Below are 57,671 nucleotides of genomic sequence, written 5' to 3'. Positions count from 1 at the left end.
CGCCTGATAGCGCAGGAAAAACGCGTCGAGAATGCCCGTGCGCGAACGGCTGAAATGTCCGAACCGCCAGGACAGTTCCTTCAGCGCCTGCCGGGCGGTGCCCCCTTCGAACAGGACCACCAGCCCCGAGGCCAGACCAGCCCTGTCAGCCCCCGACTTGCAGTGCATGAGCATGGGAAACGTCATGCCCTGATACAGCCTGGCAAAACGCAGGATCCGGTCGCGATGGGGCGCGCCCCTGCTCTCGAACGCCATGTCCAGGTGGGTCAGCCCCACATCCCGCGCCGCCTGCCGGGACAGGGCGTCTGACCCGCACTGCCTGTGCCCGCGCAGATTGACCAATGTGCGCAGGCCAAGCATACGCGCTGCCTGGCGCAGGCGGGCCGGTGTCGGGTGGTTGCAGCGGTAGACCTTGCCCGGAATCACGGCATGGAAATTGGTCCAGAACAGGCGAAACACCGCGTGGTCGACAAAGAGACTGTCCGTCCATGCCTTCGTGCGGCCCGAAAAGGAAGAAAGATGGCCGTTAAACACGCAAAGCCCTCATGTCTCTCATGGCATATGTCCCGACATGTTTCATTTCCCGCATGGCGCGTCAATGCCCGGCCTGCGGCCTGCCGCCCCGCGCGGCCAGCGGGCGACCCGACGGCGGACGGCACCAGCCACTGCGGCCGCCACGCAAAACACCCGTGGCAGTCTCCTGTCCGGGGTTTTTTCCAGCACCCGTTCCGGGTTCGGGGCGGGCTGGACCTCGGCGGGAGCCGGCATGGCCCACCCTGCCCGAAGGGTACACACCGGACCGGCCAGCCTCCGGCAGAAACATAAAAAAGCCCGGCATGACCTGCGCCATGCCGGGCTTTGAATGCGATGCCGAAAAGGCCGTCGCGGAACCTAGAGCTTGCGCTCGATCTGGAGTTCCTTGATCCGGCCGATCGCCTTGGCCGGATTCAGACCCTTGGGGCAGGTCTGCGTGCAGTTCATGATGGTGCGGCACGCATAGAGCTTGAACGTATCTTCCAGCTCGTCCAGGCGTTCGCCCGTATGCTCGTCACGGCTGTCGGCAATCCACCGATAGGCGGCCAGCAGCACGGCCGGACCAAGGTAGCGGTCCCCGTTCCACCAGTAGGACGGGCATGACGTGGTGCAGCAGAAGCACAGAATGCACTCCCACATGCCGTCCAGCTTGGCGCGTTCCTCAACGCTCTGGCGGCGTTCGCCATCGGGCGGCGGTGCGCTGTCGGACTGCATCCAGGGCTGGATGGAGCGGAGCTGCGCATAGGCGCCATCGAGGTTGGACACCAGGTCCTTGACGATAGGCATGTGCGGCAGCGGATAGATGCGCACATCCCCTTCGATGCTCTTGATCGGCTTGAGGCACGCAAGCGTGTTCTCGCCATCAATGTTCATGGCGCAGGACCCGCAGATCCCCTCGCGGCAGGACCGCCGGAAGGTCAGGGTGGGGTCCACCTCGTTCTTGATGTAGATAATGGCGTCAAGAACCATGGGCCCGAATGCATCGAGATCCAGTTCATAGACATCAATGACCGGGTTCTTTCCGTCATCCGGGGACCAGCGGTAGATCCGGAATGTCTTGACGTTTTTTGCACCGGCCGGCGCGGGAAAGATCTTGCCTGTCCCGATAGTGCTGTTACGTGGCAGTCTGAGTTCGACCATGTTCGCCTCCCTTTGCCCGGCTGATCAGTAAACGCGCTTTTTGGGCGGGAAGACCTCGACTTCATCGGTCAGGGTCTTCAGATGCACCGGACGGTAGGTCAGCTTCACGCCGCCTTTTTCGTCCAGCCAGGATACGGAATGCTTGAGCCATTCCTTGTCGTCGCGATCGGGGAAGTCGTCGCGCGCATGCGCGCCACGGCTTTCGTGCCGGGCCAGACCGCTTTCCAGCGTGACCGTGGCGTTGGCCAGGAGGTTTTCAAACTCCAGCGCTTCCATCAGATCGCTGTTCCAGATCAGGGATGTGTCGGAAACGGAAATGTCATCCACCCCGCCCCAGATCTCGTGAATCTTGTTCACACCTTCCTGCAGGCTTTCTTCCGTGCGGAACACGGCCGCATGGGTCTGCATGTCGCGCTGGAGGCGTTCACGCATGGCCGAAACCTTGGTGTCGCCCTTGGCGTAACGCAGCTTGTCCAGACGATCGAGCGCGAATTCACCCGCGCCGGCCGGCAGCGGACGGACAAAATCCGCCTTCTTGACGACTTCAGACGCACGGCGCGCGGCCGCGCGGCCAAACACGATCAGATCGAGCAGGGAGTTGGTGCCCAGCCGGTTGGCACCATGCACGGACACGCAGGCCGCTTCACCCACGGCCATCAGGCCGGGCACGACAGCATCGGGGTTATCCGCCGTGGGGCGGACCACTTCGCCGTGAATGTTGGTGGGAATACCGCCCATGTTGTAATGCACGGTCGGCAGCACCGGCACGGGTTCCTTCGTGACATCCACACCCGCGAAAATACGCGACGTTTCAAGAATGCCCGGCAGACGCTCGTGCAGAAGGTCGGACCCCAGATGCTCAAGATGCATCATGATGTGGTCTTTCTTGGGACCGCAGCCCCGCCCTTCCTTGATCTCGATGGTCATGGCGCGCGACACCACGTCGCGCGAGGCGAGGTCCTTGGCCGTGGGGGCATAACGCTCCATGAAGCGCTCGCCCTCGGAATTGGTCAGGTACCCGCCTTCACCACGGCAACCTTCGGTCAGCAGGCAGCCCGCCGGGTAGATGCCGGTGGGGTGGAACTGCACGAATTCCATATCCTGCGTGGGCAGGCCCGCACGCATGACCATGCCGTTGCCGTCGCCCGTGCAGGTATGCGCGGATGTGCAGGACTGGTAGGCGCGGCCGTAACCGCCCGTGGCCAGCACGACCATCTTGGCGTTGAAGCGGTGAATGGTGCCGTCGTCCTGGCACCAGGCCATGACACCGCGACACGCACCTTCGTCATCCATGATGAGATCGATGGCGAAGTATTCGACAAAGAACTCGACATTATGCTTCAGGCACTGCTGGTACAGCGTATGCAGGATGGCGTGGCCGGTACGGTCGGCAGCGGCGCAGGCGCGCGGCACCGGGGCCTTGCCGAAATCGCTCATATGGCCGCCGAAGGGGCGCTGGTAGATCTTGCCTTCTTCCGTGCGGGAGAAGGGCACACCGAAATGTTCAAGTTCCTGCACCGCGGGCACCGCCTCGCGGACCATGAATTCGATGGCGTCCTGGTCACCCAGCCAGTCAGACCCCTTGACGGTGTCGTACATGTGCCAGCGCCAGTTATCCTCGGCCATGTTGCCGAGGGAGGCACCAATACCCCCCTGTGCCGCAACGGTATGGCTCCGGGTCGGGAAAACCTTGGTCACGCACGCGGTGCTCAGACCCGCGGCCCCCATACCCAGTGTGGCGCGCAGGCCTGACCCGCCCGCACCTACAACCACCACGTCATATGCGTGGTCAACAATCCTGTATGCTCCCCTTGAAGGAGAGGAATTGGCATTCATCGTGACGGCGCTCCCATGTGCGTTCGGCCTGTCAGTCGTTCAGGTTCATGCCGCCGCGTATCCGGCCTGCCCGACAGCGGCACATCATTCTCGGTTCTGTGGTGAAAGCCCGGTTATTTCGCCGAGCTGCTGCTTGCCACCAGCTTGATCACTGCGAACACCCCCAGAAGCCCCAGGAGCGACGTGCCGATCTTGACCAGCAGGCGGGCAGGCACATGGGCCTTGCCATGCACGTAATCGTCCACGATCACCTGCAACCCGACCTGGGCGTGGTAGAAAGTGGTAATGATCAGGGCCGCCAGCATGGTGGCGTTCACGGGCTTGCCGCCCCATTTCACCACCTCGGCATGGTCGGCGCCGCCAAGGCGGAACATCTGCACGACGAACCAGGTGGACAGCGGCAGGAGCGACGCCGCCGACGTGCGTTCGGCCCACCAGTGGCCCACGCCGGAATGACCGGCACCCAGTCCACGCGCGCGCCCAAGCTGGGAACGCATTGTCTCGATATGAGGAACAGACGCATTCATCTCAGACTGCCTTCCCTGCTTTGGCCCGACGGGACCGCCGGCATGCGGCGACACACAGCAGCGCGGACGCCAGCACCGTGCTTGCGCCCACCGCCACGCCCACGGCCACCGGGCCGTCCTTGTTCAGTTCTTCCTTGTCGTAGCGGTGCCCGCAATCCCAGATGAGATGGCGAATGCCGCCCACGGTGTGGTAGATGACCGATGCCAGCCAGCCGACCAGCACAAGCTGGCCCAGCGGGTTGCCCGTTACCTTGCGCGCCGTGGCGAAGGCCTTGGGCCCCTTGGCGGCGGCCCCCAGCCAGAACACGCCAAGCGCGGCCCCGGCTGTGGCGATCACACCCGTAATACGGTTCGAAATGGAAAGAACCATGGAAAGTCGGTAACGGTAGACCTGCAGATGCGGCGACATGGGCCGCTCGATCAACGTGCCGTCACTTCGGCTCCCTACATAGAGGGCCTTGCGGATATCCTGCATTTGAGCCTCGTACCCCGTCTTCTTTCACCCCGCCGGAACCACGCCCGGCGGGTTTGCATCGTTTTGTCCTACGCCCCGCCCCTTCCGGCGGTCAATTCAGCGGGTCAACACGACACCGAGAGGGGGAGGATTCTCACTCAGGCGTGTGCGGGAAGCAGGTCCAGCGCGATCATGGTCTCGGCGATCTGCACGGCGTTCAAAGCGGCCCCTTTCCGCAGGTTATCGGACACGCACCAGAACGCGAGGCCGTGCGGCACGCTGGGGTCGACACGAAGGCGTGAGACATAGCTTGCATCCTCACCCACGCATTCGATCGGGGTGACGTATCCGCCATCCTCGCGCTGGTCGAGCAGGATCACCCCTTCGGCCTCGCGCAGGGCGGTGCGGGCGCGTTCAAGGTCCACGGGTTCGGCAAATTCCGCGACAATCGCCTCGGAATGGCCGACAAACACCGGCACGCGCACGCAGGTGGCCTGCACCTCCACCTCGGGGTCGAGGATCTTCCTGGTCTCGACTCGCATCTTCCATTCTTCCTTGGTCGCGCCGTCATCCATGAAACGGTCGATCTGGGGAATGCAGTTGAAGGCGATCTGCTTCTGGAACTGTTCGATCTTGGGCGGATCGTTCACGAAGCTGCCCCGTGTCTGCGAAAACAGTTCGTCCATGCCGTCATTGCCCGCGCCGGACACCGCCTGGTAGGTGGCCACCACCACGCGCTTGAGGGTGAACAGGTCGTGCAGGGGCTTGAGGGCGACCACCATCTGGATGGTGGAACAGTTCGGGTTGGCAATAATGCCGCGCTTCGCACCCTTGAGGGCGAGCGGGTTCACCTCCGGCACCACCAGCGGCACATCGGGCTCCATACGGAAGTGGGAGGTGTTGTCGATGACGATACAGCCCGCCTTGGCGGCGATGGGCGCGTATTTGGCAGACACGGACCCGCCGGGGGAAAACAGGCCGATATCCCACCCCTTGAAATCGAAGGTTTCCAGGTTCTGCACCTTGAGAACCCGGTCGCCGAACGACACCTCGCGCCCCGCGGAACGGGGGGATGCCAGCGCCACGATATCGTCCACGGGAAATTCCCGCTCGGCCAGGGTCTTGAGGATTTCCCTCCCCACTGCACCCGTGGCCCCTACGACAGCAACCCGATAACCCATGATCCACCTTTTCCGATCTCGTGATGATACCGCCCCACAGACGGGGCCGGACGATTGGCCGCAGACCCTAGACGATTCGCCCCGCAAAGGGAATTGCCCGCCCCATGCGCCAACCATGCCCCGGCCGCGCTGGCACCCTGCCCCGACTCGCCCCCCGCGCTTGCGGGACTCGGGCAACGCCTGTCCGCCGCGTGGGCGCAAACCGCAGGCGCAAGACACCCCACCCCGCAGGCGCGACCGACTTGCCCGCTGCCTTCATTCATATGGAAACCGACTAACATCTATACGAAAACAAAAAAAATATTGAGCAGGTTCCGCCTCTTGTTGTAACAAACATGGTTTCGACACATTCAACACGGCGAAAAAACAGCACAGCGGCGTGACCATGAAACGCACGCCGTAAGGCGACGTTCTGACTCGCGCCTTCCTGTGCACCAGTCTTGTTTCCTGTGTTGTCTTCACCGTCAGATGCGGACCAGAATACTGTGAGTCTTACAATCGCCATCCTCAAGGAAACCCAGCCCGACGAAAAACGGGTTTCCATGATCCCCGCCGTAGCCCAGCGCCTCGCCAGGCTGGGAGCCAGCCTGATCGCCCAGCAGGGTGCGGGGGCAGCCGCCACCTACACCGACGACAGCTATACCCAGGCCGGGGTAAGCCAGGTTACGGACCGCCCGAGCCTTGTCGCCGGGGCCGATATCGTCCTGGCCGTGCAGCCCCCCGACATCGAGACCGTCAGGGCCATGAAGCCGGGCAGCCTGCTGGTGTCCTTCATTTACGCCCAGAGCCAGCCAGAACTGATCAAGGCGCTGCGCGACGGGCGGATTACCACCTTCGCCATGGAAATGATCCCGCGCATCAGCCGTGCCCAGGCCATGGACGCCCTGTCCAGCCAGGCGGCCCTTGCGGGCTATTACGCCCCCCTGCTGGGCAGCGTGCACATGCAGAAAATCCTGCCCATGATGACCACCGCCGTCGGCTCGCTCCGGGCCGCGCGGGTGCTGGTCATGGGGCTGGGGGTCGCGGGGTTGCAGGCGCTGGCGACGGCGCACCGCCTTGGCGCGATCTGCGAAGGGTACGACGTCCGCCCCGAAACGCGTGAACAGGCGGCCTCGGTCGGGGCCAAGTTCGTCGATACCGGCGTGGACGCCACGGGTACGGGCGGCTACGCCCGCGAACTGACGGATGACGAAAAAGCCAGGGTGCGCACGGTGCTGAGCCAGCATATCGCCCAGGCGGACATGATCATCACCACCGCCGCCATACCTGGCCGCCGCGCCCCGCGCCTGATCGACGCGGCCCAGCTTGCCGCCATGAAGGAAGGCTCGGTCGTGGTGGACATGGGTGCTCCCAGCGGCGGCAACTGCGAAGGCACCCGTGTGGGCGAGGTGATGAAAGTAGGCCCCGTGACACTGGTTGGCCCCACCAACCTGCCCTCCTGCCTGGCGGCCCAGGCGAGTGAGCTTTACGCCAAGAACATTTACGCCCTGCTCGAACAGGTCGTGCATGAGGGCGCCCTTGCCCCCGATTTTTCCGATGCCGTCATAAGCGGCACCACGCTGACCCATGACGGCGCCATTACCAACGACGCCGTAAGGCAACTGGTCGAAAACAGCCCGGCGGAGAGCGCATGATGGCGAGTGCTACATCCATGACCTTTGTCATTGCCCTGTATATTTTCATGCTGGCCGCGTTCACGGGCTATGTCGTGATCAGCCGCGTGCCCTCCATCCTGCATACGCCGCTTATGTCGGGGTCGAACTTCATTCACGGCATTGTCGTGGTGGGCGCGCTCAATGCGCTGTTCAACGCCACCACGCTGCCCGAACAGATCATTGGCTTTGTGGGGGTGTTCCTGGGGGCTGGCAACGTCATGGGCGGCTATGTGGTGACAGACCGCATGCTGGCCATGTTCCGCCCCAGCCAGAAAACCGAGCCACAGAAACCCGAACCTACAAAACAGGGTCAGCCGTAAGATGTTTGTCGAATATTGCGTTGGGCTGAGCGGGCTGGTCGCCTCGGGCCTGTTCATTTACGGTCTCAAGGCCATGGCTTCGCCCGTGACGGCGGTGGCGGGGATCGTTGCCGCCGGATACGGCATGCTGTTCGTTGTGGCGGCGACCTTCCTGAACCTGTTCAACATTACCCCCGAAGCCCGGCCGCACCTGCTGGTCAATGTGGGGCTTGGGGTGGCCGCCCTGCTGCTGGGCAGCCTGTGGGCGGGCTGGCGCGGCCGCACCGTGCAGATGACCAGCATGCCCCAGATGGTGGCCATTTTTAACGGCATGGGGGGCGGTTCGGCCGCCGCCCTGGCCGCCGTGGAACTGCTGGGCAACCACGAAATCGCGCTGCTGCCGCTGAGTGTAGCCGTAATCGGCGCGCTGATCGGCTGTGTCTCGCTCAGTGGCTCGCTCATTGCCTGGGCCAAGCTGGACGGGCGGATCAGAAAACCGTTCCGCTTTGCGGGGCAGCGCGCCTTCAACGCTGTGCTGTTCGCGGTCACGGTGGTTCTGGCCGTGCTGGCCGTGGTGCAGTACGGCACGCCATCGGCCGAACTCCCGCGTGACCTGTTCTTCGGTGCGGCGCTGCTGTTTGGCGTCTGCATGACCCTGCCCATCGGCGGGGCGGACATGCCGGTGCTGATCTCGCTCTACAACGCCTTTACCGGGCTGGCCGTGGGGCTTGAAGGCTATATCATGAACGACCCCGCGCTCATGATCGCGGGCATGGTGGTCGGGTCGTCCGGTACGCTGCTGACCGCCCTTATGGCCAAAGCCATGAACCGGTCCCTGACCAATGTGCTGTTCAGCAATTTTGGCGAAACAGCCGCGGGCGGCAAAGGCCCCGAAGGGGAAATGACCGCCGCCGACCCGGCCGATGCTGCAACCACCATGCGGTATGGCGCCAGCGTGATCATTGTGCCGGGTTATGGCCTGGCCGTAGCCCAGGCGCAGCAGAAGCTGTACGAGTTCGTCAAGATTCTGGTGGCCGCCGGGGTGGACGTGAAATTCGCCATCCACCCGGTTGCCGGGCGCATGCCCGGACACATGAACGTGCTGCTGGCCGAAGCAGGCGTGCCGTACGACATGATCTACGACATGGAAGACATCAACGACAGCTTCGCCACCACCGATGCCGCCCTGATCATCGGCGCCAATGACGTGGTGAACCCCGAAGCGTTGACCGACAAGGCATCGCCCATTTACGGCATGCCCATTCTCAACGCCTACAAGGCGCATCAGGTCTTTGTCATCAAACGCGGGTCGGGCACCGGTTATTCCGGGGTGGAAAACCCGCTGTTTTTCCAGAAAAACTGCACCATGGTCTTTGGCGACGCCCAGGCCGTGCTGTCCAAAATGGTCGAGGCCGTCAAGGCGCTGGGCAGCACCTGACCCGCCGGGCGGGGCTACCCCCGCCGGGTCACAAACACGCGAGCACAGGGAACCCGCACGCCCGTTCAGGCGCTTTGGCCGGATGGAAGCGTGCGGGTTCACCAGACATCACAACTCGGCGGACAGGGCCTTTCAGGGGTTTCCAGGTCCGGGGTGGTGGATTTATACAATACGGGCAGGGGTGGGGACCATCGGTCCCCGTCATGACGCCCCGGCTACAATCCGGGCCACACGATACCGGGCCATGGTGCGCCCGACACCCCCACGCTCCTGCCTGCTGCAAGCGCATTCGCGGCAAGGTTCAGCCAGCAGGAGTCAACCGACAGGGTTCAGCCACCATGGCCTCTGTCTGGCGGTGGACCAATACCAGTCACGCCAGCCCGTCAGGGACCGCACCATTCAAGGCCCCGGTGCATTTTTGCCCCGCATGCCGGCCAATCCGTCTACCGACTGCCACCGGCCAGCCGCGCGAAAACGACCATGCTCCGCGCCACAGATGCGGACCATGAAAGCCTGACAGACCGGGCTACAAACCAGAAGGAGCGAGAAACATGGCATACGCGACCATCAATCCGTTTACCGAGGAACAGCTCAAGGTTTTCCCCAACACCACACCGGCCGAAATCGAAGCCGCCCTTGCAAAAGGCCACGCCGCCTTCCTGACATGGAAGAACACGCCCATTGCCCAGCGGGCGCGCATTCTGCAGAACGCCGCCGACATCCTGCGCGCCAATCTGGACGACTATGCCAGGCTGCTGACCGTGGAAATGGGCAAGCTTTTTGCCGAAGCGCAGGCCGAGACCGAACTGTCCGCCGCCATTTTCGAATATTACGCCCTGAACGCCGAACGCCTGCTGGCCGCTGAAATCCTGCCCGTGGCCTCGCTCAAGGAAGGGCGTGCGAAAATCGTGTTCGAGCCCCAGGGCATTATTCTGGCGATCGAGCCATGGAACTTCCCCTATTATCAGGTAGCCCGTATTATCGCGCCGCAGCTTTCGGCGGGGAATACGGTCATTCTCAAGCATGCGTCCAACGTGCCGCAATCCGCAGCACTCATGGACAAGCTGATGCGCGACGCAGGCCTGCCCGAAGGCGGGTTCCAGAACCTGTATCCCACGCATGAACAGCTCAACACCATTATTGCCGACCCGCGCGTACGCGGCGTAGCCCTGACCGGATCGGAAGGAGCAGGGGCCAAGGTCGCATCGGAAGCGGGGCTTGCGCTGAAAAAATGCACCATGGAACTGGGCGGGTCCGACGCCATGGTGGTGCTGGCCGACGCCGATCTGGAAAAAACCGTGAAATGGGCCGTGTTCGGCCGCCACTGGAACAGCGGTCAGGTCTGTGTCAGCGCCAAGCGCATGATCGTGGAAGACGGCATTTACGACAGTTTTGTCGAACGCTACCGCAAGGGCGTTGCGGCCCTGCGCATGGGCGACCCCATGGACCCCAACACCACGCTGGCCCCCCTGTCGTCCCGCGCGGCGGTGGAAGGGCTGAAACAGCAGGTGGCCGACGCCGTGGCGCATGGTGCGAAGGCCGAGGAAATTCCGCTGGAAATGCCCAACAAGGGCTGTTTCTTCCGCCCGGTGCTACTGAGTGACGTAGAAGAAGACAACCCCGCCCGCCTGTGGGAATTCTTCGGCCCCGTCACCATGCTGTTCCGCGCGCGCGACGCCGAACACGCCATTGCCATCGCCAACGACTCGCCTTACGGCCTGGGTGGCTCGATCTTTACCGGAGATGAGGAACGGGGCGCCGAACTGGCCCGCCAGATCGATACGGGCATGGTGTATATCAACCACCCCACCATGGTCAAAGCCGACCTGCCCTTTGGCGGGGTCAAGCGTTCGGGCTTCGGGCGGGAACTGCTGGGCCTGGGGCTGAAGGAATTCGTCAACGCCAAGCTGATCGATATCGTAGGGCTGGACGACCCGTTCTAAGCACAAAACCCGCGCTGGCGGCTTCGGGCTGCTTTTACCGGCAGCCTTCAGCCGCCACCCGGGCAGCGGCCGTCAAGGCAGCAGCGATCGCAGGAGCCGGACTGCCGCCGGGGCCGGGACTACCGGGGCAACCGCCCCAGGTGGCAGGCGCCCCTGCCACCCGGCAACGCGACGTTTCGCGGTGTTTCAGGTCACGATGGCGCGCAGGAAACGCTCGCACCGGGCAAGCTGGTCCAGCGTCACGTATTCGTCCGGCTTGTGGGCCTGCACGATCGAGCCGGGACCGCAGACCAGCGTATCAATTCCCACACCCTGGAACATGCCCGCTTCCGTACCGTAGGACACGCATTCGCAGGTCTGGGTATCCAGACGGGCCTTGACCACATCCAGCGCTTCACAGGTGCGGCTGGCAAGGGCTGGCACGTTGGCGCGCCGGCGCAGCGTAACCCCGGCCTGCGGGTCCTGCGCGCGCATGAGGGGCAGAATCTCGTTATCGATATGCGCGCGGATCGCGCCTTCTATGGCGTCGGCACTGTGGTTGGGCAGAGAGCGGAACTCAAACGTGAAAAAGCACGACGGGGCCACGGTGTTCGACGATATCCCGCCCTCGATCGTGCCGACGGAAACCGTGCTGTACGGCGGGTCGAACGCCATGTCCTGCCCTTCCTCCGCACGGAAGGACTCAGCCAGAAGGCGCAGGAATTCGATAATCCGCGCGGCGTAGTTGATGGCGTTCACCCCATCCTGCGGACGGGAGGAATGGCTGGATTTGCCCACCACGCTGCATTCGAACACGCGGGACGCCTTGTGCGCCGTGACCGGGGCCATGTCCGTGGGTTCGCCCACGACACATGCGCGTGGATGATACCCGCGCGCCACAAGGTCCCGGATCATGAGCGGAGCCCCAAGGCAACCCGGTTCCTCATCGAACGAGAACGCGTAATGCACCGGGTGTTCGGGCTGCCTGCGGGCAAAGTCCTCGGCCAGGGCTGTGGCCACACCCAAAAACCCCTTCATGTCGCATGCGCCGCGCCCGTACAGCCTGCCATCGCGCAAAGTGGCCTGGAACGGATCGGACGACCAGTCCTGCCCCACCACCGGCACCACGTCGGAATGCCCCGACAGCACCAGCCCGTTCAGATACGCGCCAGACCGACCTGGCAGGGTGGCGAACAGGTTCGCCTTCGTACCTTCATCGTTCCGGGTCAGCGCCACGTCCATGCCCAGGCCACGGAAATGCCCGGCCACATCCTCGATCAGATCAAGGTTGGAGACAGAAGACACGGTAGGATAGGCGATCAGCCGGCTGATCCAATCAAGGGCATTCTGGCTGGGCTGTAACGACATGGGGTAAGACGCGCTCCTGTGGCGGCACATGAATAAAAAAAGGCCGGGGTCGCAACGATAGCGCGCCCCGGCCCTGCTTGCCTATATCCGTGCGCTTAGAAATTCGCGCTGACGGAGCCGAAGAACATGCGCGGCGCACCGACCAGGAAGGACTGGTAAGCCATAGCCCCCTGGGAAATGCTGACCGGGTTGCCGTTTTCGCCCATGGTCGAGATGTAACGCGTGTTCTGCAGGTTCGTGACGCTGAAGGACAGGGTCAGATCCTTGACGCGGTTCAGGTTGCGCTCCACCGCGGGAATGCGGCTGAAGTTGTACTGCAGACCCAGATCGGACATCCAGTAGGCAGGCACCTTGACGTCGCCCACATAGCTGAAATTCCGGTGGCTGGTGAAGCTGGCATCCGCATAGGCGGTCAGCCCCTGATACGCATAGGACAGACGGGTCTTATACATGAAGCGCGGGTAGTTGATGATCTGCACGCCCTTGGTGTGATAGGACACGCCCGCTTCTGTCAGGTTGTTGTCATACGTCGCGTGGTTGTAGCTGAAGCTGTTGGTAAAGGTCAGGCGCGGCAGCAGCAGCACGGTCAGACCGGCATCCACACCGTTCATGGTCACGCCACCCACGTTGGCCACCGTGGACACGGGATTGACGGCCGACCCGGACGTGATCTGCTGCAGGCGGTTGTTGAAGTTCGTGCGATACCCGTAAAGCGACAGGCCCACCCGCGGCGAGGAATACCGATACCCGACAGCATAGGTCCAGTCCGTTTCAGGACGGAAGGAGGCGCGACCGGCATCGAACGCCGACTGCGTGACCGCGAAGGGCGATGCACAGGTCTTGTAGCCGCACTGCGCGTAGGTGTGAACGTTTTCTGAAATATCGAAGAACAGTTCGTGGTGTTTGAGGAAGTTCCAGTCCGCGCTGATATGCGGCAGGAACGGCTTGGACGTGGTCAGGCCCACACCGCTGGCAAGCTGCGTGCCCGCGCCGTAATAGTCGGGATTGGCATAGCCGTTGCCCACACGCGTGGTGCTGAGCACCGACTTGAAACCGAAATGCAGGGCAAGGTTTTTGACGGGGTGGTACGTGTCCTGCACGAACGCCGTAAAGGTGTTGGTGCTGTAATCCTGGTTGAAAATCTTGGCGAAGGGGTTCTTCCAGTAGTTCAGCGGGTTCGGCAGGGCGGATGTAAGCTGCCCGTTCACGATATTGGGCATCTCGAAATCATATTGGGGAGACTGGTAGCTGTTGTTTTCGTACCAGACACCGCCGCCCAGATCGTTGTTATGCGTGGTGTAATGCGCCTGTGACAGAACCCCGAAGCGACGGATACCCGGCGCCTTGCGCAGTTCGGACAGCGGAGACCCGTTGGGGGACGGGAAATACGGCGTGGTCCAGGTGGACTGGTTGGTTTCGCCGTGCCCATAAGCCGTGGTGTCCCAGGTCACATGGTCATTGAGCTTGAGATGCGCTTTTACGCCGCCGAAATAATCCTCGCTGTTGAGCGTGGCGTCGTAATAGGCGGAGTCCTGCGGGTCTTCCAGACCGGCGAAGGAGGCGGGGAAGATATTGTTGGCAGCATTGATCGCCGCCTGAAGGCCGCTCTGCTTGCCGTTATAATAGTTCGTGACGTTGTAACCGACTTTCTTGATCACTTCGGGCGATGCATCGGCCGTGGAGAACTCATGCTGGTCAGCCCAGTCGAAAAAGGCCGAAATCGAGCTTTCTTCACCCAGGGGCTGGACGAGCTTGGCGTTGACCTGCTGGATGAACTGGTCGCCCGTGCCCTTCCAGATCTGGCCGTCCTGACGCATGTACGAGGTGTAAAAACGCGTGCCGGTCTTGTTCAGGTCACCGCTCTCGAAACGCAGAAAGGTGTGATAATTGCCGTAGCTGCCAAAGCCCTGGCTGACCGTACCGCCCAGCTTGTGCGACGGATCGCGCGAGATATAGGCCAGCGAACCACCCAGGTTGTTGGTTGCCGCGACCGATTCCGCACCGGCGGACTGCGAAACGTCGATCCGCGCCACGTTCTCGGACGAAATCGCAAGAATGGAGTTCAGGCCGTTATAGTTACGCAGGGACTGCTCGCCCATGGGCATGCCGTCAAGCGTAAAGCCGATTTCCGACTGCTGGAACCCATGCATGAAAAGCTGCTGGGACCAGATGTCGATCCCCTGCCCGTCCCCGGACTGGAACATGACGCCGGGCAACTGGCCCAGTGTTTTCAGCGGGTTTGTGCCCGCAGGGGCCTGCGACAGCAGCTTCTGGCTGACGGTTACCAGCGTGCCGCGCGTGATATGATGGGCCTTGACGTCGTACGTTTCGGAGGTGGAGCTGAGATAATAGGCCGGCTCCTTGGCGGCGGCCGTCGTGGGCGCTGCCGCAACCTTGCCCGAGCGTGCAGAAGCCGCTGGCGCAGCAGCATGGGACGCGGGCTGCGCCGCATGATGCGCCTTGACAGCGGCTTTTTTAACTGCGGGCGATGCCTCCTGCGCGAATGCGGCACCCGCGCCCAGAGAGACGAGCGTGGTCGAAAACAGACAGAGTTTCGATAACGAGACGCTTCGCATTTTATTCACCTGTACACACCACGTTTCAATATCAAGGACGCGCCGGGACATGCTGTACCCTGCCTGCCTGTCTGACATACCTGCTGGCGAATGCCGCGACGGTCCTTGTTGCTTCTGGAAAAACCTATGTTGTCTATACGAGTATAGTCAACAACAATTCATGTCGGATATGCAATTAAATTGCTGTGTTGCTCCGACGCATCGCCAGCCAGTACACAAGTGCCGTCAGCGCAAGGCCGAACACCCACGACAGATCGGCCCCGCCAAAGGCCCTGGCGACCGGGCCTTCATAAAGCTCGTTCGCGAGAAAGGGAATCTGCGCGACCAGGCCAAAGGCATAGGACAGGAGTGCCCGCATGTTGAACCGCCCGTAAACCCCGCCATCGCGCGCGAAAAAGGACGGCAGGTCATACGCGCCATGGCGCAGCACGTAATAGTCGACCAGGTTGATCGCCGACCACGGCACCATGATGGCCATAAGCAGTTCCAGAAAACCCGTATAGGCGGCATCGAACCGGCCCGCCATGGCAATGGCCTCGAGCAGGGCCACGACCAGCAGCGCGACGGTCAGGCCAATACGCCAAGACGGGCCGAAATGGCGGCGCGGCGACACGGTCTGGAACACGGTAATGGAGGACAGCGCGCCGCAATACAGGTTCATGGCATTGGCGATGATGATACCAAGGGCCAGCACCGCCAGAACGGGGGCTGCAAAACCACCCAGTTCGTTATGCAGGACGGCCGTGACATTGGCGCCGGTAACGATACCCACCAGCATGGCCACGAACGACCCCAGCGCGCAGCCCCAGTACGTGGCATGAAAAGCCAGGCGTTCCCCCGCGCGGCTGCTGGGCAGATAGCGCGAATAATCCGAGACGTAGGGGGCGTATGCGATCTGCCACAGGGCGGCAAGCGACATGGCGCCCAGAAAACCCGGCACGGTGTCATGCCCGCCGCCCAGCCACCACCCGGCGTCAAGCGGGACGTGGCGCAGGGTCACGACAAGGCAGATTGCCACCGCCGACCCGCAGAACAGCGAGGCAAAACGTGTCGCGACATGAATGGCGCGGTAGCCGAGTACTGCGGGAACGAGCGAAAGCAGCGCCACCACCACCATGCCGGGCACCCCGCCCACATGGCTGTCCATGGTGGCGAGCCCCTGCGCGCCCAGCACGAGGTTGGAAGCCGAAAACCCCAGGAACATGATCACGATCAGCGCTGTCATGGGGGCCGCACCCAGCATGCCGAACTGCGCGCGGGACTGCACCATCTGCGGAATGCCAAGATGGGGGCCCTGGGCCGCGTGCAGGGCCATGAAAAGCCCGCCAACCAGGTTGCCCACCACCGCCGCCAGCAGCGCTGTCAGGGGGGAGAGATGGAACGTCCCACGCATGACGCCACCGGTGGTGACGGTCAGCATGGTCATGTTCGCGCCGAACCACAGGGCGAACAGGTCACGCGCCCGGCCATGCCGTTCGGATTCCGCAACGGGATAGATGGTCTGGAATTCAACCGCCGAATCGGGAAGGAAATCGGGGTCGTGTTCGCTAACCCCTGTCTGGACCGTCATGACCGGACTGTTCCGGAATGGAAAAGACGGGGTTCAACCATGAGTAACCTCCATGAACGCGCGAATGCGCGCATGCGCGTCCGAACCAAAAATTTCACTAACAGGCGCGCTTTCCGCAATCCGCCCGCCTTCGCAGAAATGGATCGTTTGCGCAATGGAACGCACGAAGCGCATTTCGTGGGTGACGATCAGCATGGTCATGCCTTCGGCCGACAGGTCGCGGATCACGCCCTGTACGCCCTGCACCAGTTCGGGGTCCAGCGCGCTGGTCGGCTCGTCGAACAGGATCAGGCTGGGGGACATGGCAAGGGCGCGGGCAATGGCCACACGCTGCTGCTGCCCGCCCGAAAGCTGGCGGGGGTAAAAATCCGCACGGTCCAGCAGGCCCACACGGGCAAGGCAGTCCCGCGCCCGGTCGCGCGCTTCCGCCTTGCTGCGGCGCAGGACCACGACCTGCCCCTCCATGACGTTTTCCATCACGGTGCGGTGCGAGAACAGGTTGAAATGCTGGAACACCATGGGCATGCGGGCCCGGGCGGCCTGCACCGTGCGCTCGGGGGCGATCTGCACACATTCCCCGGCCTGCCAGCACAGCGGCGTGCCGAACACCGTGATTTCACCCGCATCGGGGCGTTCGAGAAAATTGATACAGCGCAGAATGGTCGACTTGCCGGCACCACTTGAACCGATCAGGCAGGCGATCTCACCTTCGTGCAGGGACAGGTCCACCCCCCTGAGAATGGCGTTACCCCGAAAAACCTTGTGCAGGCCGCGTATTGTCAGAATGGGTGCGGAAGCATCCGTCCGTTCGCCAGGCTGTACGGTCATCGCGCGCCCTCCTTGTCCATGGTCAATGGCACGCTCACGGTCTGGCGGCGGTCCTGGGGGGTCAGCCGCAGTTCGATATAGCGGATGACCCGTGCGCTGGCGAAACTCATGACGAAATAGATGATCGCCACCATGATATAGGTGTTCATGCTGTCGAACGTGTCGGAAATGACGATTGTCGCATGGCGCAGCAGTTCGTTGACCGAAATGAAGGACACAAGCGAGCAGTCCTTGAGCAGGGCGATGAAATACCCCCCCAGCGTCGGCAGCGACGCCAGGGCCGCCTGCGGCACGATCACACGGCGGTACACCGCGACACGCGACATGCCCAGCGACACCGCCGCCTGCCGCTGCCCGCTATCCACCGCCAGAATGGCAGCGCGGAACACCTCGGACAGATAGGCCGCGAGGTTGAGCGTAAGCCCGGCTATGCCCGCCCAGAACGCATTGAGCACGATCCCGATTTCGGGCAGGGCGAAATAGATCAGCAGTAGTTGCACGATCAGCGGCGTGTCGCGCACCACCTCGACCAGCGCGTCGAGCGGCCAGCGCACCAGCCGGCTGGTGGCCATGCGCCCCACGGCCAGCACAAACCCCAGCAGCGTGCCCAGCAGCATGGAAATAAGGGACAGCTCGATCGTGACGAGCGCGCCCTGCAACAGAAAGGGCAGGTGCTCGGGCACTTCATGGAAAAAGAAATTATACATGCGCTGTGCTCAATCCTGTCCCGGCACCCTGATCAGGTGGTCCTGCTGGGGTTCCCACACATCGTAGCGCTTGAGAATCGCGCGTAGCGTTCCATCCGCGCGCATGCCCTCAAGTGCGGTATCGATCGCCGCCAGAAGGTCCGGACAGGCCTCGCGCACCACAACTCCTTCGCTCCCCAGCCTGTAGGACGCGGCGGCCTCCGCCCTGGCCCATCGCGGCTTGGGCGTGTAGAACACCGGATCGCCAATGGTGCGCAAGCCCTGAAAATGCGCCCGCTGCGCCTGAAGCGTGCCCTGGTCCACCACAATGGCGTCGATCTGCCCGTTGCGCAGGGCAATGAACGGATCACCGAACGTATCGTAATCGGCCACGGACGCGCCAATACCCTGTTCCACGAGCCGGTGGGCGGTGGCGGAATCGTTCGTGCCTGAAACCGAACCGATGACCTTGCCCTTCATGTCGGCCAAGCTATGGATGGGGGAATCCTGCGGGACGATAATATAGTCGTACAGCATGAAATACGGTGTCGAGAACAGCACATGGCCCAGCACCCGGCGTTCCTGCGTGATGTTGGTGTCGGACAGGATGATGTCCCATCGCCCGGCCTTGAGCCCCGGCACCATGGTCGCCCATTCGGTAATGATGAACTCCGAACGGGGCAGGCCCATGCGCCGTGTCAGCTCGCTCAGCACATCCGCGTCAATACCGTGATAGACACCGTTCCTGTCCTGCCAGAGGGAGGGATGCGCCCCCAGCAGCCCGTTGCCCACCCGCATGACGCCGGCCGCGCGGATGTCGTCCAGGCAGCCCGCGCGCGCGGCTGGCGCCCAGAACAGCGCCGCAGCCGCAAGCCCGCACAGAAGGTGGCGCGCCCTCACGTCGGACAGGAATACAGAACGGGAAAGTCGTCAGCCACCAGCGGGTCGCCGTCGCGCAGGGTCAGGTGCGCGAGCGGCGGAGACCCCTTGCCGTTACGGTCGGCAAAGGTCGCGCCCTCTCCCACCAGCCGGGCAGAGAACACGCGCCGGCGGTTAACCGCGCCCAGCGTTGCCGCAGCGCCGTGAACGGTGCCGAAATCGAAGGCGACGGCATCGCCCGGGGCCATGTCCCAGCCCAGGATCCGGTACGCATCGCGGTTGGCGTCGATATCGGGCATGGGGGTGCTGTCGTCGCCGGCGTAAAGGGGGGTGCCGTCAAAGCGCATGGGCTTGTGGTCCATGCCCCATTGATGCGACCCCGCAACACATTCCAGCGCGTTGGACGCGGGCACGGGGTCGAGCGGAATCCAGAGGCTGACGGTTTTGGGCCCGCGCGCGCAATAATAGGGCCGGTCCTGGTGCCAGGGCGTGACAATGGAGGAGCCGGGTTCCTTGACCAGCACATGGTCGTGGAAAAACCGGACCTCACGCGCGCGCAGCAGGGCCGCGGCGACTGCGCCCACACCCGACTGCTCCACAAACGCACGGAATTCGGGAATGCGCTGCCAGTTGCACAGATCCTGAAAAAACGGGGCCGAGCCTTCGGGCTGGTAGGACCGTTCCAGCGGGCTGGGGTCGGCCATCAGGCGATCCACCCCGGCGCGCAGGGTTTCGACCCAGCCGGCAAAGACGCCGCGCAGGACAACGGCGCCATCGCGCTGGAAGGACTCGACGTCTTCAGGTCCGGGAATGGCTGATACGATCTGTGTCATGATTCAGGAAATCCCACGCGGCTGAAACTGATGTGACTCTATGTTGTCTGTACAAGATAGGTCAATCTCATTTCGAAATGATATGGGATATTTTTCTCCGCAACTCCGAGATTCAGTAGAGATATTACGCCCTTTCCCGCATACGGCGGCGGCGAACTAATTCCGCTCGACCAACGAATTCTAATGTGCTTGTATGTACAAGATTGAACAGGAGAAACCCGGTCATGTCCTCCAAACCCGCCGCAACAGCCAGTTCCCGCGCCCCCGCCTGCCGGCCGGAAGTGGCGCATCTTCCGCCTTACAATGCCGGGCTCAGCACCCAGGCCGTTCAGGCGCGGTACGGTGTGTCCACCATCAGCAAGCTGGGCAGCAACGAAAACCCCTATGGTGCACCGTCACCTGTTCATGACGCTCTCGCGGGGCTTGGCCACAAGGTGGCACTCTACCCCGAAGCCGACCAGGCGCTCAAGGACGCACTGGCCCGGCATATGGGCGAATCCCCCTCCCGCATCGTGCTGGGCAACGGGTCCGAGCAGATCATTCACATGATCCCCGAAGCCTATGTCAGCGCGGGCGACAGGGTCGTGACCGTGCTGCCCTCCTTCGGGCTGCATATCCTCACCTCCGAGATGATGGGCGGCGTCGTGGAGGCGGTGCCGGTCACCGCCGAGTGCGAATTCGACCTGCCCGCCCTGCATGCGGCTCTGGCGCAGCCCGTCAAAATGCTGATTTTTTCCAACCCGTCCAATCCGGTCGGCTGCATGATGGGGGCCGCCGACCTGCGCGCCCTTATTGCCGCCTGCCCGGCGGACTGCCTTGTCGTGGTGGATGAAGCCTACCGCGAATACGCCGAAACGGACCCCGCCTACCCCGATGCCCGCGCCATCCTGCGTGAGCAGGAACGCCCCTGGATCGTGCTGCGCACGTTCTCCAAGGCCTATGGCCTGGCCGGGCTCCGAATCGGCTACGCCATTACGTCCGACGACTCCATCGCCCATACGCTGGGGCTGGTGCGCGATCCGTTCAACACCAACATTGCAGCCCAGCTTGCAGCCCTGGGGGCGCTGGACGGCATGGCCGAAATGCGCCAGAGCATTGAAAAAACCAACCACGCGCGGGAAAGCCTGCGGACCGAACTGCACCGGCTGGGGCTGAAGGTCGCGCCGTCCTACGGCAACTTCCTGTTCTTCGAAACCGCAATGTCCTCCGCGGATCTGGCCGAGGCCCTTCTGCACCAGGGCATTATTGTCAAACCCTGGAAGGAACGGGGCTACACGCACTGGACGCGTGTGAGCATCGGCCTGCCCGAAGACACCGCACGCTTCCTGGCGGCCCTGACCGCGATCCTGGCCGCGCAGCCTGCCGGGCAGTCCGCCGGGCAGGCGACTGGCGCCCGCGCGACGGTCGAGGCATAAACCAGCACAGGCCCCGCCCCCGCACATGACAACACCAGATACGCGAACACCCGACATGACAGCCCAGACCATGACCGTTGAAAACCGCATAGACGCCGCCATTGCCGAACTGGCCCCGCATTTTGCAGAGCGCCTGTCGCGCAACCCGTCCGTGTGCGAACTGCACGCGCATGGCGAAGGCTACCATGAGCGGCATTTTCCCCATGCCGTGGTTTTTGTGGAAAGCACGCAGGATGTCTCGCACGTTCTGCGGGTGTGCAACACATGGCGGGTGCCCGTGGTCCCCTTCGGGGCCGGCACCTCGCTCGAAGGGCAGGTCAACGCTGTTGAAGGCGGTATTTCGCTCGACCTGTCCCGCATGGCCGAGGTGCTGGAAGTCAACGCGGGAGATATGGACTGCCGCGTGCAGGCCGGTGTCACGCGCCATGCCCTGAACGCCTACCTGCGCGACCAGGGGCTGTTCTTTTCCGTCGATCCGGGCGGTGAAGCCACGATCGGCGGCATGTGCGCGACCCGCGCATCGGGCACGGGGGCGGTCCGCTACGGCACGATTCGTGAAAACGTGCTGGGCCTGACTGTTGTTCTGGCCGATGGCCGGATCATGCAGGTGGGCCGACGGGTGCGCAAGTCGGCCATGGGGTATGACCTTACGCATCTGATGATCGGTTCCGAAGGCACGCTGGGCATTATTACCGAAGTGCAGCTCCGCCTGCATGGCGTGCCCGAAACCCTGGCCGCCGCAGTCTGCCAGTTCGACACGCTGGCCGACTGCGTGCAGACCGCCGTACAGGTCATGCAGATGAGCGTGCCCATCGGCCGCATGGAACTGCTCGATGACGTGCAGATGGACGCCTGCATCCGCTTTTCAAAACTTGAGGGTTTTCGCCCCGTCCCCACCATGTTTTTCGAATTCGCGGGCGGGCCGGAAGCCGTGCGCGAACAGGTGGCCATTGTCGAGGAAATCGTGGCCGAAAACAGCGGTTCGGCCTTTACCTGGAGCACCCGCGAGCAGGAACGCGCCGAACTGTGGAAAGCCCGCCACGCGGTTTTCTGGGCGTGTCTTGCCTACCGGCCCGGTTTTACCGGTATTTCGACCGATGCCATCGTGCCGATCTCGGCCCTGACGGACATGATCCTGGGTGCAAAGAAAGATATCGAGGAATCGGGCATTACCGCCCCCATCGTAGGTCATATCGGCGATGGCAACTTCCATACGGTCATGCTGGTCCCGCCGGGAGAAGACGGTCTGGCCCGAGCGCATGAACTGGACCGCAAGATTATTGCCCGCGCGCTTTCGCTCGGCGGGTCCGCCAGCGGTGAACACGGCGTGGGGCTGGCCAAGATGGAGTTCATGCCCGACGAGCACGACGGCGTGGCGCTGGATGTCATGCGCGCCATCAAACATACGCTGGACCCCAACGGGATTCTCAACCCCGGCAAGCTGCTCCCGCCCGTGAGCAGCCGGGCCGACCTGCCGGCATGAGCATGATTTTTGCGGAACTGGACGGCTTTCCCCTCGTGCCATGGCGCAACGGAGCGGGAAAAACGCGGGAAATCGCCGCAAGTCCGGCTGGCAAGGACGGTGCGGCGGGTTCGCTGTGGCGTATAAGCCTGGCCTCCATCACACGGGACTGCGCGTTTTCGTTCTTTCCCGGTTTTGAGCGCAGCCTTGCGCTGGCATGCGACGGCACACTCACCCTGAACGGGCTGAGCACGGGCCCGCGCATTCTGCAGGATGCTGGCGATATCGTGCATTTTTCGGGGGATGAGGCGGTTTTTGCCACATGCCATGCCGCACCCGTGCAGGCCTTCAACCTGATGGCGGTCCCGACACTCGGGGCCACAATGCACTGCCATACACGGCCCACCGACCTGGCCCGCGACCATATGGCGTTTCTGCTGCCCCTGGGCGGCGCATGGCGGCTTGAAGGCCACGAGACCCTTCTGGCCCCCGGCATGATCGCCATTGGGGCAACAGGCGCGCAGCCCCTGCACGCAACACCGCAGATAGACCGCCCGGGCTGTCTCGTGAGCGTGCTTCTTCCCACCCTATCCTGATCCCCTTTTTCAGGGTCCCCTTTTCAGAGACAAGGTACATCATGAGCGAGACGGCGTATCTCCCCATCATTGATCTGAGCCTTGCATTGCAGGGCGACTATGCCACGGCGGGCGCGCAGATCGGCCACGCGTTCACCACCTCGGGCTTCTGCTACGTGCGCAATCACGGCATTCCCGAGGAACTGATCGAGCGTGTCCGCCATGAAGCGTTCGACTTCTTCCATGCCCCCATGGAAGAAAAACTGGCCTGCAAACCCAAGGAAGCCGTACGCGGCTTCAACGCGCTCAACCGTACCATCATGTATGGCGCCGATAACCCCGATTATAAGGAATTTTTCCAGATCGGGCTGGAACTCCCCCCGGATGATCCGGCCGTGCTGGCGGGACAGCCGCTGCGCGGCCCCAACCAGTGGCCCGCAGGCCGCCCTGCCTTCCGCACCGCGATGGAGGATTATTTCGAAGCCGTAGGAGCATGCGGGCAGGCCCTGCTGCGCGCGGTTGCGTGCTCACTTGGTATTGCACCCGATTTTTTCATGGGAAAATACGACCGTCCGCTCCAGCGGACGCAGGCCATCTGGTATCCGCCCCACCCCGCTGAACGCGAACATGACCAGTTCGGCGTTGCCCCCCATACCGATTACGGGTGCATTACACTGCTCTGGCAGGACGGTGTTGGCGGGCTGGACGTGCAGGGGGCCGATGGCAACTGGATTCCCGCCCCGCCCATTCCCGGCACGCTGGTCATCAATATCGGCGATCTTCTGTGCCGGTGGTCGAACAACCGCTATCATTCCAACATGCATCGGGTCACAAACCGTTCCGGCAAGGAACGCCTGTCGATCGCGACTTTCTACGACCCGGACTACGATGCGATCGTTGACCCCCGCGACCTGAACCTGCCTGCTGGTACAGAGGCGTTTTTTGAACCCGTATCCGCCGGGGACTATATCATCGGCCGTATCAGCGAGTCACAAAAACCCAAAGCGCAAGCCAGCTGACATCCGGCCCGTTGCCAGCCACCGTCTCCAACACGACGTGACTGGCAACGGCGGGCGCCAGCAGGCAATGGCCCACCCGTTCCGCGCGGGCGCGCGACGCAACACGCCACGTTATGCCAGACATTGGTTATGAAAAATTATTGAAAAACGCGTGATTTTTGTCGGTTACGCGCGTTTCAGAACTGCCACAGCGCATTACGCCCGACGTTGCGCACCGCCGCAATGTCGGGCAGGCCCGCCAGCGCCATGACATCCGCCACTTCACGGGCCAGCGTGTCGAGCGCAAGCCCCACGCCCCGCGCACCCTGCGCGGCAAGGCCCCAGGCCCATGGCCGCCCGATGGAAACCGCACTGGCCCCCAGTGCAAGGGCCGCGACCACATCGCCCCCACGGCGGATACCGCTGTCGAGCATGATATCGATCTGCCCGCCAACGGCCTGGGCGATCAGGGGCAGCACATCCAGCGTTGCCGGTGCCGGGTCCATCTGCCGTCCGCCATGGTTGGAGACGATCAGCCCGTCAGCCCCGATCTGGACGGCACGGAGCGCGTCATCGGGGTGCATGATACCTTTGACGACAAGCGTGCCGTCCCATGTCGCGCGCAGCCAGGCCAGGTCGTCCCAGTCCAGGCCCGCGTCGATCTGGGCCACCACGTCACGCGCCTGGGCCATGACCCCGCGTGATGACGTATAGGCGGCAATGTTGCCCACATTCGGCATGGCGCCACCCCGCACCTGGCCGTACAGCCAGGACGGATGGCGCAGAAGCCCCGCCATCTGCATTGCCGTGGGCCTTGCAAGATGCCGGAACCCGTTGCGCACGTCGCGTTCGCGCACGGGGGTAATAGCGGTGTCGATCGTCAGGATAATACCGTCCATGCCGCAGGCCCGCGCACGGTCCAGCATGTCGCGCGTCAGTGCGCGGTCACGGAAAACGTAGATCTGCGCCATGAGATCCGCACCCGTGGCGGCTACTTTTTCCATGGGTGCGATGGAGAAGGTCGAAACCCCCATACCCACGCCGCGCTTGTGGGCGGCATAGGCGGCACCCTGTTCGCCGTGGGCATGGAACATGCCCGCGAACCCCACAGGGGCCACGAACACAGGCAGGGACCATGACCGGCCAAAGCACTGTGTCGTCAGGTTTATGGCAGAAACGTCGCGCAGGCCACGGGGCGTGACACCCCATTGCGCGAAGGCCGCACGGTTGCGCGCCATGGTACGTTCACCATGGGCGCCCCCGTCAATATAATCCGCAAAAAGTCGCGGCAGCCGATGGCGCGCCTGTTCGGACAGTCCGGCAAACGCGCCATCGTCCATCAGACAGCCTCAAGCGTTGGCAGAGCCCGTGTGCCGGACACGGCTTTTGTCAGCACACCCGATGCGATCAGGGCATTGGCTGCTTCCATATCCGTGGTGAACAGCCGGTCCTGGGCAAAGAACGGCACCTGTTCGCGCAGCGCCGCCGCCGCCCGCACAAGTGCGTCGGACGATGTGAGCGGAGCCAGGAAGTCCAGGCCCTGCACGCTTGCCAGATACTCGATGCCCAGAATGGTGCGCACGTTGTCGTTGATATCTCCAACGCGCCGGGCTGCAAACGTGGCCATGGACACGTGGTCTTCCTGGTTGGCGGAGGTGGGCAGGCTGTCCACGCTGGCAGGATGGGCCAGTGTCTTGTTCTCGGACGCGAGAGCCGCCGCCGTCACCTGCGCGATCATGAAGCCGGAGTTTACACCGCTGTCATTGACCAGGAAGGGCGGCAGGCCGCTCATGCTCGGGTCGACCAGCAGGGCAAGGCGACGTTCGGCAATCGCACCGATTTCGGACACCGCGATCGCCATGAGGTCGGCGGCGATGGCGACAGGTTCGGCATGGAAGTTACCGCCCGAGATCATTTCGTCCGTATCGGGGAAATGAATGGGGTTGTCGGACACTGCGTTGGCTTCGACCAGCAGCACGCGCGCCACATGACGCAGGCTGTCCAGCGCTGCGCCCATGACCTGGGGCTGGCAGCGCAGGCAGTACGGGTCCTGCACGCGTTCATCCCCTTCCAGATGAGAGGCGCGGATACCCGAACCCTGCATGAGGTCGCGATAGACGGCGGCGCATTCGATCTGCCCGATCTGGCCACGCAGCGTATGCAGGCGCGGGTCGAACGGCGCATCCGTGCCGCGTGCCGCGTCCAGCGTGAGCGAACCCGTGACCAGTGCTGCCTGGAAAAGCTGTTCGGCATCGAACAGGGCCACCAGCGCCAGCGCGGTGGAGGTCTGCGTGCCGTTCAGCAGGGCGAGCCCTTCCTTGGGGCCAAGCACCACCGGTTCGAGACCGGCGGCACGCAGGGCGTCCGCACCCGGCAGGCGCTCGCCCTTGAAAAAGGCTTCACCCTCACCGATCAGCACGGCGGACATATGGGCCAGCGGCGCCAGATCGCCCGACGCCCCGACAGAGCCTTTTTCGGGAATGACGGGAATGACGCCACGGTCGAGCATGTCCAGCAGCAACTGCACGATCTGCGGACGCACGCCCGAGAACCCACGCCCCAGACCATTGGCCTTGAGCAGCAGGATCAGACGCACGACCCGTTCGGACAGCGGCTTGCCGATACCCGCCGCATGGCTGAGCACGAGATTGCGCTGGAGGTCGCGCAGCCTGTCATCGGGGATACGGGTTTTGGCCAGTTTGCCAAAACCTGTGTTCACACCGTAAACGGCGGCCCCACCTGCCACGATCCGGTCAACCGAACGCGCGGCTTCGGCCAGAATATCCAGGGCCGCGGGGTCCAGTGTCACGGACGGTGTTTCGAACACGAAGCGCCGCAGGGTGGCCAGGTCGAGCTGGCCGGGAGTAAGAACGAAACTATTGGCCATTGGTCTCAGCCTTTTGTAATCATGGGCAGATCGAGCCCTTTTTCCTTGGCGCAGGATACGGCAATGTCGTACCCCGCATCGGCATGGCGCATGACGCCGGTCGCGGGGTCGTTCCACAGCACGCGTTCAAGGCGCTGGGCCGCTTCCTCCGTGCCGTCAGCCACGATCACCATGCCCGAATGCTGCGAGAAGCCCATGCCTACGCCGCCGCCATGGTGCAGGGAAACCCACGTCGCACCCGAAGCGGTGTTGAGCAGCGCATTGAGCAGCGGCCAGTCGGACACGGCGTCCGAACCGTCGCGCATGGCTTCGGTCTCGCGGTTGGGGCTGGCGACGGAGCCGCTGTCCAGATGGTCGCGACCGATGACGATCGGGGCCTTGAGTTCGCCCTTGGCCACCATTTCGTTGAACGCCATGCCAAGGCGATGACGGTCGCCCAGACCCACCCAGCAGATACGCGACGGCAGACCCTGGAAGTGAATCTTCTCGCGCGCCATGTCCAGCCAGTTGTGCAGGTGCTTGTCGTCGGGCAGCAGTTCCTTGACCTTGGCGTCGGTCTTGAAAATATCTTCCGGGTCGCCCGAAAGTGCGGCCCAGCGGAACGGACCCACGCCACGGCAGAACAGCGGGCGGATATAGGCCGGAACAAAACCGGGGAATGCGAACGCATCCTCGCAGCCGACTTCAAACGCCATCTGGCGGATGTTGTTGCCGTAGTCGAAGGTCGGAACACCCATGCGGTGGAACGCCACCATGGCTTCGACATGCAGCCTCATGGACTCCTTGGCTGCTTTCTCAACCGCGGCCGGGTCCGTAATCCGCATTTTCTCGGCGTGTTCGAGGGTCCAGCCCGCTGGCAGGTAGCCATTGAGCGGATCATGGGCCGATGTCTGGTCGGTCACGCCGTCGGGGCGGATACCGCGCCGCACCAGTTCGGGGAACACTTCGGCCGCGTTGCCCAGCAACCCGACAGAGACGGGCTTGCCACTCTTGCAGGCGGCATCGATAATTTCCAGCGCCTCGTCCAGCGTGTCCACCTTGCGGTCGAGGTAGCCGGTCTGCAGGCGCTTTTCGATGCGGCCCGGTTCACATTCCACGGCCAGCATGGATGCCCCGGCCATGACAGCGGCCAGAGGCTGCGCGCCGCTCATGCCGCCCAAGCCACCGGTCAGAATCCAGCGACCGGTCAGATCGCCGCCGTAATACTGGCGACCCATTTCGACAAAGGTTTCGTACGTGCCCTGAACAATGCCCTGGCTGCCGATATAGATCCACGAACCCGCAGTCATCTGGCCGTACATCATCAGGCCGGCGCGGTCGAGTTCGTTGAACTTGTCCCAGTTCGCCCAGTGCGGCACCAGGTTGGAGTTGGCGATCAGCACACGCGGCGCATTTTCATGCGTGCGGAACACGCCCACTGGCTTGCCGGACTGGACAAGAAGGGTCTGGTCCGCTTCCAGCGTGGTCAGGCTTTCGACAATGCGGTCGTAACATTCCCAGTTACGGGCTGCACGGCCGATTCCACCATAAACAACCAGTTCGGAGGGCTTTTCAGCCACTTCGGGGTCCAGGTTGTTCATCAGCATGCGCAGGGCTGCCTCGGTCTGCCAGGTTTTCGCGGTAAGTTGCGAACCGTGGGCCGCGCGGATGACACGATCGTTGGAAAGGCGGGATGACGTTGGGCTACTCATGGCGCACACCTTGACTGTACTTGTATATACATTCATGTGCCGCAGGTCAGGCGCCCCTGTCAACTTGAAAACGTAACGATCTGCCTTATGTCGGAAAAACCTTTGTGCCGGGCACTATTTTTATGCCCGTATCGGCCACGCACAAAGGGTGGGGCGGGGCTTGCGCCCCCGCCCGGTCAGGGCCGGTAACGCCCTACAAAACTGTAGCGGCTGCCTGAATAGGTGAAGATCCCCTTCATCACCACGCGCCCGTCCACCCAGGTGCGGCGCATGAGCTGCAGGCAGGCCTCGGGCTCGTCCAGTTCCAGCAACTGGCAGATATCCAGGCTGGGGGTGACGGCGAACACCACGTGTTCGATTTCCTCCGGCCGGGCAATGGCGGACAGGTGGCGGTGCGGGTGGGTCTGGGAAAAATCCTGATCCAGATAGTCCGGCGCGAAGTGGGAGGACACGAAACGCTCCTCCACCTGCAGGGGGGTGTCGTCCTCGTAATGAACGATAATGGAATGGTACAGCCGGGCACCCGGCCTCTGCCCGAAGGCGGTGGCAAGGTCGCTATCGGCCCGGATGCTATCGAGTGCGATGATGCGGGTGCTGTGCACATGGCCGTTGGACAGGATATCGTCCGCAATATCGCGCAGTTCCAGCAGTTCGACCCGTTGCGCGGGTTCCGCAACGAACGTGCCCACGCCCTGCGCACGGGTCACGACACCTTCTGCCGTCAGTTCCCGCAGGGCGCGGTGGACGGTCATGCGCGAGACGCCAAGCTGTTCCACCAGCTCGCTTTCGGACGGCAGGCGGTGGCCAATGCCCCATTTGCCGGTTTCGATCTGCTCGGTAATATACAGCTTGACCTGTTCATACCGGGCTGCGGGCTTATCTCTCCCTAGAACCTGCGACACGATTTCACCCCACCCCAGAAAAGAAACCCTATAGTGCCATAGGCCAGCACGCCTTAACCACTGCCGAAATGAATAATCAGCCCACCTGGCCCGCGAACACGCGCGCCGTAGGCCGCACGCCACCGATCCAGTAGGACAGTTCATGCGGGCCTGCGACGTCCCACACCGCCATGTCGGCGGCCATGCCCACCCGCAGGCGACCCACCGTATCACCCAGCCCGAGGGCCCGCGCCGCAATATGGGTGTGCCCGGCCAGAGCCTCACCCGGGGTCAGGCGGAACAGGGTGCAGGCCATGTTCATGACCCCTGTGGGGGTCAGGATGGGCGACGTGCCGGGATTGCAGTCCGTGGCCAGCCCCATGGCAACCCCGTGTTCGCGGAACAGGGCCACCGGGGGCAGCTTTTCCTCCCGCACGAAATAGAACGCGCCGGGCAGCAGCATGGCCACCGTGCCCGACGCCGCCATGGCGCGGGCCCCGGCTTCGGTCGCGTATTCCACATGGTCGGCCGACAGCGCGCCCCAATGGGCGGCCAGCGCGCTGCCGCCCAGATCGGACATCTGGTCCGCATGCAGGCGCAGGGGCAGGTTCAGGCCGCGTGCGACCGTAAAAATCCGTTCGACCTCGGCAGGGGTGAAGGCAATGGTTTCGCAAAACGCATCGACACTGTCGGCAAGACCGGCCTGCGCCACGGCGGGCAGCATGTCCTCGCACAGATGGGTGACGTAATCCGCCTGCCGCCCGGCAAATTCCGGCGGCAGGGCATGCGCGCCCAGAAACGTCGTATGCACACGCAGCGGCAGGTGCTGCCCCACCGCACGGGCAACGCGCAACTGCTTGAGTTCATCCTCCAGCCGCAGGCCGTAACCGGATTTGATCTCTACCGTGGTCACGCCGTTTTCAACCAGCGTGCGGGCACGCCTGAGCGTGCTGTCGAGCAGGTCTTCCTCGCTCGCATCGCGCGTGGCGCGCACGGTGGACAGAATACCGCCCCCCCGGCGCGCAATCTCCTGGTAGGAGACGCCCTGCAGGCGTTCGGCGAATTCGCCGCTGCGATCGCCACCGAACACAAGATGGGTATGCGGGTCCACGAGTCCGGCCGTCATCCACTGGCCATGGCAGGAGATGACCTCCCCCGCCAGGCTTTCGGGCGTGCCGGGCAGATCCGCGCGCGGGCCCACCCAGGCAATGACACCGTCTTTGGCGGCAATGGCACCGTCGCGGATGATGCTGAAATCATCGCCCCCCGGCTGCCCGGTTCCTGTAGCGTCCGTCGCCAGATTGACGTCGATCCACAACCGATCCCACATGCGCGTCTCCCGATACCGCCCTTGACCTCATACGTCTATACATGTCTAGTTCTAAGCGCATCGTAACGCAACGGTCTTCCAGAAAACCGATCTCCAAACAGGCGGGTCCATGTCTCAGTCGGCGGGTTTTTCTTCCTTTTTTGCCAAACAGGCCCTGCTGCCCGACGGGTGGCACGACAATGTGCGCCTGACCTTCAACGCGCGGGGGTTTTTCACCCAGGTGGAAGCCCAGGTCTCGCCACAGCCGCAGGACATGCGGGCCGATATCGCCCTGCCGCCGCTGCCCAGCCTGCATTCGCACGCGTTCCAGCGCGCCATGGCCGGGCTGACGGAGGCACGGCACCACCCGTCGGATTCCTTCTGGACCTGGCGGGACCAGATGTACACGCTGGCGGCACGCATAACGCCCGATACGCTACGCGCCATTGCCGCAAGACTGTACATGGACATGCTCAAGGCCGGGTATACGCAGGTGGCGGAATTCCATTACCTGCACAACACCCCCGACGGCACGCCCTACGCCCAACCCGCGCAGATGGCGCTGAGCGTGATCGAGGGCGCACGGCAGGCGGGCATTGGCATGACCATGCTGCCCACCCTGTATCGCCATGCAGGGTTTGGCCGCCCGCTGGCCCCTGAACAAAAACGCTTTGCCAGCACACCGGATTTCATTGCGCGCGTCATATCCGACATTGTCGCGACCTACCCCGATCACCCTGCTGTCACGGCGGGGGTCGCCCTGCATTCGCTCCGCGCCGCCAGCGGGGACGACATGCGTGAAATGCTGCGTCTGGCCCCGCCCACCTGCCCCGTTCACATCCACATTGCCGAGCAGGTCAAGGAAGTCGAGGACTGCATGGCGGCACTGGGTCGCAGACCGGTGGCGTGGCTGCTTGATGAAATGCCGGTGGATGACCGCTGGTGCCTGGTACACGCCACCCATCTGGACGCACAGGAAACCACGCGGCTTGCGCATTCAGGCGCCGTTGCGGGGCTGTGCCCGATAACCGAGGCCAATCTGGGCGACGGGCTGTTCCCGCTTGCGGACTATATCGATGCGGGCGGGCGTTTTGGCATTGGCAGCGACAGCAACGTGCTGCTGAACGCAGCCGAAGAACTGCGCCTGCTGGAATACGGGCAGAGACTGGCCACCCAGAAACGGTGCCAGGCCCTGCCCACGGGCATGACGGGTTCGGTCGGGCGCTTTCTGTACACCCAGGCACTGGCCGGTGGCGCGCAGGCCTGCGGGCTGGTGTCCGAACAGGCTCCCGGAGTGGCCTCCGGGGTGCCCTCCGGGCTGGCAGGCGCGCCAGAAGCGGGCACGCCCCCCCACACCTTGGGCAAGAACGCGGGCCAGCTTGCCGTTGGCCAGCGGGCCGACGCCTGTATCCTGCGCGAGGACGGGCTGTCCCTGCCCGGCCTGCAGGGCGACGCCGTTCTGGACAGCGCGCTGTTCGCCTGCCCGACCCTGCCGGTCAGCGATGTGCTGTGCCATGGCGCCTGGGTGGTGCAGGATGGCCGCCATGTGGATGAAAGCCGCATTACAGCCGCGTTCCACCATGCTATCACGACCCTTCGTTCCTGACAGGAGACACAGCGCCCATGACCGCACCTGTTTTCACGTTCACGCAGGGCGCCGCACCTGTTCTTGTCACCCTGCCCCATGCGGGTACGGAACTGGCCCCCGGCATGGCCGAACGCATGACGGAATACGGCCGCCAACTGCCCGATACGGACTGGTATATGGAGCAGCTTTACAGTTGCGCGCCCGATCTGGGCATTGGCGTGCTGCGGGCCAATTATTCGCGCTATGTCATCGACCTCAACCGTGGGCCGGACGATGCGGGGCTTTATCCCGGCCGGCCCAAGACCGGGCTTGTACCGGAACTGAGCTTTGACGGCAGCGCCATCTACCTGCCCGGCCAGGCCCCGGACGCCGCGGAAATAGAGGAACGCCGCATCCGCTACTGGCAGCCCTACCACGATGCGGTGGCCGCGGAACTGGCACGACTGAAAGCGCAGTGGGGCTGGGCGGTTTTATGGGATGGCCATTCCATCAAGACCGAAGTGCCGCGCCTGTTCGAAGGCACCCTGCCGGACCTGAACTTCGGCACCAATGACGGCGCGGCCTGCGCGGCGGGGCTTATGACCGATGTTCTGCAAACAGCAGAACAGGAAAAGGATTTTTCCCATGTTCTGAATGGCCGCTTCAAAGGCGGGTATACCACGCGGCATTACGGCCAGCCCGGGCAGAACATTCATGCCATTCAGCTTGAAAAAGCCCAGCACATCTATCTCGCGCATGAAAAAGCACCCTGGCCGATCGATGAGGCCAAAACCGGCAAAACCCGTGCCGTACTTGCAAAACTTCTGGAACAGGCCACCCGCTGGCGGCCCTGACCAGACCGGACGGGCCCTTCACCCGGGCCCGCAAAACCGATCCTGCAAGGCACCCCTGCAAGTCGGGCCCACAAACCGGGCGGGCCAGACACGGATAAAACAGCCCGGATACCAGACATGGGGGGTGGCCGACAGCCCCACCCCGACCCCGGCCTGAACAAACCCCGCGCCCCCCTGCGGGTCGGGCCACTGTTTCAGAGCATTGCCAGACAGAAAGCGGCGAGCCCTGTCTGGCACCCCAGGCGGGCACAAAACCGCCCCCATGCAGTTATGCTACGGGGCAATGTACGAAAAAAGGGGGTGGCCAGAACGGAAAACTCCGCCTGACCACCCCCCTTGGTTCTGGGGCAGCCCGCGCCTTTATGCGGCGGGCACGATCTGGGCGAAGGCCCAGTCCAGCCAGGGCAGCAGGGCCGCGACATCGGCCGGTTCGACCGTGGCCCCGCCCCAGATACGCAGGCCAGCAGGCGCGTCGCGATAACTGCCGATATCGAAAGCCACTTTTTCGTTTTCCAGCACCGCCAGCATTTTTTTCAGCGCCGCCATGCGGGCCGGGCGTTCCAGTGCCAGGAACCAGGGGGCGACAATGCGCAGGCAGATGGAGGTGGATGAGCGCTCGGCCTCGTTGCGGGCCAGAAACTCCACCCAGTCCGTACGGGCCACCCATTCGCTGACCGCTGCAAGACTGGCCTGACTGCGGGCTTTCAGCCCCTCCAGACCGCCAGCGGAGCGTGCCCATTCCAGACTGTCCAGCGCGTCCTCGACACACAGCATGGACGGGGTGTTGATGGTGTCCCCCTTGAAAATCCCTTCGATCAGCGCACCTTTGGATGTCAGGCGGAAGATTTTGGGCAGGGCGCGCGGGGGCTGGAAAGTCGCAAGCCGGGCCTGCGCACGCGGGGACAGGGCAATCATGCCATGTGCGGCTTCACCCCCCAGCGCCTTCTGCCACGACCACGTGACCACATCCAGCCGGTCCCATGGCAGGTCCATGGCGAACGCGGCCGATGTGGCGTCACAGATCACCAGCCCGTCATGGGTGGGGGGGATCACATCCGCATGGGGCAGGCACACGCCCGATGTGGTGCCGTTCCAGGCCAGCACGACATCATGCGCCCAGTTCACCTGCGCCAGATCGGGCAGGCTGCCATATTCCGCTTCAAGCACGCGGGCATTGTCCAGCCTGAGCTGCGAGACGATATCCTGCGCCCACAGGGCCGAAAAACTCTCGAACGCCAGCACGTCCACCGGGCGCGCGCCCAGCAGGGACCACAGCGCCATTTCCATCGCCCCGGTATCCGACGCGGGCACGATCCCGACCCGCCAGTCCTCGGGCACGCCCAGAATGGCCGCCGACCGGACAATAACCTCGTTCAGGCGCGCGCGCCCTTCCGCCGAGCGATGCGAACGGCCCACCAGCGCACCGGCCAGAGCCGACACATCCCAGCCGGGGCGCTTGGCGCACGGGCCGGAGGAAAAACACGGATTGAGCGGGCGGGTGGCCGGGCGGGACAGCACGGAAGGGAAAGGGGCGTTCATGACCTCTGGCCGGAGATGGGGAAAAATGGTGCGAGAGGGGGGATTCGAACCCCCATGCCTTGCGGCGGTCGATTTTGAGTCGACTACGTCTACCGTTCCGTCACTCTCGCGAACTGTCTTCCCCTACCAGCAAAACGCCGGGCGGGAAAGAGCTTCGCACACAAGCCGGGCCGGGCATGGCCCCAGGCATGACCCCGGATATGACCTTTGTACACCCGCCACCGAACGCCCCGCCCCGAACGCCCGGCACAGCAGGCAGAAGCCAGCCTGCGCCGCACCCGGCGGTTAGCTTAACGGCAGACCCGGCGCGTGCCGTCGGCTGCGATATAGGTGCCGGTCTGGGTGTTGAAACACGCATTCTGCGTGCAGGCGCTGCCCACTGCCAGCGGCTGCGGATAGTTCTGCACCGCCATGGCCATGGCCTCCCGCGCGGCGGTGCCGCATAGCGGCGTGTCCGTGGGGGCGGAGGGGTCGTTCTTCAGAGCACTTTCATTGGGGTTCGCGGTTTCGGCGTTCAGCCCGGGGGCGAAGCTCTGCGGCGGTATGCGCGCGGGCTGCGCGGTGTTGGCGCACCCCGCGACAAGCCCGAGGCTGGCCAGCAGGCCGGGGACAACCACAATGCGATGAAACAACCGGACCATGCGCTCAGCCTTTCAACACGGCATGACACCCCGCCGCGTTTTTCTGGCAGGCAGCATAGCCCCGATACAAAAGGGGCTCAACAGGAGGCTCAACAGGGGGGGGCAACAGCGGGGCCGCACCGCAGGTCATGCGGTCCGGCCTGCGGGACATCCGCACCAGCGCTGACCGGACCCGTGGCCCGCCCCCCGGTCAGCCGGAGTTTGGTCCACAGAAATTTGGCCAGTGGGAGTTTGGCTGTGGGAATCCGGCTAGCGGGACTCCAATCAGCAGACGTTCAGAAATCCAGCGCACCCTGCACCGGCAGGCCGCCGCCACGGCCTATGGTGGCATCCCGCGTGCCGTCGCCAAAGGTCAGTTCCACCCGCTGCCCGTCCTTCAGCCCCGTCGCCTGCGTAACCGGGTGCCCGCCCGACGTGACTAGAGCGTAGCCCCGCGCCAGCACCGCCCGGGGGGACACGGCCTCAAGCTGCCGCCCGGCCCCGTTCATGGCCAGATGCTTCTCGCGCAGGATGGCCATGAGCGGGGCTGGTGTGACCCGCGCCTGGCCCAGGCGCCCACTCTGGCGCTGGAGCGTGTTGCGCAGCCCTGCCTGCAACCCGTTGCCCAGAACCGCAAGCCGCGTGCCACGCCCGGCCAGCAGCGTTTCCACCGCCGGCATGCGCCGCTCCACCGCCACCAGATCGGCCCGGCGGCGCTGCGCGAGGGCTGGCAGCGCAACACCCAGCCTGTGGCTTCTTTCATCCAGCCGCAGGCGGGCCGTCTGCAACAGGCCGGGCAGGTCGGGCAGGCCGCCTGCCGCGCGGTCCAGCCTGAGCCGCCCCCCCTGGAGCAGCCGCGACAGCGCCCCCAGCGCGCGCGCCGCCCTGTGCTGGATATCGGCCAGCAGTTCGGTACGCACGGGCACGGCCATTTCCGCCGCCGCGGTGGGAGTGGGGGCGCGGCGGTCGGCGGCAAAGTCGATCAGCGTGGTGTCTGTCTCGTGCCCCACGGCGGAAATCAGCGGAATACGGCAGGCCGCCGCCGCCCGCACCACGCTCTCGTCATTGAAGGCCATCAGGTCTTCGAGCGAACCGCCCCCGCGCGCGATAATCAGCACATCGGGGCGGGGAATGGGGCCTGTGCCGTCCAGCCGGTCGAACCCGGCTATGGCCGCCACAATCTGGGCAGGCGCGCCCTCGCCCTGCACAGGCACCGGCCAGACCAGCACCGGGCGGGGAAAACGGCGGCTCAGGGTAGTGCGAATGTCGTGCAGCACGGCACCCTGGGCCGATGTCACGACCCCGATCACACGCGGCAGCAGCGGTATGGTGCACTTGCGCTCGGTGTCGAACAGGCCTTCCTCGGCCAGTTTCAGGCGCAGGCGCTCGATCCGGGCCAGCAACGCGCCCTCGCCCGCGTATTCCATGCGCTCGACCACAAGCTGGTAGCTCGACCGTTCGCCATAGGCCGAGATCTTGCCTGTGGCGATAATTTCGACGCCGTTCTCGGGCACCAGCCCCAGGCGCGAGACGGAACCGCGCCACACCACGCCCGAAATCTTGCCCTGCTCATCCTTGAGCGAAAAATACAGATGCCCCGACGGGTAGCGCTTGAACTCGGTAATTTCGCCGCGCACACGCACACGGCCGAACGTACCTTCCAACGTGCGGCGGATCGCACCCGAAATTTCGGATACGCTGTATTCGGGAATATTGCCGCCATTGGGGCCCTGGGCGGGGGGATTGCGTCCTGGCTCTTCGTGCATTGCGCCAACCTATGCTACAGACGCTCGCCCTGAAAGAGCGGACATGGAAAGCGGGAGAAAAAGAATGCGCGTACTTCTGGTTGGATCGGGCGGGCGCGAACATGCCCTGGCCCAGACACTGGCGCGTTCGCCCGACCTCTCGGCCCTGTTCATAGCACCGGGCAACCCCGGCACGGCGGCTTTTGGCGTCAATGTGCCCATTGGCGTGCATGACGTGACGGCCCTGGTCGCTTTTGCCCGCGAACAGCAGGTCGACCTGGTGGTGCCCGGCCCCGAGGCCCCGCTGGTGGCCGGGCTGGCCGATGCCTGCGCCCGGGCCGGGCTGGCCTGCGCAGGCCCCAGCGCCGCCGCCGCCCAGCTTGAAGGCAGCAAGACCTTTACCAAGGAAGTCTGCGATGCGGCGGGCATTCCCACCGCCGCATGGGAACGCTTTACCGACGCGGCACAGGCCATTGCCTATGTGCGGGCCAAGGGTGCGCCCATTGTGGTCAAGGCCGACGGACTGGCCGCCGGCAAGGGCGTGGTGGTGGCAGTCGACGTTGCACAGGCCGAAGCCGCCATTACCGACATGATGACCGGCGGCGCACTGGGCGATGCCGGGCGCAGCGTCGTGATCGAGGACTGCCTTGTGGGGGAAGAGGTCTCTCTTTTCGCGTTCTGCGCGGGGGAGACCGCAACCCTGATCGGCGCGGCGCAGGACCACAAGCGCATTGGCGATGGCGATACCGGGCCCAATACCGGGGGTATGGGCGCTGTGTCCCCCCCCAGGGGCTTTGGCCCCGACGCGCAGGAAGCGGCACTGGACCTGCTGGTGCGCCCCATGCTGCGCGAAATGGTGCGGCGCGGCACGCCCTTCCGGGGCGTGATTTTCGCGGGGCTGATGCTGACCGGGCATGGCCCGTCGCTGATCGAATACAATGTCCGGTTCGGTGACCCCGAAGCCGAAGCCCTGCTGCCCCGCCTGACATCGGACTTGCTGCCGGCACTCAAGGCGCTGGCCGAGGACCGGCTGGATACGACCCCCATCACTTTTTCCGACCAGGCGTCGGTCTGTGTTGTCATGGCGGCGCGCGGCTACCCGGGCGAGCCCGAAAAGGGTGCCGTCATTCAGGGCATGGACAACGCCCAGGCGCTGGAAGACGTGTATGTATTCCAGGCAGGTACGCGCCAGAACATGGCGGGGGAACTGGTTGTGGCAGGCGGGCGCGTTCTGGCGGTGTGCGCGCTGGGGCAGACCGTCGCACAGGCACAGGCCCGCGCGTATGCGGGGGTAAAAGCCATTTCCTGGCCGGGTGCGGTCTGGCGCACCGATATCGGGGCCAGAGCCCTTTGAACCCTTGTTTGAGTGGACACCATGATCCAGCCGTACCGCGAACGACACGCGGTACGGGCCCGGCGGGGAGAGAGGGTTGACCCCTTCTTCTTATTCGCTAAAAGTACTTTTATACAGTTTTAGAATTTTAGATATTCAAATATTTTAACGTCTGCGTGAATAAGCCGGACTGCGTACCCCGTAGGTACACCAACCCTGCGCCTGTCCGGTTTCGGGCCGCCTTGCAGGCCCATGCCAAATGTGCCCTGCCGCGTCTGTTCCGCGTTCAGCCCCCTGCGCCGGAACCACAGGTCCAGGCCAGGACAAGCGCATCGCTTCCGTCGGGGTAATAGGTCTTGCGCAGCCCCTGGCGGGTAAATCCGGCCGAGGCATACAGATGCGTGGCGGCAGGGTTGCTGACCGATACTTCCAGAAAAACCGTTTCCACCCCCAGATCGCACCGCGCGCCGTTCAGGACGTGGGTCAGCAGATGGCGGGCCAGACCGCGCCGCCGGGCGTCTGGCACGACACACAGGGTCAGAATTTCGGCTTCGTCCAGGGTATGACGGAGCATGAGAAAACCCAAGGGCTGGGCGGTTTCGCACAGGATCGTGGCCTCGACTCCGGGCTGCGCCAGAAGTTCGGCCATGGCGGCAGCACTCCACCGATCGGCCGGTGCAAAACACTGCTCATGCAGGGCAGCCAGCACACCGGCATGGGTTGCTCCGACCTTTTCAGTCACGACGGACATGGGCCTGTCAGGCCCGCGCCCGCAACGGGGGCAAATGCACTGTCATACCGGTGTGGCCCGCAGCCCGTCGGCAGGCAGCTTGGCATCGGGCGGGTCGACATACAGGGGCAGGGCATCACGCGCGGGCAGGCCGCCTGCCAGCCGTTTGCAGGCTGCACGGGCAATCTGCTCGGCCGTGGGGTGTTCGAGCGGGCTGAACACGGAACCGGGCAGAGGCAATGCCGCGCGGGCCTCCCCCGCGACCAGCCAGCGGCGGCCCTGCAAAACCGTGGGTACCTGCCCTTCAGCCACGGCATGCACGCCGGACCGGTCTTCTACAAACACACGGCCCCGGCGGGCGGCGGTCACAACCAGCCAGCCGTCCAGCGCCCCACCTGCCGGCACCTGCCGGCCCGCACCCTCCGCACCGGTAGCCGGCACGTTTTCCCGGCACCTGACAGACCCGTTATGGCGGGCCAGTTCGGCCTCCAGCGCGGGGGCCAGGGCCTCGCCCCGCGTGACCCCCACCAGCCGCGCACCGGCACCCAGCGCATACCCCGCCGCCACAGCGCAGGACGCCCGCAGCCCGGTAAAGGACCCCGGCCCAACCACCACCGCCACGCAGTCGGGTTCCCCCGCAGGCCGCGTATCGCCCGTACGTGGCGATACCTCGGCCGACACGCGCTGTGGCACGTGGCCTGCCTCGGGCACGGCGTTGCCGCGCACCGGGGCCGATGGCGTCATGCCGTGCGTGGTGGCGGGCTGCGCACCGCCTCCCACGGGGTCTGGCTGTGAATCTGCATGACGCAGGCCGGATGAACGCCAGCCTGCCTGCGCAAGAACATCCGCCGCGATCAGGGCTATGCCTTCCGCTGCCTGACGGCCTGCCTCCACCCGCTGGGCGGACAGGGTCAGGGTCTGGCCGTCATGACTCAGGCACGCGGCCATGCCACAGGCGTTTTCCCCCGCCGGGCTGCCATCGAGAACCAGAATACGCCGGGGCAGGCTGTCAGCACGTAAAGCCGCGTTTGAGGACATTCAGTCCACCACAACGCAGGCCTGCTCGAACGCAAGGCGCGGGGCGCGGGGCGGCAGGCTGCCCAGATCGCCATAGCCAAGGCAGAGCAGGAAATTGGCGCGCCAGCCGGATTCCGCCATGAAAGCCTCTTCGACCGCAGACTGGTCGAAACCCGAAATGGGCAGAACGTCCAGCCCCAGAGCACGGGCGGCCATGATCATGTAAGCCCCCTGCAGGGTGCCGTTGCGGAACGCCGTTTCCTCCGACAGGCCGACATCCGCCGCAAACCACGGCCGCAGGTCCTCGCCCGGAGACAGAAAGGGAAGCTGTTCGAAAAACAGAGGGTCGTGCGCCACGATCACGATAAGTGGCGCCCCCATGACCGGATTGACGTTCCCCGCCGACAGGGCGGGCCGCAGCTTTTCGCGCGCCGCCGAACCGGTCAGGAAGACAAAACGCGCCGGGCTGCAATTGCCCGAGGTCGGCCCCAGGCAGGTCAGGTCGTAAAGCTGGCGCAAGAGGTGGGGTTCGACCGGGCGGGTTGTCCAGCGCCGGGGCGTGCGCGCCGTTCTGAACATGCCATCAAGCCCGCTCTCATCCACCATGTCTGCTCCGTTGTCCTGTGCCTGTCCGGCAATGGCCGGGTGTCGTCGCCGGTACTGTCATGCCCGGTCTGTCGCGGTCGATCTGTCGTGCCCCATCTGTCGTAACCGGCCTGGCGAACCTGCCTGACAAACCGGCCTGTCATGGCCGCGCTCCGGCCCCCGGGCGGCAGGTCTGTACCACCACCCGGTCTGGCCGACAGAGGGTGTCGTGCCGAAGTCTAGTCCACCTGCTCGACGGATACCACTTCGGGCACATAATGGCGCAGCATGTTTTCCACCCCGTGCTTGAGCGTCGCACGCGAGGACGGGCAGCCCGAACACGCCCCCTGCATGGTCAGGCGCACGACACCGTTGCGATAACCGCGAAAAACGATATCGCCACCGTCCCCCGCCACGGCCGGGCGTACGCGCGTGTCCAGCAGGTCCTTGATCTGGACGACAATTTCCGCATCCTCGGGGGCGATGGCCTCTTCCGTCACACCCACGCCCTCGGCCACAACCGGGCGACCGGCCACGAAATGGTCCATCAGGGTGGACAGTACCTGCCCGCGCAGGTCGTCCCATTCGGTCGTGTCCGCCTTGGTGACGGACACAAAGTCATTGCCCAGAAACACGCGCGACACGCCGGGAATTGCAAACAGCGCATCGGCCAGCGCGGAACGCCCGGACACGGCATCCGCATCGATAAAATCGATCGTGCCCGCATCGCCCATGACGGCGCGGCCGGGCAGGAACTTGAGTGTCGCGGGGTTGGGGGTGCCTTCGGTTTCTATGAACATATCGGGGGGTCCGTTCGCAAGACTATGTCAGTTGGCGCTGTCTTCCAGTTGGCACCGGAATACGGACAAGACAAGTCCGGTATCAAAAATTCTTGCCCACCGGTCCCCCGGTTTACACCGTCAGACCGCAAGCCGCCTTGCGGTTGCTAGGCTGGCCCGCAGCCCCTGCCGGACGCAGGGCAGCCATACCCCGGCGACCCGAAGGGCAACCGGGGCATGGCAGTCGCGGCCTAGCGCAGAATGCCCGTATGGCCGATGGAATAACGGCCCGGCTGGGGCCAGACGGTCAGGCCATGGGGTTCGGCCCCGACGGGGATCTTGATCATGCTGCCATCCGCCGTGTCGATCCGGTAGACCACATCATCGAACCGGCCTGACAGCCACAGGCTTTTGCCGTCAGCACTCACATTGCCCATGTCGGGGCTGCCGCCACCGGAAATGGGCCAGTCGGCCACCACCCTGTTGGTGGCGAAGTCGATCACCGACACGCCGCCGCTCTTGCTGTGCGGCTTGCCATGGACCTTGTGCGAACCGCGATTGGCCACATACATTTTAGTGGCGTCCCGGCTGGGATACAGGCCATGCGCGCCCACACCGGTGGGAATGAACCCGGTTTCGACAAAACGGTCGCCGTCCACGGTGAACACGCCATCGGCCATCATGTCGGCAATGTAGAATGTCCTGCCATTGGGAGAAATCAGGATATCCTGCGGCATGCCGCCCGACGACAGCTTGAGATAGCCCAGCACCTTGTGGTTGACGGTATCGACCTTGACCAGATGGCCGCCGAATTCACAGGTGAAGATCGCATAGCGACCGTCTATGGAAAAATCGGCATGGTTCACGCCGGCGCAGTCCGGCACATCCACCGACTGTTGCAGGGCCATGGTGTGCGGGTCGCGAAAGTCGAGGCGCTTGCGGGCTTCGGCCACCACAATGGCGGACTTGCCGTCGGGGGTGAAATACATGTTGTACGGATCGTCCACCGCCACGGGTTCACCGGGCTTGCCGGTGTGGACATCGATCGGGGTCAGGCTGCCATCGGTCCGGCCTTCGGCGTTGTTCGTGACCCACAATGTGCGCAGATCCCATGACGGCACGACATGCTGCGGGCTTTTGCCGACCGGGAAACGGTCCACCACCTTGTTGGTGGCAGGATCGATCACATACACGTCATTCGAACGCAGGTTCGGCACATACACACGCGCCGGGTCATCCGCCACGACGGGGGACAGATGAGCGGCCGATGTTTCGCTGTACAGGTTCTGCGGGTCCATGACCGGCGGCATGCCAGGAATGGTCTGCACGGCCGTCGCGGGTGCCGCCGTCTGGGCATTGCCCTGCACGGTGCCGACCGCGAGAGCGGCGATAGCGGTCGCAGCCACCAGATACTGCTTTACACCCATAATCCTGAACCTTTGCGCCTGTTGGCCTAACGCTGGAAAACCTTGCGGAAAATCCCGCCGTCTCTAGCATGGGGCGCTGGCAACGTCTATCGCACGCGCACCCACGCCCCGACCCGCGCGGGACGGGCACGGCACGCATCTGCAAGGGGGGGCGCAGGCCCCGGTAACGCGCAACGCTACCCGCATGGCAGCCCTACGGCGCGCGGGCCCGTTCGATGGCCGCCAGAGCCGCGCTGACCTGCATGTCCAGCCCGACACGGCCCAGCGCCGCCGTGGCCCGCCGGGGGTCGCCGCCGTAAATACCCTGTGCGGGCGTAGGCGGCGGGGCCTGACGCAGGGCCTGTTCACGCACCATGTCGGGGTCCACCGCCAGCATGAGGGAGGTATCGCTCAGATCGGCATGTTTGCCGACATCCGCGCCATATCCTTTCTGCCGCAGCCAGTCCGCGTACTGGTGGGGAACGACGTCGTAATACTCCGGCACATACAGGACCCGGGCACCGCTCCTGCGCCATGCGGCGTTGAGCGTGTCCGCCACCTTGCGCAACGCGGCCTGATACCCGCCATGGTCGCCCAGCAGTACCACAAGGCGGAACCCCTGCACGCGAAAACTGTCGGCGGCGGATGCAACGAGTTTTTCAAAAACATCCGTGGGGATACTGATCGTGCCGGGAAAGCGCATATGCGACGTACGGGGCGAAACCGAGCCCTCGGGCACGTAAGCCACAACCGGGGCCACCAGCGTATGGCCTGCCCTGCGCGCGATCTCGTCCGCCAGGGCCTGCACCCGCGCATTGTGCTTGCCCACCGCGATATACGGTCCACTCTGTTCCGTACCGCCCACGGGGATGATGATCGTCGTAAAACCGCAGCCTATGTCGCGCTGGATTTCGGTCCAGCTCTGCTGTTCGAACGCAACGCCCTGCGGCGCGGGGCAGGATGTCTGCGCATGCGCGCCACGGACCGCGCAGACCGCCAGACAGGCCAGTGCCATGGCAGGATATTTCCTGTTCAGCATGATCGCCTACGCCCGGAGAGGGGCCAGAAGAGGAGCCAGGAAACGCCCGGTATGGCTCTGTTGACAGGCAGCAATGTCCTCGGGCGTACCTTCGGCCACGATCCGGCCACCCCCGCTGCCCCCTTCGGGTCCGACATCGATGATCCAGTCGGCGGTTTTGATAACTTCCAGATTATGTTCGATAACAACCACCGTATTGCCTTGGTCGACCAGCGCATGCAGGACTTCCAGCAGTTTGCGCACGTCTTCGGTATGCAGGCCGGTTGTGGGTTCATCCAGAATATACAGCGTGCGACCCGTTGCACGGCGCGCCAGTTCCTTGGACAGTTTCACGCGCTGGGCCTCCCCCCCTGACAGGGTGGTGGCCTGCTGGCCAAGCGTGACGTAACCGAGCCCCACTTTCTGCAACACCCCAAGCCGGTCGCGAATACGGGTCTGGGCGGAAAACAGGGGATAGGCCTCATCCACGCTCATGGCCAGCACATCGGCTATGGTCTTGCCCCGGAAGCGGATATCCAGCGTCTCGCGGTTGTAGCGGGCACCCTTGCAGGCGTCGCAGGTCACGAACACGTCGGGCAGGAAGTGCATCTCGATCTTGAGCACGCCATCGCCCTGACAGGCCTCGCACCGCCCCCCCTTGACGTTGAAGGAAAAACGACCCGCCTTGTAGCCGCGCGCCTTGCTTTCGGGCAGTTCGGCGAACCAGTCCCTTATGGGGGTGAACAGGTCGGTATAGGTGGCGGGGTTTGAACGCGGCGTACGCCCGATGGGGGACTGGTCGATATCGATAATCTTGTCGAGCAGTTCCACACCTTTGATCCGGCGATAGGGTTCGGGCGTTTCCCCCGATCCCATCAACTGCCGTGACAGGGCGCGGTACAGCGTGTCCAGCACCAGCGTGGACTTGCCGCTGCCCGAAACCCCGGTCACGCAGGTAAACGTACCCAGCGGAAAACGCGCGGTCACATCCTGCAGGTTGTGCCCGCTTGCCCCTTCGAGCGTGACAATGCGTTTCTTGTCGATCTTGCGGCGGGTTTTGGGAACGTCGATCCGCCTGCGCCCGGACAGGTAAGCCCCTGTCAGGCTTTCGGGCACCTTTGCCACCTGTTCTGGCGTGCCCACGGCAATAACCTGCCCGCCACCGATCCCGGCCCCCGGCCCCATATCCACCAGCCAGTCCGCGGCCCGGATGGCATCTTCATCGTGTTCGACAACAATGAGTGTATTGCCCAGGTTTTTCAGCCGCTGCAACGTGCCCAGAAGGCGCTCGTTATCGCGCTGGTGCAGCCCGATGGAGGGTTCGTCCAATACGTACAGAACGCCCGTCAGCCCCGAGCCGATCTGGCTGGCAAGGCGGATACGCTGGCTTTCCCCCCCCGACAGCGTGGCCGACCCGCGCGACAGGGTCAGGTAGTCGAGCCCGACATCATCAAGGAATTTCAGGCGTTCTCCGATTTCACGCAGGATACGGCGGGCAATTTCCGCGCGCTGGGGGGTCAGGGTCGGCAGAACCGTGTCGAACCAGGACAGCGCCTGCCCTATTGGCAGGTCAGACGCCTGGGCAATGGTTTTGTCCGCAACCCGCACGGACAGCGCTTCGGGGCGGAGGCGTGCGCCATGACAGACATGGCAGGGTTTTTCAGACTGGTAGCGCGAAAGTTCCTCGCGCACCCACATGCTGTCCGTGGTTGCCAGACGCTTTTGCAGGCTTTTGAGCACACCTTCAAACGGTTTGGTAACCACATAGGCTTTCTTGCCATCGCGATAGGTGAACACGACGTTATCGTCCACACCGTTGAGAATACCGTCACGCGCGTCCTGCGGCAGGTCGCGCCAGGGCGTGTCCATGTCGATGTCAAAATGGGCGGCAAGACTGTTCAGCGTCTGTTCCAGAAGCGGAGATTTGGCATCTTTCCATGGTGCGACGGCCCCTTTACGCAGGGAAAGGGATTCGTCCGGCACGACAAGAGCGGGGTTGAAATAGGTCTCGACCCCCAGCCCGTCGCAGGACGGGCAGGCCCCCTGCGGCGCGTTGAACGAAAACAGGCGCGGTTCGATTTCCTCCAGCGTAAACCCGCTGACAGGGCATGAAAAATGCGAGGAAAATACCAGCTTGTCGGCCTCGGCCTCATCCCCGTCGCGGCGGACTTCCTCGGCATAGACAATACCGTCCGACAGGCCCAGCGCGGTTTCGAAACTGTCGGCCAGGCGGGCCTCCAGACCGGGTTTGACCACCACCCGGTCCACCACCACTTCCACCGTGTGGCGCAGCTTGCGGTTCAGGCTGGGTACATCGCCTATGTCATACAATGCGCCGTCCACCCGGACACGGGTAAAGCCCTTGCGCTGGAGTTCGGTCAGTTCCTTGCGGTATTCGCCTTTACGGTCGCGAATGACCGGGGCCAGCAGCATAAGCCGTGTGCCCTCCGGCATGGCCAGAATACGGTCCACCATCTGGGTGACGGTCTGCGCCTCGATCGGCAGGCCGGTGGCGGGGGAATACGGCACCCCCGCACGCGCCCAGAGCAGGCGCATGTAATCGTAAATTTCGGTAACGGTCCCCACGGTTGAACGCGGGTTCCTGGACGTGGTTTTCTGCTCGATGGAAATGGCGGGGGACAGGCCTTCGATCGAATCCACGTCCGGCTTACCCATCAGTTCCAGGAACTGCCGGGCATAGGCGGACAGGCTTTCCACGTAGCGGCGCTGGCCTTCGGCGTAGATGGTGTCGAATGCGAGGGAGGACTTGCCGGACCCGGACAGGCCGGTCACCACCGTCAGCCGGTCACGCGGGATATCGATATCGATATTTTTCAGATTGTGAACACGGGCCCCGCGTACGCGAATGGCCTGCGGGCCTGAAATGTCTGACTGTGCCATAAATCGCTCTGCCGCCGTTCCTGTTTTGTCCCTAGTATGCCGCCTGTGCCCACCATCGCGCAATGCATGAAAGCGCATGCCACGGTGTTTTCGGGCAAGCCCCGCGCAAACCGTCTTTTGCCTTGCAGGCCGGGACATAGCATTCTTAAATACCTGGCACCGCCATACCGGCATATGTCCCATGCGTCGCATAAAGAGGGATTATGACTGAACGCCCCCTGGACCTTGGCTGGGTTCGTGTGTTCGAGGCCGTGGGGCGTCTGGGCAGCCTGACGGCGGCCGCGCGTGAACTCGGACTGTCGCAGCCGTCTGTCAGCTACACGGTCCGCTCGCTCGAAACACAGCTTGAAACCCCGCTGCTGACACGGGGGCACCGGGGCAGTGTGCTATCCCCCGCAGGACGGCTGCTGCACCGCGCGGCGGGGGTTGCCGTATCCGAGATCGATTCCGGGGCACGGGTCATCCGCCGTATGGAACGCCAGTCCGCCATTCGGCTTTTTACCGATTATGGCTTTGCGTCATGCTGGATGATGCCGCGCGTCGCCCAGTTCCGCCAGCTTCACCCCGATACGGAAGTGCATATCATTGCTTCCACCACCACAACCCCATACCCTGACGAGATCGAGGAGGTGGGGGTGCTGTTCGGCGCGCGCGCGGATTTTCCCAAAGGGGCACGGCAGCTTTTTGAAGAAAATGTCATTCCCGTCGCAAGCCCCCGTTTTGTACAGCGCCACGATCTGGATCAACACCCCGACAAAATCGGCCGCATGCCCCTGCTGCACCTGGACGCCGCCCCCAACCCGCCATGGTTTACCTGGACGGACTGGTTCGCAGCCACCGGCATAACCCGCACCCCAAGCCCGCGCGACATTACACTGAACACCTACACCCTGGTCATTCAGGCCGCCATTGCCAGCCACGGCTTAGCGCTGGGCTGGAAAGGCCTGGTGGATGACGCCCTGGCGGACGGCACTCTTGTGGCACTGGGTGAGCCGCTCCGCCGCCCCGATAGCGGCTACTGGTTGCAGACCGCGCCCCATATTTCCGAACCGGCGCGCGACCTCGTCAACTGGATTCTCGCGACAACCAGCGGGCCTGCATAAAACGGCAGACGCCCGCGCATGCCAGCCTGAACGGCAGAAGATCTTGAATACAGAGGCTTCCAGTCGTGATTTTTTGAGCACGCCCCCCTTCCCCGCCGACCCGCGCGCAGTCTACGCTCTGGCCTTAACGTTTTACCCCAGCCGGACGGCGTAAGGCACTGACATGAAAGATCGTGGCGTTCAGCGGGAACGAACGGGACTGGCCTGGTCGCGGACAAGTTTTCTGACTGTTTTTGTGGCCCTGCTGCTCCTGCGTCTTGGCCTGCGCCGCATGAGTACGGCCGATATCGCCGCCGGGCTGGTTCTGTCCCTCCTTGCGGCGTTCATGTTTATGTGCGGCAATGACAGGCTGGGCTGGAACAGGACCACAGACCTGTGCGCGCAGACCGATCGCGCCCGCCAGTTGACCGTGACCTGCGCCGTCGCCCTGGCCGCCACATTGCATGTGCTGGATCTCTGGCGGCATGGCCTGTAAGCACGCCTGTGCAGGAGTATGACCAAGCCTGCCTTTATGGCCGCCATGCCCGATGCAGGCGGCAGGCATAAACGCCATGCCCGGCCAATGGTACCCGCCCCGCCGAGCGGGACTGACTGTTCTGGCCCTGTTTTTAGAAAAATTTCCGATTTTTCAGACCATCTCCGCCCCGGAACATGTGCCCGGTGTCACGACTGTTTTCCTGGCCGGAAGCGGACACACCATAAAGTCAGTTTATGTCTGTCATAAAAACACCATAGCTTCACACATCCAGGCGTTTGATGATCTTATCATGCGCGGAGCAGGGTGACGGACAGCGCGCAGGACCGTCCGTTCTTTCTCTTTCAGACGAGGGTGCCATGACGTATTCGTTTACAATTCGAACCGGTTTTGCCGCCCTGGCCCTTGCCTTTTGCGTGGCCATGGTCGCACCTGCCGCCGCACAGGACGCACCGGCCTGCAAAACCGTGAACATGTCCGACCCCGGATGGATCGATATTACCGCAACCAACGCCGTGGCCGGTGTTCTGCTCGATGCGCTGGGCTATACCCAGAATGTCCGGATGCTGTCGGTCATGATCGGGTACGAGACACTGAAAAACAGGAACACCGATGTCTTTCTGGGCAACTGGATGCCCGCGCAGCAGAAATTCATCGAAGATCTTGACCGTATCAACGCCATAGAGGTGCTGGGCACCAATCTTGTCGGCACGCAGTTCACCCTTGCCGTTCCCGATTATGTAGCCAAAGCCGGCGTAAAAGACTTCAGGGACATTGCCGCCAACGCCGATAAATTCGGAAAACGGATTTACGGTATCGAACCCGGGGCTCCCGCCAACATCACCATTGAAAAAATGATCGCGGCCCCGTCATCCGCACTGAAAGGCTGGACCCTTGTGGAATCCAGCGAACAGGGCATGCTGGCACAGGTTCGCCGGGCGGAACGCAGCGGGCAGTGGATCGTGTTCCTGGCCTGGAGCCCGCACCCCATGAATGAAAAATTCGCGCTTACCTACCTGTCCGGTGGCGATGCCTATTTCGGCCCCAACCATGGTGGCGGGTCCGTTCGCACCCTTGCGCGCACAGGCTGGGCTGCCCAGTGCCCCAATGCGGCCAGACTGTTCAGGAACCTGAAATTCGACATGCCCATGGAAAACGCCCTGATCGGCGCCATACTGGATGCACATAAAAACCCGAAAGCTGCTGCCATAACCTGGATGAACGCACACCCCGACGCACTCGGCCCGTGGCTTGCGGGTGTTACCACATTCGACGGAAAACCCGGCCTGCCCGCGGTCAAAGCGGCGGTGGGGCTGTAAGGATATGCCGCCGGACCAGGCGCTGTTTTCTCGGTCATGCCCGGCACGGAACCGGACAGGGCATACCGTAAATACAACCGGTTTTTAAAAAGAATTCCGACCGATACCTCTTGTGAAGGCACATGGAATGACCACCACCACCCGCCCGAATATTCTCATTCTGGTCGCGGACCAGCTGAACGGCACCCTGTTCCCCGACGGGCCGGCCGATTTTCTGCACACGCCCAACATCAGGAAAATTTCTCAAAATTCAGTCAGGTTTTCCAACTGCTATACACCAAGCCCGCTCTGCGTTCCCTCCCGCGCGGCACTCATGTGCGGACTGCTGCCCAGCGGCACGGGAGTATACGACAACGCGGCGGAATTTGCGGCGGCTGTTCCCACGTTTGCCCACTACCTGCGCCGGGGCGGATATTATACGGCCCTGTCGGGCAAGATGCATTTTGTCGGCCCGGACCAGCTCCACGGGTTTGAAGAGCGCCTGACAACCGATATCTACCCAGCCGATTTTGGCTGGACCCCCGACTACACCAAACCCGGCGAGCGGATAGACTGGTGGTACCATAACCTCGGCTCCGTGACGGATGCCGGGGTTGCGGAAATTACCAACCAGCTCGAATTCGACGATGGCGTAGCCTACCACGCAGCCAGCAAACTGTACGATCTTTCCCGCCGGGCCGATGACCGCCCCTGGTGCCTGACCGTCAGCTTTACCCACCCGCACGACCCCTACGTGGCCCGCAAACGGTTCTGGGACCTGTACGAAGACTGCCCGGCACTGGACCCCGTAGTACCCCCCATTCCGTTCGAGCAGCAGGACCCGCATTCAAAACGCCTGATGCTGGCGAGCGACTACGCGGCAAGCGATGTCACCCCCGAGCAGGTGCGCCGCGCACGCCGCGCCTATTTTGCGAACCTGTCCTATGTCGATGAAAAAATAGGCGAACTGCTCGACATTCTCGAACGCGGGGACATGATGGAAAACACCGTCATTCTGTTCCTGTCCGATCATGGGGACATGCTGGGCGAACGCGGCCTGTGGTTCAAGATGAGCTTTTTCGAAGGGTCGGCGCGTATTCCGCTGCTGATCTCGGCCCCCGGCCTGACGCCGGGACGGGTGGACACGCCGGTTTCCACGCTGGATGTCCTGCCCACGCTGCTCGAACTCGCGGGGCTGGAACCCGCGAACCCGCTGCCCGGGCTGGACGGGGAGGGCCTGCTCGCACTCGCGCGCGGGCAGGGAACACGCGCGCCCGTTCCCATGGAATACGCGGCCGAAGGGTCCTACGCCCCGCTTGTGGCCCTGCGGGAAGGACCATGGAAACTCGTTCTGTGCGAGCTTGACCCACCGATCCTGACCAATGTGGAAGAAGACCCGCATGAACGTGTCAACCGGGCGGACGATCCGGCCTGCGCGGACATAAAGCTACGCATGATGGCCACCATGAACGCACGCTGGAACCTGCCACGTTTCGATGCCGAAGTCCGTGTCAGCCAGGCACGGCGCCACCTTGTTTATGACGCATTGCGTCAGGGCGCCTATTACCCGTGGGACTACCAGCCCATGAAACCCGCCGCCGAAAGTTACATGCGCAACCACATGGACCTGAACATTCTCGAACATGCCAAGCGCTACCCGCGCGGCGCATAAGAGGCTGAACGCAGGACCAATGCCACGCCCCCCGCACAGGCCGCAGCCGCTTAAATGGTGGCAGAGCGGCACACGGCCCGACTACCGCTTTTCGCTGGCCAATGAACGCACGTTCCTGGCCTGGATCAGAACCGCCATGGGGCTGATCGTGGGAGCCATGGCGCTGGAACAGTTTTCGGCCTCCCTTGGCTCTGCCCGTATGCGAGTGGCGCTGGTCATGATGCTGTTCTGCTGCGCGACACTGATTGCGGCCATGGCGTATCTGCGCTGGGCCCGCGCCGAACACGCCATGCGGCAGGAGACCGACCTGCCGCAAAGCCGCCTGTTGCCGTTCCTGACCGTGTTTGTCGCACTTCTTGCCGCGGTGCTCGCCCTGTTCGTCATTCTCGCCTGAAAAGCGCGAAACAAACCAAAAACACTCCCGGAGTCCCATCCCCTGAGACAAATCCCGAGACTGGCCCGCCCATAGCTGTGCATCACGGCAATACCACCCTAAAACCCATCCGTTCAGGTGAAAAAACCCCGCGTCAACCAGCCTCTGACTTTCGAGTGACGCTCTCAGCGCATTTACTCTCGCACTATAGAAAACAGCACCCCGCCGCAAACCAGAGTCCGTCCTGGCAGCCCATATGCGGGAACAGATCGAATGTCGCGGCACATTGCCCGGTCCAGACTGTCTGGAACGACCTGAACAACGCATCACACCGCAATCATATCGTAATTCAGGCAATACGACACAATCGGCCCTATACGGGGGTCTGGGTGGAGTTGATGGCACCTGTGTGATAGAGGGTCTTGCTGTCTTTTATACAGAAATTTTATTGAATTACGGCTGAAGGAAAACAAGTATTTTGTCAATTCCAGATACGGCCCATCTCGCCCCTGATGATACCAGAACAACGGTTCAAAAACCGAATATTCGTATAATTGTATTTTGTAATACAACAACCACAAAACAATGCTGAGAAAAAATGATAAAATCCGTCTTTAGAAAAGATACAACAAAAATAACGCTCTTTATTTTTATTGTATTGATGCCTTTTTACCTTACCTTTTTTCCCGGCGTTGGTTTGCAGGATGAAATATATTCATCCATAAAATCAACAGAAATGATTAATCAGCCATTTTTATACAACATAATACTGAATAGCTTTTATCGACTTGGTCGTTATTTGGGACATCCTATTTTTGGAATGGGTCTTCTTGTTTTTATTTTAATGCTGATCACAGCAGCGGCTATATCTCATGTTATCGTCTGGATAACACGGTTAGAGTTGAATAAATTCTACTCTTTACTGCTTATTTTATATTATTCTGCAACGCCAATCGTGATCGATTATGCCATATCACCCATTAAAGATAGACTTTTTGCGGTTATTCTTCTTTTATTAATTCCTGTATTATACACACAAGCAACACGCCACTTTGTTTTTTATAACAAAAAAGAAACAATGATTTTCTCGTTTCTTATGGTTGCGATGTGTCTCGCCCGCACCAATGGATTTTATATTTTCATTTTAATGAGTCTTGTCATCTTTGCACTCAGCCGGTTCAAGACAAAAACTTTCGCGGTACTGTGCTGTATTTTTATCATAGGCACACTCCCGAATTTTTTCATTGCGTCAGATTTTACAGAATCTGTTGCTGTGCCGATTCAGCAGATATCCAGAGTCGTTTTCCTGCATCGCGACATACCGGAGCAAGAAAAAACATTTATCCAGACAATGATGCCAATTGATAAAATTGAACAGAAATACAATCCTGCAGTAAGCGATTCAATCAAGTGGGATTCATCCTATAACAGATCTTTCGTCAATCAAAACAAAGGAGCTTTCCTGAAAACCTGGCTCGTGCTTTTAAAAAAATACCCTCAAGATTATATCGTCGCCTGGTATAATGAAACAAATGGATACTGGACCGTCAGGCCATGGATCGACCGTCAAAGCAAAATGGTACATGCCTATGACAGGAAAATTTATACAGCCAACGAAAAAGGATACGTAAACTCGGGCTATGCCGTCAGCGAAGAGCCCCTGATACCTGAAAAATTGAAAAATATATTTGGATCATATTTGTCATATTATACTTTTTATCTTCCCAGCGGCGTCTGTTTTTTAGTAACTGTCTTTCTGGGATTTGTTTTTTTACTGAAAAAACAAATCCCTTCATTGGTCTGTATTCTGCCTGCCATCTTCTCAAGTCTGACCTTTATCATGGCGGCTCCCATCAATGGTGTCTTCCGCTACACATTTTATTATGCACTGTGCCTGCCAGTTTACATTGCATTACCGTTTGTAAAACCCGGACGGCCCGAACACACGCTCTCTTCTGCAGAACCCAAAGCGAGTCCGTCCCGCTCTCATTGATAACGACTTCTATACGGGAGTTACGTCACTAAGGCCCCCGTCTCAGGCATAATCAGCATCAGGGTCGCGACCGAGCCAAAGCGCTATCCTGTCGGCCCGCCCCTCCTGACGGACCCCGCCAGCCATGCAGGCCACAAATCCCTGTGCCGACAGGGCTGACTTCCCATTGCACTTGCCGTTATGATTGACCATCTAGGACAGCAAACGGCACACACGCCCGCCACGACTGCGGCGCGGCATGGCAGAGTGAGGAAAAGACCTGATGGAACAGCTTATCGGCCAACCGGCAACAGGGCCTGCGGCTCCGGGTGGGGCCGCAGGCGGTGCGCCCGTGATTACGGATGGCAGCCAGGCCACCTTCATGCAGGATGTTCTCGAAGCCAGCCGCACGGTACCCGTGCTGGTGGATTTCTGGGCCGAATGGTGCGGTCCGTGCAAGCAGTTGACCCCCGTTCTGGAAAAAGTGGTCAATGCCGCGCGTGGCAAGGTCAGGCTGGTCAAGATCGATATCGAAGCCAATCAGGCGCTGGTAGCGCAGCTGGCGCAGGTGGGGCTGCCGCTCCAGTCCATTCCGCTGGTGGCCGCGTTCTGGAAAGGGCAGATTCTGGACCTGTTCCAGGGTGCCCTGCCCGAAAGCGAGATCAAGAAATTTGTCGAAGGGCTGCTCAAGACCAGCGGCGGCGGCACCCTGCCCGCCACCGAACGCCTGCAGGACGCCGACCTTGCCCTTGAGGACGGCCGCGCGGGTGAAGCCGCCGAACTCTATTCCGCCGTCATCGGGGAAGAGCCCGAAAACCCCAAGGGCTGGGGCGGGCTGATCCGTGCCATGCTGGCGCTGGATGACGAGGAATCGGCGGCGGCGGCCCTGGCCGACGTGCCCGAAAAAATCGCCCAGTCCCCGGAAGTCGCCGGTGCGCGCGCGGCCCTGGAACTGAAAAAGGAAGGCCGCAAGGCCGCCGAGGAAATGGAAGGCATCAAGGCCCGGCTGGCCGCCAACCCGGAGGATTTCGAAGCCCGGTGCGAACTGGCCACCGCCCTGAACGCCGCGGGCCTGCGCGAGGAAGCCGCAGCCGAGTTGCTGCACATCATCAAGGTGGACCGCGCCTGGAAGGACGGTGCCGCACGCCAGCAGCTCCTGCGCTTTTTCGAAGCATGGGGGAATGACGATCCGGCAACCCTGACCGCGCGCCGCCGCCTGTCGTCGATCCTGTTTTCCTGAACGTGCCCTCCGTCCTCCCGCCTTTTGTGGATGATGATATCCCCCGCCAGATTCCGCGCGTGGGGGATATGACTCTGGCCGACATGCCGCCCGAGGCCGGTCTGTTCCCGCTCAGCGGCGTGCTGCTGCTGCCACGCGGGCGGTTGCCGCTGAACGTGTTCGAACCGCGCTACATCGCCCTGATGGAGGACGCGCTGGCCAGCAACCGCCTGATCGGGCTGATCCAGCCCCGCTGGCGGGAGGAAGATGACGAGGACAACAAGGCCCCGCCCCTTTACACCATTGGAACACTTGGGCGTATCACCTCCTTCACCGAACGCGCGGACGGCACCTACGCCGTGACCCTGACCGGGGTGACGCGCTTCCGGCTCCTGCGCGAAACCGGGCTGCGGCGTGGCTACAGGCTGGCGCGGATCGATGTGTCGTCCTTCACGGGGGACCTGAACGAAATCCCGTCCGAGCCGTTCGACCGCGCGCAGCTTCTGGCCTCCATGCGCCGGTATTTCGAAAAAAGGGGGCTCGATGCGCGCTGGTCTCTGATCGAACAGATGGATGACAGCATGCTTCTGGTCACGCTGCCCATGATCTGTCCTTTCCCTCCGGCGGAAAAACAGGCATTGCTGGATGCTGCAAGCCTGACAGACAGGGTCCGGGTGTTGCAGACCCTGCTGGACATGGCCGGGCCGGAACCCGAAGGCCCGCCGTCTTGAGAAACCTCTATGGGATACTGAGTTGATGACCGATACCGCACCGCTCGACGCGCGGCTTTTATCCGTTCTGGTCTGCCCCGTGACAAAAGGCCCGCTGGTCTATAACGCGGCCACGAACGAACTGGTGAGCGAGAAGGCCGGTCTTGCCTTTCCCATCCGCGATGGCATTCCCGTCATGCTGCCTGACGAAGCCCGCCGCATCGAAGGCTGAACGCCTTTTTCCCCCGCCGTGCCGTGGACCCAGCGCATGTCCTGTGAAAAAAAGATCGGCAGGGTGCTTGGCTGCCTTCTGGTCACGGTGCCCCTGCTGGCGGCGTGCCACGTCCCGATCGAGGGGGACAATATCGACCTGCCCCCCGAACGCCCAGGCCGCTTCCTGCCCGAAGCGGCGGAGGCGGAAGCCAGGGCCGCCCAGAAGGACGTGGAAAAGCAGCAGCGCATGGCCGCCGAACAGGACCGGCTTGCCGGGCGCAAACCGGGTCAGCCCCGCAAACCACCCAAACCCGAAGACCGTTACGAAGTCATGGCCCCCGAATCCGGTGGGGCTGCCGGCCCCATCCGGCTGGAAAACGGCCATACCATTACGCCGCAGACGCAGGCCACCTACGGCAAGCCCGGCAATGCATCCAGCCAGGACCGGAATTCGCAGTAAAACGGGATTACCCGTCCTGTTCGGCCTGGTCCGTGGCACGGCGGCGCAGCAGGTTGCCCGCCAGCATGCCAAAAGCCCCGATTGTCATGCCAAGCGCAGTGGGAATGGCCCCGCCACCGGGCAAGACCCCCACCAGCACGCTGCCTAAAGACCCCAGGGTAAACTGCATGGTGCCCAGCAGGGCGGACGCACTGCCGGCCTGATGCCCATGGCGTGAAAAAGACAGCACCGTGCCATTAGGCCCGATAAAGCCAAGGGCCGCGGTCGTGCTGGTGACGAGGCAGCAGGTCAGCCACGGATGGGCCGCACCCGCCACCCCGGCCAGCGCCAGAGCCACGAACACGCAGCCCATCAGACACGCCCAGAGAATGGCCACCTGCAGAATGACAGGCATGGGAAAGCGGTGAACCAGCCGGCCATTGATCTGCGTGCCCAGAATGAACATGGCGGCATTCACCCCGAAAAACGCACCAAACCCGCCGGGCGAAAAATGCAGTGTCTGTTCGAACAGGGTGGGGGCCGCAGCCAGATAGGCGAACATGACGGACGTCGAAAACGACGTAATCAGCGCATTGGAAAGAAAAACCGGCTCCCGGATGATCGTGGCGTAACGCGACAGGATTTCAGCCGCAAGCAGGCGCAGCCGCCGTTCGGGCAGCAGCGTGTCGGGCAGCATGAACGCAACGCCCAGAATACCCAGGGCGGCATAGACCGCCCCGAGCCAGAATATGCCCTGCCAGCTTCCGAACTTCAGCACCACGCTGCCCAGGGACGGTGCGAGAATAGGCATGACCCCGAAAACAAGGGTCAGCTGCGCCATGATATGCGCGCCTTTCTTGCCCGTGGCCACATCGCGCACGATGGCGCGCGGCACCACCGCCGAGGCCGAACCGCCCAAAGCCCCCAGAAAACGCCAGAAGCAGAACAGGTTGAAATCCCGTGTCAGGGCGCATCCGGCGGATGCGAGACCGAAAATGGCAAGCCCCGCCAGAAGCGGGCCCTTGCGCCCGAACCGGTCCGATAACGGGCCTATGGAAAACTGGCCGATCGCAAGCCCCAGAAACCAGGCCCCCAGGGTAAACTGCGCCGACCCCGCCCCCCCGCCCCTTTCACCCGTTATCGGCCCGCGCTCACGCTC

General features: G+C 62.9%; 50 protein-coding genes and 1 tRNA gene (1 of these 51 running past the window's edge). 21 read left to right on the top strand and 30 right to left on the bottom strand.

Annotated features, from left to right (window positions below; genetic code table 11):
- From ABF990_RS10435 to ABF990_RS10410, 6 genes are all read right to left on the bottom strand, one after another.
- Nucleotides 1-534, bottom strand: partial view of a protein tyrosine phosphatase gene (locus ABF990_RS10435; protein WP_415491372.1) — the 5' portion only. It extends 129 nt beyond the left edge of the window; only the first 534 of its 663 coding nucleotides appear in the window; it begins with the start codon at nt 532-534; the stop codon falls past the left edge of the window.
- Between the two features lie 357 nt (nt 535-891).
- On the bottom strand, nt 892-1,674 hold the full coding sequence (locus tag ABF990_RS10430) for a succinate dehydrogenase iron-sulfur subunit (protein ID WP_415500414.1): 783 nt from the start codon (nt 1,672-1,674) through the stop codon (nt 892-894).
- A gap of 24 nt (nt 1,675-1,698) precedes the next feature.
- Nucleotides 1,699-3,510, bottom strand: coding sequence for a succinate dehydrogenase flavoprotein subunit (sdhA, locus tag ABF990_RS10425; RefSeq protein ID WP_415491374.1), 1,812 nt, complete (start codon nt 3,508-3,510; stop codon nt 1,699-1,701).
- Between the two features lie 113 nt (nt 3,511-3,623).
- The gene (gene sdhD / locus ABF990_RS10420; protein WP_415491375.1) at nt 3,624-4,037 is read right to left on the bottom strand and encodes a succinate dehydrogenase, hydrophobic membrane anchor protein; all 414 of its coding nucleotides are present in this window, start codon (nt 4,035-4,037) and stop codon (nt 3,624-3,626) included.
- A 1-nt stretch (nt 4,038) separates the two neighbouring features.
- Nucleotides 4,039-4,512, bottom strand: a complete 474-nt coding sequence (gene sdhC / locus ABF990_RS10415; protein WP_415491376.1) for a succinate dehydrogenase, cytochrome b556 subunit — start codon at nt 4,510-4,512, stop codon at nt 4,039-4,041.
- Nucleotides 4,513-4,649: 137 nt separating this feature from the next.
- Nucleotides 4,650-5,672: an aspartate-semialdehyde dehydrogenase gene (locus tag ABF990_RS10410; RefSeq protein WP_415500415.1), complete on the bottom strand. Its 1,023-nt coding sequence runs from the start codon at nt 5,670-5,672 to the stop codon at nt 4,650-4,652.
- Between the two features lie 485 nt (nt 5,673-6,157).
- On the opposite strand from ABF990_RS10410, the gene ABF990_RS10405 reads away from it, so the two are divergent.
- The 4 genes from ABF990_RS10405 to ABF990_RS10390 all read left to right on the top strand — a co-directional run bounded on the left by ABF990_RS10405 (nt 6,158) and on the right by ABF990_RS10390 (nt 11,007).
- The gene (locus tag ABF990_RS10405) at nt 6,158-7,306 is read left to right on the top strand and encodes an NAD(P) transhydrogenase subunit alpha (protein WP_415500416.1); all 1,149 of its coding nucleotides are present in this window, start codon (nt 6,158-6,160) and stop codon (nt 7,304-7,306) included.
- Nucleotides 7,306-7,647 (top strand): NAD(P) transhydrogenase subunit alpha, encoded by a 342-nt coding sequence (locus ABF990_RS10400; protein WP_415500421.1) that lies wholly within the window; start codon nt 7,306-7,308, stop codon nt 7,645-7,647. Before ABF990_RS10405 ends, ABF990_RS10400 begins: the two co-directional genes overlap by 1 nt.
- A gap of 1 nt (nt 7,648) precedes the next feature.
- Nucleotides 7,649-9,064: an NAD(P)(+) transhydrogenase (Re/Si-specific) subunit beta gene (locus ABF990_RS10395; RefSeq protein ID WP_415500417.1), complete on the top strand. Its 1,416-nt coding sequence runs from the start codon at nt 7,649-7,651 to the stop codon at nt 9,062-9,064.
- A gap of 551 nt (nt 9,065-9,615) precedes the next feature.
- A complete protein-coding gene (locus ABF990_RS10390) occupies nt 9,616-11,007 on the top strand; it encodes an NAD-dependent succinate-semialdehyde dehydrogenase (RefSeq protein WP_415491380.1) in 1,392 nt (463 codons plus the stop codon).
- Between the two features lie 186 nt (nt 11,008-11,193).
- Here ABF990_RS10390 and argE read toward each other — a convergent pair whose 3' ends face one another.
- From argE to ABF990_RS10355, 7 genes are all read right to left on the bottom strand, one after another.
- Nucleotides 11,194-12,354 (bottom strand): acetylornithine deacetylase, encoded by a 1,161-nt coding sequence (argE, locus tag ABF990_RS10385; RefSeq protein WP_415491381.1) that lies wholly within the window; start codon nt 12,352-12,354, stop codon nt 11,194-11,196.
- A 95-nt stretch (nt 12,355-12,449) separates the two neighbouring features.
- The gene (locus ABF990_RS10380; RefSeq protein WP_415491382.1) at nt 12,450-14,930 is read right to left on the bottom strand and encodes a TonB-dependent receptor; all 2,481 of its coding nucleotides are present in this window, start codon (nt 14,928-14,930) and stop codon (nt 12,450-12,452) included.
- A gap of 175 nt (nt 14,931-15,105) precedes the next feature.
- A complete protein-coding gene (locus ABF990_RS10375; protein WP_415491383.1) occupies nt 15,106-16,500 on the bottom strand; it encodes a purine-cytosine permease family protein in 1,395 nt (464 codons plus the stop codon).
- Nucleotides 16,501-16,533: 33 nt separating this feature from the next.
- Nucleotides 16,534-17,328, bottom strand: a complete 795-nt coding sequence (locus ABF990_RS10370) for an amino acid ABC transporter ATP-binding protein (protein ID WP_415491384.1) — start codon at nt 17,326-17,328, stop codon at nt 16,534-16,536.
- On the bottom strand, nt 17,325-18,035 hold the full coding sequence (locus ABF990_RS10365; protein ID WP_415491385.1) for an amino acid ABC transporter permease: 711 nt from the start codon (nt 18,033-18,035) through the stop codon (nt 17,325-17,327). The genes ABF990_RS10370 and ABF990_RS10365 overlap by 4 nt, the downstream gene beginning before the upstream one ends.
- 9 nt (nt 18,036-18,044) lie before the next feature.
- Nucleotides 18,045-18,914: a substrate-binding periplasmic protein gene (locus ABF990_RS10360; protein ID WP_415491386.1), complete on the bottom strand. Its 870-nt coding sequence runs from the start codon at nt 18,912-18,914 to the stop codon at nt 18,045-18,047.
- On the bottom strand, nt 18,911-19,726 hold the full coding sequence (locus ABF990_RS10355) for a phytanoyl-CoA dioxygenase family protein (RefSeq protein ID WP_415491388.1): 816 nt from the start codon (nt 19,724-19,726) through the stop codon (nt 18,911-18,913). Before ABF990_RS10355 ends, ABF990_RS10360 begins: the two co-directional genes overlap by 4 nt.
- A gap of 224 nt (nt 19,727-19,950) precedes the next feature.
- On the opposite strand from ABF990_RS10355, the gene ABF990_RS10350 reads away from it, so the two are divergent.
- Genes ABF990_RS10350 through ABF990_RS10335 form a run of 4 tightly spaced genes read left to right on the top strand, consistent with a single transcriptional unit; the run spans nt 19,951 to nt 24,197 of the window.
- On the top strand, nt 19,951-21,141 hold the full coding sequence (locus ABF990_RS10350; protein WP_415500418.1) for an aminotransferase class I/II-fold pyridoxal phosphate-dependent enzyme: 1,191 nt from the start codon (nt 19,951-19,953) through the stop codon (nt 21,139-21,141).
- 55 nt (nt 21,142-21,196) lie between these two features.
- Nucleotides 21,197-22,624 (top strand): FAD-binding oxidoreductase, encoded by a 1,428-nt coding sequence (locus tag ABF990_RS10345; protein WP_415500422.1) that lies wholly within the window; start codon nt 21,197-21,199, stop codon nt 22,622-22,624.
- Entirely contained in the window at nt 22,621-23,199 is a 579-nt protein-coding gene (locus tag ABF990_RS10340) for a HutD family protein (protein ID WP_415500419.1), read from the top strand. Before ABF990_RS10345 ends, ABF990_RS10340 begins: the two co-directional genes overlap by 4 nt.
- Nucleotides 23,200-23,240: 41 nt before the next feature.
- Nucleotides 23,241-24,197: an isopenicillin N synthase family dioxygenase gene (locus ABF990_RS10335; RefSeq protein ID WP_415491391.1), complete on the top strand. Its 957-nt coding sequence runs from the start codon at nt 23,241-23,243 to the stop codon at nt 24,195-24,197.
- A 176-nt stretch (nt 24,198-24,373) separates the two neighbouring features.
- Here the strand turns inward: ABF990_RS10335 and ABF990_RS10330 are convergent, their stop codons facing one another.
- The 5 genes from ABF990_RS10330 to hutI form a co-directional block, all read right to left on the bottom strand.
- On the bottom strand, nt 24,374-25,516 hold the full coding sequence (locus tag ABF990_RS10330; protein WP_415500420.1) for an alpha-hydroxy acid oxidase: 1,143 nt from the start codon (nt 25,514-25,516) through the stop codon (nt 24,374-24,376).
- Nucleotides 25,516-27,063 (bottom strand): histidine ammonia-lyase, encoded by a 1,548-nt coding sequence (gene hutH, locus ABF990_RS10325; RefSeq protein WP_415491393.1) that lies wholly within the window; start codon nt 27,061-27,063, stop codon nt 25,516-25,518. Before hutH ends, ABF990_RS10330 begins: the two co-directional genes overlap by 1 nt.
- Before the next feature lie 5 nt (nt 27,064-27,068).
- Nucleotides 27,069-28,754 carry a urocanate hydratase gene (gene hutU, locus ABF990_RS10320; RefSeq protein WP_415491394.1) on the bottom strand — a complete coding sequence of 562 codons (1,686 nt, stop codon included), beginning with the start codon at nt 28,752-28,754 and terminating at the stop codon, nt 27,069-27,071.
- Nucleotides 28,755-28,930: 176 nt separating this feature from the next.
- Nucleotides 28,931-29,656 (bottom strand): histidine utilization repressor, encoded by a 726-nt coding sequence (gene hutC / locus ABF990_RS10315; RefSeq protein WP_415491395.1) that lies wholly within the window; start codon nt 29,654-29,656, stop codon nt 28,931-28,933.
- A gap of 76 nt (nt 29,657-29,732) precedes the next feature.
- A complete protein-coding gene (gene hutI, locus ABF990_RS10310; protein ID WP_415491396.1) occupies nt 29,733-30,965 on the bottom strand; it encodes an imidazolonepropionase in 1,233 nt (410 codons plus the stop codon).
- 109 nt (nt 30,966-31,074) lie between these two features.
- Between hutI and ABF990_RS10305 the strand changes: the two genes are divergently transcribed.
- Both ABF990_RS10305 and hutG read left to right on the top strand, forming a co-directional pair.
- Nucleotides 31,075-32,550, top strand: coding sequence for a formimidoylglutamate deiminase (locus tag ABF990_RS10305; RefSeq protein WP_415491397.1), 1,476 nt, complete (start codon nt 31,075-31,077; stop codon nt 32,548-32,550).
- A gap of 17 nt (nt 32,551-32,567) precedes the next feature.
- Nucleotides 32,568-33,365 carry an N-formylglutamate deformylase gene (hutG, locus tag ABF990_RS10300; RefSeq protein WP_415491398.1) on the top strand — a complete coding sequence of 266 codons (798 nt, stop codon included), beginning with the start codon at nt 32,568-32,570 and terminating at the stop codon, nt 33,363-33,365.
- A 360-nt stretch (nt 33,366-33,725) separates the two neighbouring features.
- Here hutG and ABF990_RS10295 read toward each other — a convergent pair whose 3' ends face one another.
- The 4 genes from ABF990_RS10295 to xseA form a co-directional block, all read right to left on the bottom strand.
- A complete protein-coding gene (locus ABF990_RS10295; RefSeq protein WP_415491079.1) occupies nt 33,726-34,904 on the bottom strand; it encodes a phosphoserine transaminase in 1,179 nt (392 codons plus the stop codon).
- 26 nt (nt 34,905-34,930) lie between these two features.
- Nucleotides 34,931-35,014: transfer RNA gene (locus tag ABF990_RS10290), tRNA-Leu, on the bottom strand.
- Nucleotides 35,015-35,194: 180 nt separating this feature from the next.
- Nucleotides 35,195-35,545 (bottom strand): hypothetical protein, encoded by a 351-nt coding sequence (locus ABF990_RS10285; protein ID WP_415491080.1) that lies wholly within the window; start codon nt 35,543-35,545, stop codon nt 35,195-35,197.
- Between the two features lie 275 nt (nt 35,546-35,820).
- Nucleotides 35,821-37,290 carry an exodeoxyribonuclease VII large subunit gene (gene xseA, locus ABF990_RS10280; RefSeq protein ID WP_415500620.1) on the bottom strand — a complete coding sequence of 490 codons (1,470 nt, stop codon included), beginning with the start codon at nt 37,288-37,290 and terminating at the stop codon, nt 35,821-35,823.
- Between the two features lie 64 nt (nt 37,291-37,354).
- Between xseA and purD the strand changes: the two genes are divergently transcribed.
- Nucleotides 37,355-38,623, top strand: coding sequence for a phosphoribosylamine--glycine ligase (gene purD, locus ABF990_RS10275; protein WP_415500621.1), 1,269 nt, complete (start codon nt 37,355-37,357; stop codon nt 38,621-38,623).
- A gap of 265 nt (nt 38,624-38,888) precedes the next feature.
- On the opposite strand, the gene rimI is transcribed toward purD, so the two are convergent.
- The 7 genes from rimI to uvrA form a co-directional block, all read right to left on the bottom strand.
- Nucleotides 38,889-39,344 carry a ribosomal protein S18-alanine N-acetyltransferase gene (gene rimI, locus ABF990_RS10270; RefSeq protein WP_415506600.1) on the bottom strand — a complete coding sequence of 152 codons (456 nt, stop codon included), beginning with the start codon at nt 39,342-39,344 and terminating at the stop codon, nt 38,889-38,891.
- A 51-nt stretch (nt 39,345-39,395) separates the two neighbouring features.
- On the bottom strand, nt 39,396-40,370 hold the full coding sequence (locus ABF990_RS10265) for a hypothetical protein (protein ID WP_415500623.1): 975 nt from the start codon (nt 40,368-40,370) through the stop codon (nt 39,396-39,398).
- Nucleotides 40,371-40,955 (bottom strand): malonic semialdehyde reductase, encoded by a 585-nt coding sequence (locus ABF990_RS10260; RefSeq protein ID WP_415491085.1) that lies wholly within the window; start codon nt 40,953-40,955, stop codon nt 40,371-40,373.
- Nucleotides 40,956-41,173: 218 nt separating this feature from the next.
- Nucleotides 41,174-41,734 (bottom strand): NifU family protein, encoded by a 561-nt coding sequence (locus ABF990_RS10255; RefSeq protein ID WP_415500624.1) that lies wholly within the window; start codon nt 41,732-41,734, stop codon nt 41,174-41,176.
- Nucleotides 41,735-41,964: 230 nt separating this feature from the next.
- Nucleotides 41,965-43,140 carry a hypothetical protein gene (locus tag ABF990_RS10250; protein WP_415500625.1) on the bottom strand — a complete coding sequence of 392 codons (1,176 nt, stop codon included), beginning with the start codon at nt 43,138-43,140 and terminating at the stop codon, nt 41,965-41,967.
- Between the two features lie 193 nt (nt 43,141-43,333).
- Nucleotides 43,334-44,155 (bottom strand): creatininase family protein, encoded by an 822-nt coding sequence (locus ABF990_RS10245; RefSeq protein WP_415491136.1) that lies wholly within the window; start codon nt 44,153-44,155, stop codon nt 43,334-43,336.
- Between the two features lie 9 nt (nt 44,156-44,164).
- A complete protein-coding gene (uvrA, locus tag ABF990_RS10240) occupies nt 44,165-47,038 on the bottom strand; it encodes an excinuclease ABC subunit UvrA (RefSeq protein ID WP_415500626.1) in 2,874 nt (957 codons plus the stop codon).
- A gap of 203 nt (nt 47,039-47,241) precedes the next feature.
- Here uvrA and ABF990_RS10235 point away from each other — a divergent pair, with 203 nt between their 5' ends.
- The 10 genes from ABF990_RS10235 (at nt 47,242) to ABF990_RS10190 (ending at nt 56,533) form a co-directional block, all read left to right on the top strand.
- Entirely contained in the window at nt 47,242-48,141 is a 900-nt protein-coding gene (locus ABF990_RS10235; protein ID WP_415500627.1) for a LysR substrate-binding domain-containing protein, read from the top strand.
- Nucleotides 48,142-48,304: 163 nt separating this feature from the next.
- Nucleotides 48,305-48,616, top strand: coding sequence for a DUF202 domain-containing protein (locus ABF990_RS10230; RefSeq protein ID WP_415491090.1), 312 nt, complete (start codon nt 48,305-48,307; stop codon nt 48,614-48,616).
- A 359-nt stretch (nt 48,617-48,975) separates the two neighbouring features.
- Nucleotides 48,976-49,935: a choline ABC transporter substrate-binding protein gene (choX, locus tag ABF990_RS10225; protein WP_415491091.1), complete on the top strand. Its 960-nt coding sequence runs from the start codon at nt 48,976-48,978 to the stop codon at nt 49,933-49,935.
- Between the two features lie 127 nt (nt 49,936-50,062).
- Nucleotides 50,063-51,586 (top strand): choline-sulfatase, encoded by a 1,524-nt coding sequence (gene betC / locus ABF990_RS10220; protein ID WP_415491092.1) that lies wholly within the window; start codon nt 50,063-50,065, stop codon nt 51,584-51,586.
- A 19-nt stretch (nt 51,587-51,605) separates the two neighbouring features.
- On the top strand, nt 51,606-51,980 hold the full coding sequence (locus ABF990_RS10215) for a YidH family protein (RefSeq protein ID WP_415491093.1): 375 nt from the start codon (nt 51,606-51,608) through the stop codon (nt 51,978-51,980).
- A gap of 577 nt (nt 51,981-52,557) precedes the next feature.
- On the top strand, nt 52,558-53,952 hold the full coding sequence (locus tag ABF990_RS10210; RefSeq protein WP_415500628.1) for a DUF6020 family protein: 1,395 nt from the start codon (nt 52,558-52,560) through the stop codon (nt 53,950-53,952).
- 262 nt (nt 53,953-54,214) lie between these two features.
- Nucleotides 54,215-55,171, top strand: a complete 957-nt coding sequence (locus ABF990_RS10205; protein ID WP_415491095.1) for a tetratricopeptide repeat protein — start codon at nt 54,215-54,217, stop codon at nt 55,169-55,171.
- A 68-nt stretch (nt 55,172-55,239) separates the two neighbouring features.
- A complete protein-coding gene (locus tag ABF990_RS10200; RefSeq protein WP_415491137.1) occupies nt 55,240-55,881 on the top strand; it encodes an LON peptidase substrate-binding domain-containing protein in 642 nt (213 codons plus the stop codon).
- Between the two features lie 25 nt (nt 55,882-55,906).
- A complete protein-coding gene (locus ABF990_RS10195; RefSeq protein ID WP_207845182.1) occupies nt 55,907-56,092 on the top strand; it encodes a Trm112 family protein in 186 nt (61 codons plus the stop codon).
- A gap of 36 nt (nt 56,093-56,128) precedes the next feature.
- Entirely contained in the window at nt 56,129-56,533 is a 405-nt protein-coding gene (locus tag ABF990_RS10190) for a hypothetical protein (RefSeq protein ID WP_415500629.1), read from the top strand.
- Between the two features lie 7 nt (nt 56,534-56,540).
- Here ABF990_RS10190 and ABF990_RS10185 read toward each other — a convergent pair.
- Nucleotides 56,541-57,671 (bottom strand): multidrug effflux MFS transporter (locus ABF990_RS10185; protein WP_415506599.1); only part of this gene is annotated, 1,131 nt, incomplete at its 5' end.

This window comes from Acetobacter sp. (assembly GCF_047723915.1).
Lineage (GTDB): Bacteria > Pseudomonadota > Alphaproteobacteria > Acetobacterales > Acetobacteraceae > Acetobacter.
Note: the sequence above shows the minus strand (reverse complement) of the source record. Positions and strands in the feature narration are given on the sequence as shown.

Coding starts and splice junctions, on each gene's coding strand:
- ABF990_RS10430 (WP_415500414.1), bottom strand. CDS start 1,674: ATGGTCGAACTCAGACTGCCACGTAACAGCACTATCGGGACAGGCAAG.
- sdhA (WP_415491374.1), bottom strand. CDS start 3,510: ATGAATGCCAATTCCTCTCCTTCAAGGGGAGCATACAGGATTGTTGAC.
- sdhD (WP_415491375.1), bottom strand. CDS start 4,037: ATGAATGCGTCTGTTCCTCATATCGAGACAATGCGTTCCCAGCTTGGG.
- sdhC (WP_415491376.1), bottom strand. CDS start 4,512: ATGCAGGATATCCGCAAGGCCCTCTATGTAGGGAGCCGAAGTGACGGC.
- ABF990_RS10410 (WP_415500415.1), bottom strand. CDS start 5,672: ATGGGTTATCGGGTTGCTGTCGTAGGGGCCACGGGTGCAGTGGGGAGG.
- ABF990_RS10400 (WP_415500421.1), top strand. CDS start 7,306: ATGGCGAGTGCTACATCCATGACCTTTGTCATTGCCCTGTATATTTTC.
- ABF990_RS10395 (WP_415500417.1), top strand. CDS start 7,649: ATGTTTGTCGAATATTGCGTTGGGCTGAGCGGGCTGGTCGCCTCGGGC.
- ABF990_RS10390 (WP_415491380.1), top strand. CDS start 9,616: ATGGCATACGCGACCATCAATCCGTTTACCGAGGAACAGCTCAAGGTT.
- argE (WP_415491381.1), bottom strand. CDS start 12,354: ATGTCGTTACAGCCCAGCCAGAATGCCCTTGATTGGATCAGCCGGCTG.
- ABF990_RS10380 (WP_415491382.1), bottom strand. CDS start 14,930: ATGCGAAGCGTCTCGTTATCGAAACTCTGTCTGTTTTCGACCACGCTC.
- ABF990_RS10375 (WP_415491383.1), bottom strand. CDS start 16,500: ATGACGGTCCAGACAGGGGTTAGCGAACACGACCCCGATTTCCTTCCC.
- ABF990_RS10370 (WP_415491384.1), bottom strand. CDS start 17,328: ATGACCGTACAGCCTGGCGAACGGACGGATGCTTCCGCACCCATTCTG.
- ABF990_RS10365 (WP_415491385.1), bottom strand. CDS start 18,035: ATGTATAATTTCTTTTTCCATGAAGTGCCCGAGCACCTGCCCTTTCTG.
- ABF990_RS10355 (WP_415491388.1), bottom strand. CDS start 19,726: ATGACACAGATCGTATCAGCCATTCCCGGACCTGAAGACGTCGAGTCC.
- ABF990_RS10350 (WP_415500418.1), top strand. CDS start 19,951: ATGTCCTCCAAACCCGCCGCAACAGCCAGTTCCCGCGCCCCCGCCTGC.
- ABF990_RS10345 (WP_415500422.1), top strand. CDS start 21,197: ATGACAGCCCAGACCATGACCGTTGAAAACCGCATAGACGCCGCCATT.
- ABF990_RS10340 (WP_415500419.1), top strand. CDS start 22,621: ATGAGCATGATTTTTGCGGAACTGGACGGCTTTCCCCTCGTGCCATGG.
- ABF990_RS10335 (WP_415491391.1), top strand. CDS start 23,241: ATGAGCGAGACGGCGTATCTCCCCATCATTGATCTGAGCCTTGCATTG.
- ABF990_RS10330 (WP_415500420.1), bottom strand. CDS start 25,516: ATGGACGATGGCGCGTTTGCCGGACTGTCCGAACAGGCGCGCCATCGG.
- hutH (WP_415491393.1), bottom strand. CDS start 27,063: ATGGCCAATAGTTTCGTTCTTACTCCCGGCCAGCTCGACCTGGCCACC.
- hutU (WP_415491394.1), bottom strand. CDS start 28,754: ATGAGTAGCCCAACGTCATCCCGCCTTTCCAACGATCGTGTCATCCGC.
- hutI (WP_415491396.1), bottom strand. CDS start 30,965: ATGTGGGATCGGTTGTGGATCGACGTCAATCTGGCGACGGACGCTACA.
- ABF990_RS10305 (WP_415491397.1), top strand. CDS start 31,075: ATGTCTCAGTCGGCGGGTTTTTCTTCCTTTTTTGCCAAACAGGCCCTG.
- hutG (WP_415491398.1), top strand. CDS start 32,568: ATGACCGCACCTGTTTTCACGTTCACGCAGGGCGCCGCACCTGTTCTT.
- ABF990_RS10295 (WP_415491079.1), bottom strand. CDS start 34,904: ATGAACGCCCCTTTCCCTTCCGTGCTGTCCCGCCCGGCCACCCGCCCG.
- ABF990_RS10285 (WP_415491080.1), bottom strand. CDS start 35,545: ATGGTCCGGTTGTTTCATCGCATTGTGGTTGTCCCCGGCCTGCTGGCC.
- xseA (WP_415500620.1), bottom strand. CDS start 37,290: ATGCACGAAGAGCCAGGACGCAATCCCCCCGCCCAGGGCCCCAATGGC.
- purD (WP_415500621.1), top strand. CDS start 37,355: ATGCGCGTACTTCTGGTTGGATCGGGCGGGCGCGAACATGCCCTGGCC.
- ABF990_RS10265 (WP_415500623.1), bottom strand. CDS start 40,370: ATGTCCTCAAACGCGGCTTTACGTGCTGACAGCCTGCCCCGGCGTATT.
- ABF990_RS10260 (WP_415491085.1), bottom strand. CDS start 40,955: ATGGTGGATGAGAGCGGGCTTGATGGCATGTTCAGAACGGCGCGCACG.
- ABF990_RS10255 (WP_415500624.1), bottom strand. CDS start 41,734: ATGTTCATAGAAACCGAAGGCACCCCCAACCCCGCGACACTCAAGTTC.
- ABF990_RS10250 (WP_415500625.1), bottom strand. CDS start 43,140: ATGGGTGTAAAGCAGTATCTGGTGGCTGCGACCGCTATCGCCGCTCTC.
- uvrA (WP_415500626.1), bottom strand. CDS start 47,038: ATGGCACAGTCAGACATTTCAGGCCCGCAGGCCATTCGCGTACGCGGG.
- ABF990_RS10235 (WP_415500627.1), top strand. CDS start 47,242: ATGACTGAACGCCCCCTGGACCTTGGCTGGGTTCGTGTGTTCGAGGCC.
- ABF990_RS10230 (WP_415491090.1), top strand. CDS start 48,305: ATGAAAGATCGTGGCGTTCAGCGGGAACGAACGGGACTGGCCTGGTCG.
- choX (WP_415491091.1), top strand. CDS start 48,976: ATGACGTATTCGTTTACAATTCGAACCGGTTTTGCCGCCCTGGCCCTT.
- betC (WP_415491092.1), top strand. CDS start 50,063: ATGACCACCACCACCCGCCCGAATATTCTCATTCTGGTCGCGGACCAG.
- ABF990_RS10215 (WP_415491093.1), top strand. CDS start 51,606: ATGCCACGCCCCCCGCACAGGCCGCAGCCGCTTAAATGGTGGCAGAGC.
- ABF990_RS10210 (WP_415500628.1), top strand. CDS start 52,558: ATGATAAAATCCGTCTTTAGAAAAGATACAACAAAAATAACGCTCTTT.
- ABF990_RS10205 (WP_415491095.1), top strand. CDS start 54,215: ATGGAACAGCTTATCGGCCAACCGGCAACAGGGCCTGCGGCTCCGGGT.
- ABF990_RS10200 (WP_415491137.1), top strand. CDS start 55,240: ATGACTCTGGCCGACATGCCGCCCGAGGCCGGTCTGTTCCCGCTCAGC.
- ABF990_RS10195 (WP_207845182.1), top strand. CDS start 55,907: ATGACCGATACCGCACCGCTCGACGCGCGGCTTTTATCCGTTCTGGTC.
- ABF990_RS10190 (WP_415500629.1), top strand. CDS start 56,129: ATGTCCTGTGAAAAAAAGATCGGCAGGGTGCTTGGCTGCCTTCTGGTC.